We start from the raw sequence: 56,276 nt of genomic DNA on the forward strand, positions 1-56,276 counted from the left end.
CCTTTCTCACCCCTCCCCCACAACCCCCCCCCCCCCCCCCCCCCCCCCCCCCCCCCCCCCCCCCCCTCCCCCCCCCCCCCCCCCCCCTCCCTCCCCCCCCCCCCCCCCCCCCCGCGCCGATTCCCGGATGTGCGCCATGCCGATACCGCACCCGCCCGCACGGCCCACGGAAGACCAGTTGTCGATCATCGACAGCTTGCTGACCAGGCCGTGCCCCGATCAGTCGAGCGCGTACGCCAAAAGCGGACCCCGGGCAGAATGGGCGCCCCGCACCGTTATGGGTGTGGGGCGCCTTATCCAGTTCACTACTACCCCTGCAGCACGACAGGGGTAGCCGCCGTGACGAAGGGGCGTGTCGCTACCGGCCGCAGGGAGGATACGGAGCGCACGTCTGTGCCGTTGTTGCACTTCCGTCGGGCCTCTGCACCCGCTCTGTCAGGGCTCTGACATTGACGGCCTTGGGGCGCTGGCTGCCTACGGCGGAAGATTGCGGTTCGTCTGCAACACTGCGGTCGACCGCCGGGCGGACCGCCCTCTCGGCCTATGCAGCGAGCGTGCAGGACATGATGCTGTCGGACCCGGGCCACGACCCGCCCGGGTCCGATCGTTCCCCTATGCGGGGAGGCGCGGCGATCGTTCGGCCGGCGGATCCATCAGGCGGCGCAGCAGGCGGGTGAGGGGGCGCTCCAGCAGGCGCTGGAGCAGCCAGGCGATCAGTACGACGCCCGCGATGACGCCGAGCAGGGTGGGCCAGGGGCCCCACTGCTCGTTCCAGCGCCAGATCACCCGTACGCCCAGCGACTGGTGGACGAGGTAGAGCGGGTACGAGATCGCGCCCGCGACCGGCAGCCAGCGCCACTGGATCCGGTCCAGCTTCCCGAGCGCGATCAGGCCCATCAGCACGTACATGACGGTGATCGCGGCCAGACAGACCTTCCAGTTGATGCCGTGCCCCTCGCCCTCCATGATCGCGGCAAGGCGGTGCTGCATCAGCAGCCAGGACAGTGCCAGGATGCCCAGGGTCTCGCCCTCGATCCGGCCGGCCCGGCGGACCAGGTAGAAGGCGATTCCGGCGATGAAGAAGGGCGCCCACCGGGGCACCAGGAGCTGGTCGAGCAGCGGGATGCCCGACGCCGGTGCCAGGACCGAGCCCAGCGCCCAGACCCAGCAGAAGGTCGCGACCCGGCGGTAGCTCGTACCCAGCAGGACGACCAGCGAGAAGATCAGGTAAAAGCGCAGCTCGATCCAGAGGGTCCAGTACACGTTGTCCACGCTGTTCACCCCGAGGGGTTCGTGGAGCATCGTGAGGTTGGTGAGCATCTGACCGACCGTGACCTTCGGCTCGCCGGGAATCTGGGGGCCCAGGCGCGCGGCTGCCGAGGAGAGCACGACTGCCACCCAGTACAGCGGGAACAGCCGCAGGATCCGGCCCTGCCAGAACTTCTGGAGCGACTTGCCCCAGGCGGACATGCAGATGACGAAGCCGCTGATCATGAAGAAGAAGACCACGCCCAGCCAGCCGAACTCGGCGATCTTGTGCAGCGTGGGAAACAGTTCGACCGCCGTCCGTTGCCAAGGAATCTTCCCCGACCCGGCGAGGTAGTGGAACAGGACCACCGACAGCGCGGCGAGCAGCCGCAGACCGTCGAGCACGGCTATTCGCGGCGCCCGCACAGCCCCGGTAGCCCCGGACGGCCGCACGGAGCCGGTACCCCTGGACCACACCCGGCGGCGGGCGGGTCCGGGGGCCACCTGCGGAGCCCCGACGGGCACCGGGACGCGGTCCCCGTCAAGGACGAACCTGTCGGACATGACACCTCTGAAGATTCCTGCGGTGTCGCGACACCGGTGCGTTTCAGGCGAAAGGGCCCCACGATCTTAGCGATGCCGTGGGCGCTCACCGGCGCCCGGGGCCAAGCGATCACTGAATAGCCCGTTGCAGTTGTTCAGGCCGGAATCGCATGGGACGGGGGAGTCGGCGCACGAACGGTTGCGCACCATTAGCCGGCCGGCTGGCGGGGCGGCTGAGCAGGTGGAATGGAAGAGGCCGCCCACCGCTTCGGTTGTGGCGAGGCCGTTGCAGCGGGCCACCGCGGTCGAGTAGTTCTCTTACCTCCGCCGGCCGGATGCCGGGATCGCGGCGGGTGCCGTGCTCGGACCAGTCCCAGGCCCGGCGCCCGGGGGCGTCCAGAGCATCAGGTTGCTCATCAGCTCGGCCTGCTCGATCGCGTCGTCGAGTGCGTGGTGGGTGTGCCGGCGGCGGGAGAGCAGCTGCTTCGGCATCCGCCCCTTGGCGGCGGCGCGCAGCGGGACCCGCGCCTTCGTCGCGTACAGGGTCTTCATGTCGAGGCAGCCGGAGTGCCCGAAGGGGCTGTCGCCGCCGAACCGCATCAAGTACCAGTACAGGAAGGTCCAGTCGAAGGAGGCCGGGTAGCCGCACATCACGGGCTGCGCCCCGGCCTCGGCGGAGACCTCCCGTACCCACGCGCGGAACTCGGCCATGGCCGCCGCGGGTTCGGCGCCCTCCCGGACCAGCCGGTCCCGGTCGAGGCCGCTGACGGCGAGCGCCTCGGGGACGTACTCGTCGCTGATCGGCCGGAGTTCGCGGTAGAAGGTGTGCTGCTCGGGGTCTGCGGCTGTATACGAAGCGCCGTCCTGCCGCCCCGCGACGGCGGCCCCGAAGCTGATCATCGAGTACGGGCCGGGGATCGGGCCGTCGGCCTCGATGTCGACGGAGATGTAGAGGCTGGGACGTGGGGTACGGGCTGGCATGTGAGGGATCATGCCAGCCCGCGGCGCTGCGATCATCCGGTTTCCCGGCGCCGGACAACCCCTACGCGCTCGCAGGGGCGGCACTCCGCGGCGAGGACATCCGGTCCACGATCCGTACGACCATGCGGCGGCTCGCGAGTCGTCCGCTGAATGCCATGACCCGGTTCATGGCTCCGGAGATCACGCTCGGCGGCGGGTTCCTCCGGTCCAGCGCCTTCAGCGCGGTGCGCACGACCACCTCGGAGGTCTGCATCCGGGTGCCGCCGGCGGCGTCCTCACTGCCGACCACCTCGAAGAACTCCGTCTTCGTCGCGCCGGGCGACAGCGCCATGACGCGCAGCCCGGTGCCGTGCGACTCCTGCCACAGGGCCTCGGTGAAACTGAGCACGAAGGCCTTGCTGGCTCCGTAGACGGCCATGTTGGGGACGGGCTGGTAGCCGGCCATGCTGGCGACGTTGACCAGGACGCCCTCGCCACGGCTGCGCAGCCGGCCGATGAAGGCGCGGCTGATGTCGACGACGGCCATCACGTCGAGGCCCACTTCCTGGCGGAGCCGCTGCGGGTCCTCCTCGTGGAAACGGCCGTAGGTGCCGAAACCGGCGTTGTTGATGACGCTGGAGACGGTGATCCCGCGCCGGTCCACCTCGGCGGCCAGCAGCTCACCGGACCTCTCGGCGGACAGGTCCATGGCGATCGGCTCCACCGCGACACCGTGCGCCGCGGACAGCTGCCCGGCGAGCGCCTTCAGACGGTCCTCGCGGCGGGCGACGAGCACGAGGTCGGATCCTCGTGCGGCGAGCTGGCGCGCGAACTCGGCGCCCAGGCCCGAGCTGGCGCCGGTGATCAGGGTGGTCCGGCCCCGGTAGTCGACCGCGTTCACAGTGGCTCCTGCCCTTGGAGTGACATCGTCACCATCACTGTATGCCCGCCTGGCAGTGACTGCCAAGCGGACAGTGGGGGCCAAAGGGGCGGCCCGCCTATATGCTGAGCCGATGGGGACCATCGCAACGCAGCCGAGCCTGTGGGACCGCTCCCGGCAGGCCGTGGTCGCGAGCATCTTCGACACGGCCATGCGGCTCTTCGCCGAGCAGGGTTACGAGGCCACGACGATCGCGCAGATCGCCAAGGAAGCGGGCATCTCCCAGCGGTCGCTGTTCCGGTACTTCGGTACCAAGGAGGACATCGTCTGCGGGGAGCAGGAGGAGCTCGGCGAGCTGCTGCGCGCGACGGTGGAGGCCCAGCCCGCCACCGCCACTGCGTGGGAGGCCCTGCGAGCCGGCTTCGAAGTGCTCATGGACGCGCACGGCGAGCCCGGGCAGCTGCTGGAGATCACGGTGCTGATCTTCGAGACCCCGTCGCTGCGCGCCCGTTACACGCAGAAGCGGCTGCGCTGGCAGGAGCTGGTCCTGCCCGCGGTCACGGCCCGCATGGCGGCCGGGGAGGGCCTGATCCCCGGGGTCCGCGCCGCGGCGGTCGTCGCGACCGTCTTCGCCTGTGTGGACACGGCCACCGAAGCCTGGGTCCGCAGCGGCGGCAGCGCCGACCTGGCGGCCCTCTACGACGAGGCGCTGGCCGCCGTACGGGGCTGATCCGAAAGGGCGCCCGCGGAGGTTTCCGCAGACGCCCTCGATCCGGAAGTCACGCCTCAGGAGGCGGGCGTCAGGAACATCCCCGTCTGGTCCGCTCCGGCGGTGTTCTTGCAGCTGGAGGCGGAGTTCGCGGGCTGGGCGACGGCCAGGGCCAGGCAGCGGCCGACGGCGAGCTGGCCGAAGTAGTTCGGGTGCATGGACTCCTGGACCGGCCCCTGCGTCTCGCTGCTGTCGATCCAGCGCGCCCACTCGCTCGTCTTCGCCGACGCGGGCGCCGTGGTGCTCACCAGCTTGCTGGCCTTCGCGCACACCTCACGGCCCTGCAGCATGTCCCGCAGGTCCAGGAACTGCACGCCCTTGGCGGCGGCAACCCCCTTGAGGCGATTGGCGATCTGGGGTACGAGCGAGTCGCGCGCCCAGTCCGAGTCCCGGTTCCAGAAGGGGCAGCCGCCCGTGTTGAGCCGGCTCCAGTCGCTCTGCGTGTACCGGTTCTCGGCGCCGCGCGGGATCGGTGACGGGTAGGACTGGAGCACGATCCGGTACGAGGAGTCGGTGTACCCGGCGGCTCGCATCACGGCGCGGATCTCGTCCACGGACTTGCCGACGTTCGCCATGACGCCGTCGATCTTCTCGTCGACCCCGTACTGCTGGTTGTCGTAGCAGTACGAGTTCCAGAGGACGAAGTCGAGGGCACAGTCCTTGATGATGTCGGCGAAGCCGAGGTCGTTGCCGCCGATGGACAGCGCGATGACCTTGACGTTGTCGGCGGCGGCCACGGCGGCCAGCTGATCGGCCTGCGGGGCCTCGCCCTTGAAGGGCACGCCGCCGTTGGAGGCGCGGAAGACGTTCTCGGAAATCGCCCCGGAGCAGGCCAGGTTCACGGCCACGTCGGCGATCGCTCCGGCGCTCGTGACCTCGGCGGAGTCGGAGCGGTGGCACCCGCCGGCGGTGGTGCCGTACACCTTGGCGGGGTCGTAGGTGCTCCCGGAGACCCACGCGCGGTCGGTCCCGGTGCGGTTCCCGGTGTTGGTGAGGCTGTTGCCCTTCCAGCGGCCGCCTTCGCCGGAGATGTAGCTGTCGCCCATGGACACCACGGCGGTGGGCCCGGTCCCGGGACTGGCCACGGAGGTCCCGGCGGAGCCGGCGACCAGAGCACTGACGGCGAGCGGCAGAGCCATCCCGGCCCCGGCGAGTCGTCGCACTCGACTGCGGGCCCGGTCCTTGCTGGCATTGCGGAATCCGATCACGGCGGAACTCCTGCGGTCGGCCATGGCGAAGCCGGAGAGAACTCCGGTGCATGGCTGGGGAAGTGGGGGTACCGCCGGCCGGTGGCATCGGAAAGGTGACACGGCGCGCGTTGTTACCGCTAGGTACAGGAAAGTTACGATGGAGTAACAACCGATCGATCGGTCGGTCCGCCGGCCCGGTCCGCCAACCCGCCGCGCCCTTGGCCGGATTGCGCCGTTCCCTCTCCGGCCGTTCGCGTTCACCCTGTGAACAGAAGCGCAACCAAGGCGGTCAACGGGGGAGCCACCATGGTCGAGCCGCTCTACGTACCCGTCCTGCCGGTGCGCCGCGGCCCGCTCGCGGCGTACTCCCGGCTGGCACCGGCCCTGCAGGCGGCCGTCTCACCGCTGTGGACGATTCCGCTGCGTGCACATCCGGCCGGGTCGGCCGGACCGCCGGGCGCCGTCGTCGCCGCCCAACGGGCCACGCCCGCCTGGGTGGACGCCCGGCACCTCGAGGGTGAGCCGCGTGCCGTCACGGAGGGGCTCTGGCCGTACCTGCTCCACACGCCGCTCCGGCCGGTCACCGGTCCGGGGCGGCCGGAATGGCAGCAGTCCGCCTGCGCGGACTTCGCCCGGGCGGGCGGGAACGGCCTCGGGCTGCGGGTCCGTGCCGCCGCTGCCGCCTCGGAGCACGGCGCCGAGGAGGTGCGCCGGCTCTTCGAGCGGCTCGACGGTCCGGACCTCGCCCGGGACCTGCTGCTGGACCTGGAGGCGGTCACCGAGGAGGACCACCGGGCGGACAAGTGCGCCCTGCGCGCCCTGGAGTTGCTCGGCCCGCTCACCCGGTGGCGTTCGATCGTGCTGCTGGCCGGTTCCTTTCCGCCCGCAGCGCCCGAGCCGACGGGGTGGGGGCCGGTCGAGGCGCACCGACACGACTGGGACGTCTGGCACATGGTCCGCCACGCCCGGCCGGAGCTCCCCGTCGACGTCACCTACGGGGACTACGGCGCCCACCACGCCTTCGCGGCCGGCACCGGCGCGGGCGGCGGCCCGCCCTGGGGCGTCCTGCGCTACACCACCGACCGTACGTTCATCCTGGCCAAGGCGCCCACGGTCGGAGAGGGGCATGCCGAGGAGGTGCGGGAGATCGCCCGCCGGATGATCGCTGAGCCCGACTTCCGGGGAGCCGGGTTCAGCGAGGGCGACCGCTGGTTGCACGCGTGCGCCACGGGTACCGGGACCCCCGGCGTCGGCAACGCAGAGTGGTGGATCCGGGCGGGCCACAGCCAGCACCTCGCCTACGCGGCATGGCGATTGACCGCCTGAAGCACGAACACAGCTCCGCCCCCGGGCCTGCTGGCGGCGGGGGCGGAGCCGGGGTCGGCTGCTGTGCGATTCAGCCGACGTCGGGGGTCAGCCGGCGAGCTGGTCGTACGCGGGGAGGGTGAGGAAGTCCGCGTAGTCCGCGTCCAGGGAGACCTGGAGGAGGAGGTCGTGGGCCTGCTGCCACTTGCCGGCCGCGAAGGCCTCCTCGCCGACCTCGGCGCGGATCGCGGCCAGTTCCTCGGCGGCGATCTTGCGCGCGAGGTCGGCGGTGGCCGTCACGGGCTCGCCGTCGTGCTCGAACACGACACCGGCGTTGATCCACTGCCAGATCTGCGAGCGGGAGATCTCGGCGGTGGCCGCGTCCTCCATCAGGCCGAAGATGGCGACGGCGCCCAGGCCGCGCAGCCAGGCCTCGATGTAGCGGATGCCGACCTGGACGGCGTTGCGCAGGCCCTCGTACGTCGGCTTCGCGTCCAGCGAGTCGATCGCGATGAGCTCGCCCGGGGCCACCGAGACGTCCTCGCGGAGCCGGTCCTTCTGGTTCGGCTTCTCGCCGAGGACCGCGTCGAAGGAGGCCATCGCGATCGGGACCAGGTCGGGGTGGGCGACCCACGAGCCGTCGAAGCCGTCGCCCGCCTCGCGGTCCTTGTCGGCCTTGACCTTCTCGAACGCGACCCGGTTGGCCTCGGCGTCCTTGCGGGACGGGATGAAGGCCGCCATGCCGCCGATGGCGTGCGCGCCGCGCTTGTGGCAGGTGCGGACCAGGAGTTCGGTGTACGCCCGCATGAACGGGGCGGTCATCGTGACCGCGTTGCGGTCCGGCAGGACGAACTTCCCGCCGCCGTCACGGAAGTTCTTCACGATGGAGAACAGGTAGTCCCAGCGGCCCGCGTTCAGGCCCGCCGCGTGGTCGCGCAGCTCGTAGAGGATCTCCTCCATCTCGTACGCGGCCGTGATGGTCTCGATCAGGACCGTCGCGCGGACCGTGCCCTGCGGGATCCCGACGTAGTCCTGCGAGAAGACGAAGATCTCGTTCCAGAGGCGCGCCTCCAGGTGCGACTCCGTCTTCGGAAGGTAGAAGTACGGGCCCTTGCCGAGCGAGATGAGGCGCTTGGCGTTGTGGAAGAAGTAGAGGCCGAAGTCCACCAGGGCACCGGGGACCGGACGGCCGTCGACCTGGAGGTGGCGCTCCACCAGGTGCCAGCCGCGCGGGCGCATCACGACGGTCGCCAGCTGCTCGGCGGGCTTCAGGGCGTACGACTTGCCCGTGCGCGGGTCCGTGAAGTCGATGCGGCGCTCGTAGGCGTCGATCAGGTTGAGCTGGCCGAGGACGACGTTCTCCCAGGTGGGGGCGGAGGCGTCCTCGAAGTCGGCGAGCCAGACCTTGGCGCCCGAGTTCAGGGCGTTGATGGTCATCTTGCGGTCGGTCGGACCGGTGATCTCCACACGGCGGTCGTTCAGCGCGGCCGGGGCCGGCGCGACCTTCCAGTCGCCCTCGCGGACCTGTGCGGTGTCCGGGAGGAAGTCGAGGTGGGAGGTGCGGGCGATTTCGGCGCGGCGCTCGGCGCGGCGGGCGAGGAGCTCGTCACGGCGGGGCGTGAACCGCCGGTGGAGCTCGGCCACGAACGCGAGGGCCGCCTCGGTCAGGACTTCGTCCTGCCGGGGCAGGGGCTCGGCGTCGACGATGGCCAGCGATGACGGCGCTGGTGCGGACATATCTGTCACTCCTTCAGCGGCGGTGCCTGGCGGCCGCGGGGAATGCTCGCGCAGGACGGCACGCAGTGCCGCCGGGTGTGGAGAGTTCCGGGATACGGTCGCGGGCGCCGTCTGGGGGTTCAGGGCGCTTCTGACCAGTGGATAGTAATTTCCTTATGGTGGAAGTTCAATGGTTTGTTGATGTCGAGATTCTCTGGGTCGACAGACTCCGGCGCCCGGTGGCCCTCAGTGCCACCTTCGTCACTGCCTGCTCAACTGCCGCTCGACCTCCGCTCAAGCCAGTCGTGCCAGGTCGGGCGGGGTGTCGATGTCGAAGGCCTCGGCGATGTCCCCGCACTCCACCAGCGTGAGCTCGTTCGCGTGTTCTGTCAGATGGACCCGCGCGCCCTTGTCCCCCGTCGCCGTCGCCGCGATGTCCGGCCAGCGGTCCGCGCCGAAGAGCACCGGATGGCCGCGCTCCCCGCCGTAGGCCGCCGCGACCAGGCTCGCGGGGGAGCGGTACGCCTCCCGGACCCGCGCCACGGCCGCGGGGCCGATGCCCGGCTGGTCCACGAGCGAGACGAGGGCCGCCGAGGCGCCCGTACCGGCGAGCGAGGCGAGGCCGACGCGCAGGGACGAGCCCATGCCCTGCGCCCAGTCGGGGTTGTCCACGACCACGCAGCCGGTCAGGTCCGCCCGCTCGCGGACCTCGGCCGCGGAGGCGCCGAGCACCACGTGCAGCGGACCGCAGCCCGCCTCGCGCAGCACCCGCACCGCGTTCTCGACCAGCGGGCGGCCGCGGTACGCGAGCAGGGCCTTGGGGCGCCCGCCCAGGCGGCGGCCGCCGCCGGCCGCGAGGAGCAGGCCGGCGATCACGGGGCCAGGGGGCCGGGGGATCGAAGCTGAGTGTGCGTTGGCTGGCATGTCAGCGATTCTCGCCCCTGTGCCTCCGTGCGCGGGCGCCGCCTCAGGAGGCGTCGTACGGCGGCCAGGCCGGGCCCGAGGCGCAGCGGCTCGCAGATGCGGTTCTCGACGGCAGCCGCCAGGGCGCGCTCGTCACGGTCGGTCAGCGGGGTCGACATGGCGGTCTCCTTGCCAATCGGGGGCCAATACCGCGAGTCTGGACCCTGGATTGGCCTGGCAGGCAGAGCCAATCAGGGGAGGTTGGCATGGCAAACGGGCGAGTCGTCCAGACGGCGGACAGAACCATCGGCAGCCGCCAGCTCGCGGCCCTGCTGCCCTCCCAGGTGCTGTCCCGCCCCGGCTACCGGGCCCTCGCCGACGCCGTGAGGACCCTGATCCTGGACGGCCGGATCGCCCTGCACGTACGGCTGCCCGCCGAGCGCGAGCTCGCGGAGGCGCTCGGCGCCAGCCGCGCCACCGTCACCGGGGCCTACGACCTGCTGCGCGAGAGCGGCTACGTCCGCAGCCGACGCGGATCCGGCACCTGGACCGAACTCCCCGAGGGCCACGGACCGGTCGGCGCGCACCTGCTGGTCGGCTCCGGCGGCTACATCGCCGACGGCGACCCCGGGATCGACCTGGCCATCGCCGCCCTGGGCGCCCCGGAGGAGGCCCTCACCGAGGCCCTCGCCTGGGCCGCGCCCCGGCTGCCGGGCCTCGCCCGGAGCCCCGGCTACAACCCCTTCGGGCTGCCCGACCTGCGCAGCGCCGTCGCCGAGCGGTTCACCCGGCGAGGGCTGCCGACCCGCCCCGAGCAGATCCTGGTCACGGCCGGCGCGCAGCAGGCGTTCTCGCTGGTCGTGGGCCTGCTGTGCCGGCCCGGGGACCGGGTGGTGACCGAGAACCCCACGTACGCGAACGCCCTCGACGCCCTGCGGCACGCCCGGTTGCGCACCGGGTCGATCGCCGTCTCCGACGCGGGCTGGGACATGGAGATCGCCGAGTCCACGCTGCGGCAGACCGTGCCGAGGCTGGCGTACGTGATCCCGGACTTCCACAACCCGACGGGCCTGCTCATGCCGCAGGAGCAGAGGCTGCGGCTGCTGTCTGCGACGCGGCGGACCGGGACCTGGCTGGTGGTCGACGAGACCATCGCCGACATCGCGCTGGACGTGCCGCCGCCGGCGCCGCTGGCCTCGCTGGCGCCGAGGGGCGGGGCGGACCACGTGGTGACGATCGGCTCGCTCAGCAAGACGCACTGGGGCGGGCTGCGGGTGGGGTGGGTACGGGCCACCGCGAAGATGATCACGGAGCTGACGGCGGTGAAGGTGGCCGCGGACATGACGGGGTCGGTGCTGGACCAGTTGGTGGCGCTGCCGCTGCTGGAGGGGCTGGAACGGACCCTGCCGGCGCGGCTCGCGCAGTTGCGGGGGCAGCGGGAGGCGCTGGTGCGTGCCCTGGAGCGGCACACTCCGGAGTGGTCGTGGCAGGTGCCGCCGGGCGGGCTGTCGCTGTGGGTGGACCTGGGGGAGCCGGTGAGCTCGGCGCTTGCGGAGCGGGCCGGCGCCTGCGGCGTGCACATCGGGCGGGGCGCGCGGTTCGGGGTGGACCCCGGGACGTTCGAGCATCGGCTGCGGATTCCGTACACGCTGTCCGCCGATCGCTTGGACGAGGCCGTACGGCGCCTCGCGGCGGCCTTCCACGACGGGGTCCCGCTGGCTCCGGCGGTGGAGCGGCCGCACTGGGTCGCCTAAGGGCTGTCCCGTAATCCCCGGCGGGCGCACGACGGCAGCTACGGCGCCTCGCCGCGTTGTCGGAGCGCCCGGATGGGATTACGGGACAGCCCTCAGGCGGCCCGCGCCGGGTTGCGGACGGTGCGGAAGTAGACGTTGGCCGCCGGACGGAACATCAGGAACACAGCCGTGAGGACGGCAGCCACGTGGACGGCCCGGCTGGCGCCGAAGACCAGGTCGAGGGCGTCGGCCCCTTGGAGCGCTGCCGCCGTCGACCCGCCGTCGAGGAGGTACCCGAGGGGCTGGGCGACCATGGAGGCGGTGCCGAGGACGCCGAGGCCGACGGCGAGGGTGATCCGGGCCCAGCGGCCGCCGGTGCGCATCCGGCGGCCGATGAGGACGGCGGCGGTGAACACCGTGAGGCGGACGGCGAGCCCGACGCCGATCCCGGCGGCCGAGCCGGTGCCGTCGGCCGCCATGCGGCCGACGGCGAGGGCGGTTTCGAAGGCGCCGGCCGCGACCGCGGTGAGCCACAGGGCGTAGGCCGTGCGGACGGCCGACGGCGGGGCGGTCGGGTCCGGCGTGGCGGTGGGGGCAGGCCTGGCGGTGGTGTGCACGGGGGCTCGCTCTCTGGTCGGGAGTCGGTACGCCCCATGCTTCCGGGCCTGTTTACCGGGCACCCGCCTGCTGCCCGGTGCGTCCGCGCGGGGGGTGGCCCCACCCTGCTGGGTATCCCCGGGGGAGCGCTGTCTCCCGGCGAGCGCCGGCACCCGCGGCGGCTACGGGGTGCGGATCAGGCGGCGGGTGGCGGCCGTGGCCACCGCCGAGGTGCGGGAGTCGACGCCGAGCTTCGCGTAGATGTGGACCAGGTGGGATTTGACCGTGGCCTGGCTGAGGAAGAGCTTCTTCGAGATCTGCTGGTTCGACAGGCCGTCCGCGACCAGCTGGAGCACCTCCAGCTCCCGCTTCGTCAGCGCCTCCGCGGGCGTGCGCATGCGGTCCATCAGCCGCAGCGCCACCGCCGGGGCCAGCGCCGACTGGCCCGCCGCCGCCGTGCGCACCGCCGCCGCCAGCTCCTCCGGCGGGGCGTCCTTCAGCAGGTAGCCCGACGCGCCCGCCTCCACCGCCGCCAGGATGTCCGCGTCCGTGTCGTACGTGGTCAGGACCAGGACCCGGGGGGCTCCGGGCCGGGCGGTGATCGCCGCCGTAGCCGCCGAGCCGTGCATGCCGGTGCCGAACTGGAGGTCCATCAGGACCACGTCCACCGGCTCCGAGGCGGCCAGTTCCACCGCCCGCTCGGCGGTGGCGGCCTCCGCGACGACCGCGAAGTCCGGCTCGGTGTCCAGCACCGCACGCAGCCCGGCCCGGACCACCGGGTGGTCGTCGGCCAGCAGCAGGCGGATCGTCATCAGGATGCCTCCAGCGGCAGCGGCAGGGTGACGGCCACGGCGGTGCCCTGGCCCGGCGCGGACTCCACGGTGAACAGCCCGCCCAGCGTCTCGGCCCGCGAGCGCATCGCCGGCAGCCCGAACCCGCCCTCGCCGGAGGGGGCGCAGGAGGGGTCGAAGCCGGTCCCGTCGTCCACGATGTCCAGCGTCACCGAGGCGTCCATGAAGGTCAGGGTGATCTCGGCGCGGTCCGCGCGCGCGTGGCGCACCACGTTGGCGAGCGCCGACTGCGCGATCCGCAGCAGGGCCACCTCGTACGGAGTGGGCAGGACCCGGGGCCCGCCGCTCAGGCAGAACCGGACGCGCGGCCCCGGCGCGGCCGTGCACAGCCGCTCCAGTGCGGCGGCGAGGGAGCCGTGTTCGAGGTCGGGAGGGGTGAGCGCCCGTACGAAACGACGCGCCTCGGCGAGGTTCTCCTGGGCCGCCTCCCGGGCCTGCGCGATGTGCGCCAGCGCTGCCGCTCGCGGATCGGCCGGGTCCGGCTCGGCCGACGGGGCGCGGGTGGGCTCGGACAGGGAGCGTTCCGCCGCGCGCAGCAGGAGCTGGATCGAGGACAGGCCCTGGGCCAGGGTGTCGTGGATCTCCCGGGCCAGGCGTTCCCGCTCCGCCAGGATCCCCGCGTCCCGCTCGGCCGCCGCCAGCTCGGCGCGGGTGGCGATGAGCTCCTCGATGAGCTCGCGGCGGCGTTCGCTCTCGCGGTACAGCGCCTGGTAGCCCAGTACGGTCGCCACCGCCACGGCCCCGCCGAGCAGTGGCCCGAGGAAGGCCCCGGGCGACACCGCGCTGCTCTGCGCGTGTGCCAGGAAGCCGCCGATCGCCGCGCACGCGGTCACCGCGACGGCCGCGACGCCCCAGCGCAGCCGCAGCAGGTGCAGCTCGAGGAAGTACAGCGGGAAGGCGATCCACAGCCCGTCGGGGGAGAGCACCAGCAGCCCCGCCCAGGCCGCGCCCAGCCCGGCCAGCCAGACCGCCCCGGCACGCGGCGAGCGGTGCACCGCGGGGGTCAGTACACCGGCCGCGTACACCGTGGCCAGCACCGCGCAGGCGGCGACCACCCAGCCGGCGCGCGGCGCGGAGTCGGTGACGGCCCGCCCGGCGGCCAGCGCGAGCAGCCCGGACAGCAGCGCGTGCAGGCACAGGCGCAGGATGCGCGAGACGGGAGTGAGGGGACGCGGAGCGAGTGATTCCGGAGCAGCCATGGCCCGACCAGCCTAAGTGGCGGCCCGCGCCCTCCGGTCAATCGAAAGTTTGATGTCCGGATGCGTCCTTCGATACCAGGATCACTACCGTGGCGCGATGCCCTGTGCCCGCGCCGAAGACCAGGGTGGGGACCATGTTCGTCGCATGGAGAGATCTACGGTTCGCCAAGGGCCGCTTCGCCCTCATGGGCTCGGTCGTACTGCTGATCACGCTGCTGGTCGGCCTGCTGTCCGGGCTCACCGCCGGCCTGGCCCGGGAGAACATCTCGGCCGTCACCGGCCTGCCCGCCACCCACCTGGCCTTCGCCGCGCCGACGGGGGACCAGAAGGTGTCCTTCACCAACTCCCAGGTGCCCGAGAAGGCCTGGCAGGCCTGGCGGACGCAGCCCGGTGTGAAGTCGGCGCAGCCGCTCGGCATCCGCACCACCAACGCGGCGGCGGGTGAGCGCACCGCCGCCGTCTCCGTGTTCGGCGTCGACCCGGCCGGCCCCCTCCCGCCGCGGGGCAGCGGTCTCGCCCAGGGGCAGGTGGTCCTCACCGAGAAGGCCGCGAAGGAACTCGGCGGCCTCGCCGCCGGCGGCAAGCTGAAGATCGGCCCGCTCGAGCTGACCGTGGCCGCCGTCTCCGGCACCGCCGCCTACAGCCACACCCCGGTCGTCTGGACGGACCTGGGCGACTGGCAGCGCATCGGCAACCCCGGCACCTCCATCGACACCCTCGCCACCGTGATCGCGCTCGACACCGCCGGGTCGGCGGACCTCGCCGCCGGCGACAAGGCGGCCGGCACGTCGGCCCAGACCATCGACGAGGCACTCGGCGCCATAGGCTCCTACCAGGCCGAGAACGGCTCGCTCCAGCTGATGCGCGGCTTCCTCTTCGTCATCTCGGCCCTGGTCATAGGGGCCTTCTTCACCGTCTGGACGATCCAGCGCAGCGGGGACGTCGCCGTGCTGAAGGCGCTGGGCGCCTCCACCCCGTACCTGCTGAAGGACGCCCTCGGCCAGGCCGTGGTCATGCTCGCGATCGGCACCGGGCTCGGTACGGCGCTCGCCGCCGGGTTCGGCGCGCTGATCAGCGGGGGCAACGTGCCCTTCGTCCTCGACACCGCGACCGTGCTGGTGCCCGCCGCGATCATGATCGCGCTCGGCGCGCTGGGTGCGGCCCTGTCCATCCGGCGGATCACCGCCGTCGACCCCCTGACCGCCCTAGGGAGCGCCCGATGACCCTCCTCGTGCACGACGTCACGCTCACCTATCCGGACGGCGAGAGCAGGCTCACCGCCCTCGACCGGGTCCGGCTGGAAGTGCCCGCCGGCACGCTGACCGCGGTGATCGGACCCTCCGGCTCCGGCAAGTCCAGCCTGCTGGCGGTCGCCGCCACCCTGGTCACCCCGGATTCCGGGCAGGTGGTGGTGGCCGGCCAGGACACCGCGCGGCTGAGCGCGGCCGAGAAGTCGGCCCTGCGCCGCGAGAAGATCGGCATCGTCTTCCAGCAGCCGAACCTGCTGGCCTCGCTCACCGCCGCCGAGCAGCTCCAGGTGATGGCGCACCTCTCGGGCCGCCCGTCGCGGACGCTGCGCCGCCGGGCGCTGGACCTGCTGGACGCGGTGGGCCTGGCCGACAAGGCCGACAAGCGCCCCCACCAGCTCTCCGGCGGCCAGCGCCAGCGCATCAACATCGCCCGCGCCCTGATGAACGAGCCGGCCGTGCTCCTGGTCGACGAGCCGACGAGCGCCCTGGACCACGAGCGGGGGGCGGCCGTCCTCGACCTGCTGGTCACGCTGACCCGCGAGCGTTCCACCGCGACCGTGCTCGTCACCCACGACCACGCCCACCTGGAGCGGATGGACCGGACGGCGACGATGGCGGACGGCCGCCTGACGGACTCCGAGTCCGAGCCGGTCCCGGCCGCCTGAGCGTCCGCGCCCGTACGTACGCCAAGGCCCCGGCCCCTCGCAGCGGAGGGGGCCGGGGCCTTCACGTACGGACGGAACCTACGCGGGGCTCTGGCTCTGCAGCGCCACCGACAGCTCGGCCGCGACGTTCTGCAGGATCGGCACGAAGGACTCGGCCACGGCCTCGGTCACCCGGCCGGCCGGACCCGAGATGGAGATCGCGGCGGCGGTCGGCGAGTTCGGCACCGACACGGCGAGGCAGCGGACTCCTATCTCCTGCTCGTTGTCGTCGACCGCGTAGCCCACCTTGCGGACCTGCTCCAGCGCCTCCAGGAAGCCCTCGGGCGTGGTGATGGTCTTCTCGGTCGCGGCCGGCATCCCGGTGCGCGCCAGCAGGGCCCGTACCTCGTCCGCGGGGGTGTACGCGAGCAGCGCCTTGCCCACACCGGTGGAGTGCGGCAGCACCCGCCGGCCGACCTCGGTGAACATGCGCATGGAGTGCTTGGACGGCACCTGGGCGACGTAGACGATCTCGTCCCCGTCGAGCAGGGCCATGTTCGCCGTCTCGCCGGTCTCCTCGACCAGGCGGGCCAGGTACGGCCGCGCCCAGGTCCCCAGCAGGCGCGACGCGGACTCGCCGAGGCGGATCAGGCGGGGGCCGAGGGAGTACCGTCGGTTGGGCTGCTGCCGGACGTAGCCGCATGCCACGAGGGTGCGCATGAGGCGGTGGATGGTGGGCAGCGGCAGACCGCTGGCGGTGGAGAGCTCGCTGAGGCCGACCTCGCCCCCGGCATCGGCCATGCGTTCGAGCAGATCGAAGGCGCGCTCAAGGGACTGGACGCCACCGCTGGCGGCGGTGGGCTTGGAGGAAGCGTCGGTGGTGCTGGCGCTGGACGTCGGCACGGCGCGGTCCTTTCGGTGCTGGCAGGCAAGGAAGCAGCCTACCGGTCGGTCGGCGTCGGCCCTAGAGCCGGGTCGAAGCCGTCCCCGCCGGTCAGAGGGGGTTTGTCCGGGTGGTGGACGTCCTCGGGAAGTTACCCGCCCGCCCCCGGTGGTGATAGCTACATTCTGGATAGTGAAATCTTAATTCCATCCTGTGGAAACATCCAATTGCGGCTCCGGTGTGTCAGTGCTCTGTCCGGGCGCTCTTGACTGGCTCCGGATCGGCGGCGAGACTCCGTCAACAGAACGTTGAATTTCGCTCTGTGGAAGTAGATGGGGAGGTTCCGGCGTGTCCGACGACGTGGAACTGGTACTGCGCTCGACTCGCGTCATCACCCCCGGGGGGACGCGTGCCGCTTCGGTCGCCGTCGCCGCCGGGAAGATCGTCGCCGTACTGCCGCACGACGCCGAGGTGCCGGCGGGCGCCCGGCTCGAGGACTTCGGCGACGACGTCCTGCTCCCCGGCCTGGTCGACACCCACGTGCACGTGAACGACCCGGGCCGCACCGAGTGGGAGGGCTTCTGGACGGCCACCCGCGCCGCCGCGGCCGGAGGCGTCACCACGATCCTCGACATGCCCCTCAACTCCCTGCCGCCGACCACCACGGTCGACCACCTCCGCGTCAAGCAGGAGGTCGCCCGCACCAAGGCGCACGTGGACGTCGGCTTCTGGGGCGGCGCCCTGCCGGACAACGTCAAGGACCTGCGCCCGCTGCACGACGCCGGCGTCTACGGCTTCAAGTGCTTCCTGTCGCCCTCCGGCGTCGACGAGTTCCCCGAACTCGACCAGGAGCAGCTGGCCACCTCCCTCGCCGAGATCACCGGCTTCGGCGGCCTGATGATCGTGCACGCCGAGGACCCGCACCACCTGGACTCCGCGCCGGTCGTCCCCGGACCCAGATACGCAGACTTCCTCGCCTCCCGCCCGCGCGACGCCGAGAACACCGCGATCGGGAACCTGATCGCCCAGGCGAAGCGGCTGGACGCGCGCGTCCACGTACTGCACCTGTCCTCCTCCGACGCGCTGCCGCTGATCGCCGCCGCCAAGGCCGAGGGCGTCCGCATCACCGTCGAGTCCTGCCCGCACTACCTCACCCTCACGGCCGAGGAAGTGCCCGACGGCGCCAGCGAGTTCAAGTGCTGCCCGCCCATCCGCGAGGCCGCCAACCAGGACCTCCTGTGGGACGCGCTCGCCGACGGCACCATCGACTGCATCGTCTCCGACCACTCGCCCTCCACGGCGGACCTGAAGACGGACGACTTCGCCACCGCCTGGGGCGGCATCTCCTCCCTGCAGCTGGGCCTGCCGGCGATCTGGACCGAGGCCCGCCGCCGCGGACGCAGCCTCGAGGACGTCGTGCGCTGGATGTCCGCCGCCCCGGCCGCCCTCGCGGGCCTCGCCGACAAGGGTGCGATCGAGGCCGGCCGCGACGCCGACTTCGCCGTGCTGGCCCCCGAAGAGACCTTCACCGTGGATCCCGCGGAACTGCACCACCGCAACCGGGTCACGGCGTACGCGGGCAAGACCCTGCACGGCGTCGTGAAGTCCACCTGGCTGCGCGGTACGCAGATCGCCGACCACGGCACCCCGACCGAGCCCACGGGCCGACTTCTCGAAAGGCAGAACTGACCAGTGGCGATTCCTTCCTTCACCGGTAACGCGAACCCGTACGGAGGCGGCGACCCGTACGCCGACTACCGCACCGCGGACTTCCCGTTCACCCAGCACGCGAACCTCGCCGCGCGTCAGCTCGGCGCGGGTGTCCTCGCCGCCAACGACGAGTTCTTCGCCCAGCGCGAGAACCTGCTCGTCGAGGAGGCCGCGCACTTCGACCCCGAGCACTTCGGCCACAAGGGCAAGGTCATGGACGGCTGGGAGACCCGCCGCCGCCGCGGTGTCTCGGCCGGGCAGCCCTGGCCGACCGCGGAGGACCACGACTGGGCGCTGATCCGCCTCGGCGCCCCGGGCGTCATCCGCGGCATCGTCGTCGACACCGCCCACTTCCGCGGCAACATGCCGCAGGCCGTCTCGGTGGAGGGCGCCTCCGTCGAGGGCTCCCCGACCGCGGAGGAGCTCCTCTCCGACGACGTGAAGTGGACGACCCTCGTACCGCGCACGCCCGTCGGCGGCCACGCCGCCAACGGCTTCGAGGTCGACGTCGAGCAGCGCTTCACGCACCTGCGCCTGAACCAGCACCCGGACGGCGGCATCGCCCGCCTGCGCGTCTACGGCGAGGTCCGCCCCGACCCGAAGTGGCTCGCCGCGCTCGGCACGTTCGACGTCGTGGCCCTGGAGAACGGCGGCTCCGTCCAGGACGCCTCCAACCGCTTCTACTCCCCGCCGACCAACACCATCAACCCGGGCCGCTCCCGCAAGATGGACGACGGCTGGGAGACCGCCCGCCGCCGCGACAACGGCAACGACTGGATCCGCTACCAGCTGGTGGCCGACTCCGAGATCCGCGCCGTCGAGATCGACACCGCCTACCTCAAGGGCAACTCGGCCGGATGGGCCTCGCTGTCCGTCAAGTCCGGCGAGGAGGGCGAGTGGACGGAGTTCCTGCCGCGCACCCGCCTGCAGCCCGACACCAACCACCGCTTCGTACTGGACACCCCGGCGGTCGGCACCCACGTGCGGATCGACATCTTCCCGGACGGCGGTTTCTCCCGCCTGCGCCTGTACGGCTCGCTGACGGAGTCCGGCGCGGCCGCGCTGACCGCCCGCCACCAGGAGCTGGGCGGCTGACGCCGACCGGTTCCCCGTGACTGCCCCGGGGGCCGACACCCCCGGGGCCCGCACGGCCCGACGGGGCGCACCGCAGCAGCGGTGCGCCCCGTCGGCGCATCCGGGTGCCGGACGCGCGCCCGGCACCCGCGCCCGGCACCCGGCGCCCGCGCCTGCGGCCGCTACGCCGCGTGGCCGCCGTCCACCGCGAACTCGGCGCCCGTCACATAGGCGGCGTCGGGACCAGCGAGGAAGGACACCAGGGCCGCCACCTCCTGCGCGGTGCCGAACCGGCCGAGGGCCGTCAGCGCGCTCTGCGCGGCGGCGTGGGGGCCGTCCGCCGGGTTCATGTCGGTGTCGACCGGGCCCGGGTGCACGAGGTTCGCGGTGATGCCGCGCCCGCCGAGCTCCCGCGCCAGCGCCTTGTTCAGGCCGGTCAGCGCGGCCTTGCTCATCGCGTACAGGGTGCCGCCCGGGCCGGGGACCCGCGCGGCCATGCAGCTGCCGATGGTGACGATCCGGCCGCCGGAGCCCATCCGGGCGGCCGCGGCCCGGGTGGTCAGGAACACGCCGCGCACGTTGACGGCCAGTACCCGGTCCACATCGGCCGGGCTCAGGGCCTCCAGCGGGCCGAGCACGCCGATGCCGGCGTTGTTGACCAGGGTGTCGATCCGCCCCAGGCCCCGTACGGTCTCCTCCACCGCGGCGACCGCCCGCGCCGGATCGCCCACGTCGGCCCGGACCGCCAGGGCGCGCCGGCCGAGCGCCTCGATCCGGCCCACGACCTCGGCCGCGGCCTGCGCGCCGCGGACGTACGTGAGCGCGACGTCGACGCCGTCCTCCGCCAGCCGCAGGGCGGTGGCCGCCCCGATCCCGCGGCCGCCGCCGGTCACCAGCGCCACCGTGCCACTGCTGCTCATGGTCTTCTCCCCGCTCTCGTCCGACAAGTCGTTGCGGGTTCAATGAAACGAGCGGCGAGGGGCGCGCGCTGGCGGGAATCGGACGTCGCGTTCGTGCGCGTCGCCCCGATGAGTTCCGGGGCGCCCGGGAGTCTGAACACGTGCAGCAGACAGCGGACACAAGGAGCGCAGAACCATGGGCAAGCTGACCCTCACCACCTTCGTGACCCTTGACGGCGTCATGCAGGCTCCCGGCGGACCGGAGGAGGACCCCAGCGGCGGGTTCGCGTACGGCGGCTGGCTGGTCCCGTTCAGCGACGAGGGCATGGGGGCGTTCATGAACGAGGTGTTCGACCGGGCCGGCGCCTTCCTGCTCGGGCGCCGCACGTACGAGATCTTCGCCGACTACTGGCCGAAGGTGACCGACCCCACGCACCCGATCGCGAGTCGGCTCAACGGGCTGCCGAAGTACGTCGCCTCGACCACGCTCACGGAACCGGCCTGGGCCGGGACCACGGTCATCGACGGCGAACACCTCCAGGCCGAGATCATGCGGGTCAAGGACGCGCTGGAGGGGAGCCGGGAACTCCAGGTGCACGGCAGCGGGGCGCTGGCCCAGTGGCTGCTGGCGCGGGACCTCGTGGACGAGCTGAACCTGCTGGTGTTCCCCGTCTTCCTGGGCGCCGGGCAGCGGCTGTTCCCCACGGGCGGGCTGCCGACGGCCTGCGAGCTGGCCGCGTCGCGCACGACGCCGAACGGCACGGCCATCCTCACCTACCGCCCGACGGGCCGGGCCACCTTCGGCACCTTCGTCTGACCCGGCCACCGCCCACCGGGGCCGGGGCGGGCGGGCCCCCCCGGAGGACGGCGACCGGAGGCGGCCACCGGGCCGGCCCGCCCCGGCCCCGGCCGGCGGTGAAACCGCTCGACCGCCATGATCGGCTCCGGTACGGTGAGCCGCGCCCGAGGGAGCCGCCGAAGTCTCCACCCGCTTCACGCCGATGGAGAGTCCCTGGTGAGCTCGTCCGCCCTCCTTGCACGCACTGCCGCCCCCCGCCGGGCCTGGCTCGCCGATCTGCCCGTCCTGGCCGTCGCCGTCGTCTGGGGCGGCAGCTATCTCGCCGCCAAGGGCATCACCACGGGCCACACCGTGATCGCCGTCCTCGTCCTGCGCTTCGCGCTCGTGCTGCCCGTGCTCGCCGTCGCCGGGTGGCAGCGGCTGCGGGCGCTCACCGCCGGGCAGCTGCGCGGCGCGGGCCTGCTGGGGCTGGTACTCGGCGGGATCTTCCTGCTGGAGACCTACGGGGTGGTGCACACCTCCGCCACCAACGCCGGACTGATCATCAGCCTCACCATGATCTTCACCCCGCTCGCCGAGGCCGCCGTACGGCGCAAGGCCCCGTCGGGCGCCTTCCTCGCGGGCGCCGCGGCCTCCGTCGCCGGCGTCGTCCTGCTCACCCAGGGCGCCGGGTTCACCGTCCCCGGTACCGGCGACCTGCTCATCCTCGGCGCGGCGCTCGCCCGGACCCTGCACGTCCTGCTGATGGCGCGGATCAAGGCCGTCCAGGACGCCGACTCGTTGTCGCTGACCACCGTTCAGTTCGGCGGCGCCGTCCTCGTCTTCGCCGTGCTGGCAGCCGTGCCCGGCACCGGCGACAGCCCCTGGGCGGCCGCCGCCGGCTTCGGGGCGGCCGAGTGGGCGGGGCTCGCCTTCCTCTCCGTCTTCTGCACCCTCTTCGCCTTCTTCGTGCAGATGTGGGCCGTACGCCGCTCCTCGCCCTCCCGGGTCAGCCTGCTGCTCGGCACCGAACCCCTGTGGGCGGCCGCGGCCGGCATCGCCATCGGCGGCGAACACCTCGGCCCGGCCGGCCTCGTGGGCGCCGCTCTCGTCCTCGGCGGCACGGCCTGGGGCCGCCGCGCCGTGGCCGGATGACCTCGGATGCCGTCCGATCCCGGGCGCATGACCGGAAATCGATGGTCCCAGCACCGAGCGGTCACATTAATGTGACCGCATGCCACAACCGGACATCAGCGTGAACGACGCAGACTTCCACGCAGACCCCTACTCCTTCTACGCCCGGCTGCGCGCGGCGGGACCGGTGCACCAGGTCGAGGTCACGGCCGCCGAGTACGCGCCGACCTTCCTGGTCGTCGGCTACGAAGAGGCCCGCCACGCCCTCAACCACCCGGGTCTGTCGAAGAACTGGGTCAGCAGCGCCGTCCTGCCGGGCATCGCGACCACCCCCGCCAACAGCAACATGCTGGAGGCCGACCCGCCGCACCACACCCGGCTGCGCCGCCTGGTCGCCCGCGAGTTCACCGCCCGCCGGGTGCAGGCGATGCGCCCCCGCGTCCAGCAGATCACCGACGACCTGCTCGACGCGATGGCCGCCCGCCCGCAGCGCACCGCCGACCTGATCAAGGCCCTCGCCTTCCCGCTGCCCATGACCGTCATCGGCGAACTCCTCGGCGTCCCCGACCTGGACCGCGAGCGCTTCAGCTACTGGTCCAAGGAGGTCCTCGCGCCCACCTCCGTCACCCCGAGCACCACCGCGCACCAGAAGCTCGGCGACTACCTCGCGGAGCTCGTCGAGGCCAAGGCCAAGGACCCCGGCGAGGACCTGCTCAGCGCCCTCATCCGGACCCGCGACGAGGACGGCGACGCGCTGTCGCCCGACGAGCTGATCGGCATGGCCTTCCTGCTGCTGATCGCCGGCCACGAGACCACCGTCAACCTCATCTCCAACGGCACGCGCGCCCTGCTGGCCCACCCGGACCAGCTGGCCGCCCTGCGCGCCGACTACGACGGCCTGCTCGACGGCGCGATCGAGGAGATGCTCCGCTACGACGGCCCGGTGCAGAACACCACCTACCGCTACGCCCGCGAGGACATGGAGATAGGCGGCACCGCCGTCCCGGCCGGAGCCACCGTCCTCGTCTCGCTGGCCGGCGCGGACCGCGACCCCGGGCGGTACGAGGCCCCCGACGCGTTCGACATCCGGCGCGCCCCGCAGGGCCACCTCGCCTTCGGGCACGGACTGCACTTCTGCATCGGCGCCCCGCTGGCCCGGATGGAGGGCCGCATCGCGATCCGCGGGCTGCTGGAGCGCTTCCCGGACCTCGCCGAGGACCCGGCCGGGGAGGCGCCGACGTACATCGGGGGCAGTCTGATCCGGGGCGTGACCCGACTGCCGGTGCGCTGGTAGCCGCCGCCCGTGGCCGATTCCGTAGCGCACCCGCCGCCGGGGCCCCTACAGGTCCGGGAGCTCCGCCATCCGGACCGGGCGGCGCTCCCGGCGCGACAGCTCGCAGGCCTCCGCGATCCGCAGCGCGGCCAGCGCCTCCCGGCCGTCGCACGGGTTGGGGCCATCGCCGCGCACCAGCCGGACGAAGGCGGCCAGCTCCGCCTCGTACGCGGGGGCGAACCGTTCCAGGAACCCCGTCCACGGTTTGCTGGCCGGGGGCGGGCCCTGCGGTTCGGTCGAGGCGATCGGCGTACGGTCGTCCAGCCCGGAGGAGACCTGGTCGAGCTCCCCGGCCAGCTCCATCCGCACGTCGTACCCGGCGCCGTTGCACCGGGTGCCCGTACAGGTGGCCAGGGTCCCGTCGTCCAGGGTGAGGAGGGCGACGGCGGTGTCCACGTCGCCGACCTCGCGGAACATCGCCGGACCCGCGTCGGAGCCGGTCGCGTAGACCTCCGTCACCTCGTGCCCGGTCACCCAGCGGACCATGTCGAAGTCGTGCACCAGGCAGTCCCGGTACAGGCCCCCGGACGTCGCCAGGTAGGCGGCGGGCGGCGGCGCCGGATCGGCGGTCATCGTCCGTACGGTGTGCAGCCGGCCGAGGGCTCCGGAGCGCACCAGCTCGCGCGCGGTGCGGCAGCCCGCGTCGAAGCGGCGCATGAAGCCCAGCTGGAGCACCCCGTCCGCGGCGGTCACCTCGCGCAGTACGGCCAGCGTCCGGGCGAGGTCGGTGGCCAGGGGCTTCTCGCAGAACACGGGGAGTCCGCCCCGGATCGCCCGCAGGACCAGCTCAGCGTGCCCGTCGGTCGCGCAGGCGACCACCACGGCGTCCACACCCCACTTGAAGACCTGTTCCACGGAGGGCGCGGCGGTCGCCCCCAGCCGGTCGGCGATGCGCGCCGCACGCGCGGGATCGGCGTCGGCGAGCAGCAGCGAGCCGGCGTCCGGGTGGCGGGCCAGTGCCGCCGCGTGGAAAGAGCCGATCCGGCCCGTTCCGATCACCCCGATGCGCATGCACTCAACCTGACCCCGTCAGGGGGAGCTGTCAATCTGCCCGACAGTACCCGGATGGCCCAGATGGCCTCGAAGGCCCCGATGACCGCACATGGTCCACTGTGGCGGATACTGAGCGGCTGGAACCGGAATGACCGCTTTGACATCAGCAGCATGCAGGACGAGGGAAGGGCACGCAGACGTGGCTAGGGTTCGGACAGGGGTACGCGTCGTGGGCGCCGTGCTCGCGACGGTACTGGGAGCCTCCCTCGTGGGCTGCAGCAGTACGGGCGGCAAGCGTGCCGAAGACCGGGCGAAGGCCGCCCAGGCGGGCCGGCCCGCCGTGTCCACCCCGCGCTGGACCTTCGCGATGGTCACCCACGCGGGCGACGGCGACACCTTCTGGGACATCGTCCAGAAGGGCGCCAAGGAGGCCGCGGCGAAGGACAACATCAACTTCGTCTACGCCCACGACGACCAGGCACAGCAGCAGGCCCAGTTCGTGCAGAACGCCATCGACCAGAAGGTCGACGGGATCGTGGTGAGCCTGGCCAAGCCCGAGGCGCTCAAGGACGTCATCGGCAAGGCCGTCAAGGCCGGCATCCCGGTGATCACGGTCAACTCCGGATCCGCGCAGTCCGCCGCGTACGGCGCGCTCACCCACATCGGCCAGGACGAGGAGATCGCCGGCGAGGCGGTCGGCACCGAGCTGACCAAGCGCGGCAGGAAGAAGGCCGTCTGCGTCCTGCACGAGCAGGGCAACGTCGGCCACGAGCAGCGCTGCGCCGGGGCGAAGAAGACGTTCGGCGGGGACATGGAGAACCTGTACGTCGAGGGCACCAACATGCCCTCCGTCCAGGCGGCCGTCCAGGCGAAGCTGCAGGCCGACCCGTCCGTCGACGCGATCGTGACCCTCGGCGCCCCCTTCGCCCCGACCGCGATCAAGGCCAAGGACGCGGCGGGCAGCAAGGCCGAGGTCGACACCTTCGACCTCAACGCCTCCGTCGCCCGCGACCTCAAGTCCGGCGCCCTCGGCTTCGCCGTCGACCAGCAGCCCTACCTCCAGGGCTACGAGGCGATCGATCTGCTCTGGCTGTACCGCTACAACGCGAACGTGCTCGGCGGCGGCCGCCCCGTACTCACCGGACCGCAGATCGTGACGGCCGACGCGGCCGGCAAGCTGGAGGAGTTCATCAAGCGGGGCAGCCGATGAGCACGGCAACAGCCGTCGACGAGCGGCTCGCCCCCACCTCCCTGGCCCGCAAGCTGCTCGGGCGCCCCGAGCTGGGCTCGGTGGTCGGCGCGGCCGCCGTCTTCGTCTTCTTCTCCTTCGCCGCGCCCAGCTTCCTGCAGGCCTCCAGCCTGAGCACGATCCTCTACTCGGCCTCCACCATCGGGATCATGGCCGTCCCGGTGGCCCTGCTGATGATCGGCGGCGAGTTCGACCTCTCGGCCGGCGTCATGGTCACCACCTCGGCGCTGGTCGCCTCGATGTTCAGCTACCAGATGACCGCCAACGTGTGGGTGGGCGTCGGGGTGTCCCTGCTGGTCACCCTCGCCATCGGCTTCTTCAACGGGGTCATGCTGACCCGCACCAAGCTGCCCAGCTTCATCATCACGCTCGGCACCTTCCTGATGCTGACGGGCCTGAACCTCGGTTTCACCAAGCTGATCAGCGGCTCCGTCTCGACCAAGTCCATCGCCGACATGGAGGGCTTCTCCTCCGCCCGCGCCCTCTTCGCCTCGCAGTGGAACATCGGCTCGGTCACGCTCAAGGTCACCATCCTGTGGTGGCTGGCCCTGGTCGCCGTCGCCACCTGGATCCTGCTGCGCACCCGCGCCGGGAACTGGATCTTCGCGGTCGGCGGCGGAGCGGACGCGGCCCGCGCGACCGGCGTCCCGGTCGTCAAGACCCGTATCGGCCTCTACATGGGCGTCGCCCTGTGCGCCTGGATCTCCGGGCAGCACATCCTCTTCTCGTTCGACGTGGTCCAGTCGGGCGAGGGCGTGGGCAACGAGTTCCTGTACATCATCGCGGCCGTCATCGGCGGCTGCCTGATGACCGGCGGCTACGGCTCCGCGGTGGGCTCGGCCGTCGGTGCCTTCATCTTCGGCATGACCATCAACGGCATCGTGTACGCCCAGTGGAACCCGGACTGGTTCAAGTTCTTCCTCGGCGCGATGCTCCTGCTGGCCACGCTGCTCAACGCATGGGTCCGCAAGCGGGCGGAGGCGAAGTGATGACCGAGACCGTGTCCAGGACCGCGGACGGGAAGACCCCCGCCACGGCGCTCGTGAAGATGACCGACGTCAGCAAGCACTACGGCAACATCCGCGCGCTCCAGGGGGTCTCCCTGGAGGTCCACGCCGGCGAGATCACCTGTGTCCTCGGCGACAACGGCGCCGGAAAGTCCACCCTGATCAAGATCATCGCGGGGCTGCACCGGCACGACGCCGGCAGCTTCGAGATCGAGGGCGAGGAGACGGAGCTCGTCAACCCGCGCGCCGCCCTCGACCACGGCATCGCCACCGTCTACCAGGACCTGGCCGTCGTCCCGCTCATGCCCGTCTGGCGGAACTTCTTCCTCGGCTCCGAGCCCACCAAGGGCCGCGGCCCCCTCCGCCGCCTCGACGTGGGGTTCATGCGCGAGACCACCCGCGCCGAGCTGCTGCGCATGGGCATCGACCTGCGCGACGTCGACCAGCCGATCGGCACCCTTTCCGGCGGTGAGCGGCAGTGCGTGGCCATCGCCCGCGCCGTCTACTTCGGTGCGAAGGTCCTCGTGCTCGACGAGCCCACCGCCGCCCTCGGCGTGAAGCAGTCCGGCGTGGTCCTCAAGTACGTCGCCGCAGCCCGCGACGCGGGCCTCGGCGTGGTCCTCATCACCCACAACCCGCACCACGCCTACCTGGTCGGGGACCGGTTCGTGCTGCTCAAGCGCGGCACCATGGCCGGCAGTCACACCCGCGACTCGATCGCCCTGGACGAGCTCACCCGCCAGATGGCGGGCGGCTCCGAGCTGGACGAGCTGAGCCACGAACTGGAGCGGGTGGCAGAATCAGGACCGGACCACCCGTCCGGGGCAGCCGATCCGGCGTCCGGCACCACCGCACCCTGAGGGACGACACGACTCGATGAGCACGTACCGGGACTTCACGCTCACCCACCGGGGGTCCGCGCGAGGCACCGTCCTGCGGACCATCGGGACCCGTGAGCGCCGGTCGCACCTGACCGCCCCGCGCGTCCCGACCGTCGGCATCGACATCGGCGGCACCAAGGTGATGGCCGGTGTCGTCGACGCCGACGGGATCATCCTGGAGAAGATCCGCACCGAGACCCCCGACAAGTCCAAGAGCCCCAAGGTCGTCGAGGACACCATCGTCGAGCTGGTGCTCGACCTGTCCGACCGGCACGACGTCCACGCGGTGGGCATCGGCGCGGCCGGCTGGGTCGACGCCGACCGCTCCCGGGTGCTGTTCGCACCCCACCTGGCCTGGCGCGACGAGCCGCTGCGCGACGCGCTGCAGTCCCGGCTCGCCGTCCCGGTCATGGTGGACAACGATGCCAACACCGCCGCCTGGGCCGAGTGGCGCTTCGGCGCCGGGCGGGGCGAGGACCACCTCGTCATGATCACCCTTGGCACCGGCATCGGCGGCGCCATCCTCGAGGGCGGCCAGGTCAAGCGCGGCCGCTTCGGGGTCGCCGGCGAGTTCGGCCACATGCAGGTCGTCCCCGGCGGCCACCGCTGCCCGTGCGGCAACCGCGGCTGCTGGGAGCAGTACAGCTCCGGAAACGCCCTGGTCCGCGAGGCCCGCGAGCTGGCCGCCGCCGACTCCCCGGTCGCGCACGACATCATCGCCAGGGTCGGCGGCAACGTCTCGGAGATCACCGGGCCGCTCATCACCGAGCTGGCCCGCGAGGGCGACGCCATGTGCGTCGAGCTCCTCGAGGACATCGGCCAGTGGCTCGGCGTCGGCATCGCCAACCTCGCCGCCGCCCTCGACCCCTCCTGCTTCGTCATCGGCGGCGGCGTCAGCGCCGCCGACGACCTGCTGATCGGCCCCGCCCGGGACGCCTTCCGGCGCCACCTCACCGGCCGCGGCTACCGGCCCGAGGCCCGGATCGCCAAGGCCCAGCTCGGCCCCGAGGCCGGCATGGTCGGCGCCGCCGACCTGGCCCGGCTCGTCGCCCGCCGCTTCCGCCGCGCCACGCGCCGGCGCGTCGAACGCTACGAGCGCTACGCGCAGTGGGGCCTGATCGACTCCCCGGCCACCGCGGACCGCAAGGCCGCGGACACCAAGGCCGCCGAGGCCAAGGCCGCCGACCCGGCGAACGCGGAGCTCACGGACGGGGACACGCAGTGACACCGCCCTCCCTGCCCCGCCAGGCGCCCGCCCCCGACGAGGGCGGCACTCCGCTCCCGGCGGAGGACCGCAAGCACGTCGTCCGGCGCCGCTGGATCACGGCGATCATCATCCTGCTGCTGGTCGGCGTGCCCGCCGGCTACCTCGCCGTGTCCGCCCAGCAGAGCCGCGAGAGCGGCCGCGACAAGGCCGCCAAGGTCGGCGCGACCAAGGTGCGCCCCGGCTGGCCGTCCAAGGTGCAGCGCAGCATCTACGAGGTGCCGATCCCGCCGAAGGCCTGGCGGGTCGGGTTCCTCGAGACCAACAACTGGCGCACCAGCCGGCTGTACGTGCAGTTCGCGGTCACCCCCGCCGACCTGGACTCCTTCCTCGCCGAGGTCGGCACCAGCCGCGCCGAGCTGACCCGTGAGGTCTCCGTCGGGGCGCACGACTCCGCGGTCGCGGGCTGGAGCTGGGGCCCGCAGAACTCCTGGTACGGCACCACCCTGGAGCAGCCGAACCCGCGCCCGACCCGGGACGTCACGGTCGACCTCACGGACCCGGAGAAGCCCCGGGTCTACGTGGTGTCCACGGCGACCCCGTAGCGGCAACCCCGTGGTACCGCCCCTGTAGCCGCATCGTCACGCCGCTAGCCTGGGATCATGAAGCTCACCAAGCGGCTGCACTCCTGTGTCCAACTGGAGAAGGACGGGCGTGTGCTCGTCATCGACCCGGGCGCCTTCAGCGAGCCCGACGCGGGGCTCGGCGCCGACGCCCTGCTCGTCACGCACGAGCACCCCGACCACTTCGACGAGGGCCGGCTGCGGGCCGCGCTCGACGCGAACCCGGCCGCCGCGCTGTGGACGCTGCGCAGCGTCGCGGAACGGCTGGCCCCGGCTTATCCGGGCCGCGTGCACACCGTCGGCCACGGGGACGCCTTCACCGCGGCCGGGTTCGAGGTCCAGGTGCACGGCGAGCTGCACGCCGTGATCCACCCGGACATCCCGCAGGTCACCAATGTCGGCTACCTGGTGGAGGGTTCGCTGTTCCATCCCGGCGACGCGCTGACGGTGCCCGAGGTGCCCGTGGACACCCTGATGCTGCCGGTGCACGCGCCCTGGAACAAGGTCTCCGAAGTGATCGACTACCTGCGCGAGGTCAAGCCGCGCCGGGCCATCGACATCCACGACGCCTACCTCTCGGACATCGCCCGGCCGATCTACGACCACGCCCTGGCCGCCCTCGGCGGCACCCACCACGGGCGGCTCGCCGCCGGGGACGCCGCGCAGCTGTGACTGTCGGAGCCGGGCGGTAGGTTGGACGGCATGCGTATCGCCACGTTCAACGTCAACTCGATCACCGCCCGGCTGCCGCGCCTGCTGGCCTGGCTGGAGAGCTCCGGCACGGATGTCGTGTGCATCCAGGAGACCAAGTGCTCCGCGGAGCAGTTCCCGCACGAGCAGCTGCGCGAGCTGGGCTACGAGGCGGCCGTCAACGCCACCGGCCGGTGGAACGGCGTGGCCCTGATCTCCAAGGCCGGCCTGGAGGACGTGGTCACGGGCCTGCCCGGCGGCCCCGACTACGAGGGCGTCCAGGAGCCCCGGGCGATCTCCGCCACCTGTGGCGGGGTGCGCCTGTGGTCGGTGTACGTGCCGAACGGCCGCGAGGTCGAGCACGACCACTACGGCTACAAGCTGGACTGGTTCCGCGCGCTGACCGCCGCCGTCGCCGAAGACGCGGCCGGCCCGCGCCCGTTCGCCGTGCTCGGCGACTACAACGTGGCCCCCACCGACGAGGACGTGTACGACCCGGCGGTCTTCGCGGGGCTGACCCACGTGACCCCCGCCGAGCGCGCCGCCCTGGAGGCACTGCGTGCCGCGGGGCTCTCCGACGTGCTGCCGCGCCCGCTGAAGTACGACCGGCCGTACACGTACTGGGACTACCGCCAGCTCGCCTTCCCCAAGAACCGCGGCATGCGCATCGACCTGGTCTACGGGAACGAGCCCTTCACCAAGGCCGTCACCGACGCCTTCGTCGACCGCGAGGAGCGCAAGGGCAAGGGCGCCTCGGACCACGCCCCGGTGGTCGTGGACCTGGCGCTGGACGACGGGGCATAGGGGCGCCGTGGACGGATCCCGCGCGCCCTGTGGCCAGCGCGGGATCCTGGTGCCAGGCTGGGCGGTATGAACATCCCCTTCCTGGACAACTGGCTGAACCGGCACGAAACGGGACGGGGTGCGGGACTCGCCGCCGCCCTCGCGGACGACCCCGAGGGCATCAACGAGTTGTTCTCGGAATGCGAGATGCTGCGCGTCCACGCGCGGGCTGCCGGGCTGGAACTCGACGAGACCCCGGCCTCGTTGGAGGCGCTCGACCAGCTGATGCCCCGCTGGCGCCGGGACCCGGTGGTCGTGCCCTGGCTGGGCAACGACGCGGGCCTCTACCTCGGGACCGTGATCATCCGGACCAAGCTGGGCTCCGCCTGGCAGGTGTGGCCCAACGGCCAGCCGGTGATCCGCCTGGCCTCGGGCCGTGAGCTGAACGTGGTGGAGTCGGGGGTGTCCTGGGCGATGACCGGATCCCCCGAGCTCTCCCAGGCCTACGCCGAAGCCTCCGAGGGCTGACCCCTTCCACGGGAACGGTCAGGCTGTTTCATCACCCCGTGGTCTTTATGCCCTCTTTAGGCGTGTCGAGGCGAAGTGCTCTTCCGCGGCTGGATAGTTTGCGCTGACCTCGAGATTCCGACAGGTGGGCAGGGCAGCGCATGGCCGTCGATCCGTTGATCGAGCTGCGGGACGTCAACAAGCACTACGGGGCATTGCACGTCCTCCAGGACATCAACCTCACCGTCGGCCGCGGGGAGGTGGTGGTGATCATCGGCCCGTCAGGTTCCGGGAAGTCGACCCTGTGCCGGACCATCAACCGCCTGGAGACCATCGAGTCGGGCACGATCCGGCTCGAGGGCAAGCCGCTGCCCGACGAGGGCAAGGAGCTGGCCGCGCTCCGCGCCGACGTCGGGATGGTCTTCCAGTCGTTCAACCTCTTCGCGCACAAGACCGTCCTCGCGAACGTCTCGCTCGCGCAGATCAAGGTCAGGAAGCGCAAGAAGGACGAGGCCGACAAGCGCTCCCGGGAGCTGCTCGCCCGCGTCGGCCTCGCCGACCAGGCGCCGAAATACCCCGCCCAGCTCTCCGGCGGCCAGCAGCAGCGCGTCGCCATCGCCCGCGCCCTGGCCATGAACCCCAAGGCGCTGCTCTTCGACGAGCCCACCTCCGCCCTCGACCCGGAGATGATCAACGAGGTGCTGGAGGTCATGCGGCAGCTCGCCGCCGACGGCATGACCATGGTCGTGGTCACCCACGAGATGGGCTTCGCCCGCTCCGCCGCCAACCGCGTCGTGTTCATGGACGACGGCAGGATCGTCGAGGACCGGACACCTGAGGCCTTCTTCACCGCCCCGGAGAGCGAACGGGCCAAGGACTTCCTCTCCAAGATCCTCAAGCACTGAGGGGCGGGCCGATGAAGCGAACCCGCGGCGCGCGGCCGCGCGCCCGCCTCCGCCTCCTCCTCGCCGCCGCCCTGCTGGCGGCCCTCGCCGGCTGCGGCAAGGAGGGCAGCCCCCCGGTCAAGGGCCCGCAGCCCGAGGACCTGCCGGTGTACGAGGCCGCTGCGGACTTCCGGCTGCCGGAGTCCCCCACCTGGGAGAAGGCCAGGAAGCGCGGCCACCTGGTGGTCGGCGCGAAGGAGGACCAGCCGTACATGGGGGAGAAGGACCCGGCGAGCGGCCGCTACTCCGGCTTCGACATCGAGATCGCCAAGATGATGTCGGCCTCGCTCGGCTTCGACCCCAAGACGATCGAGTTCAAGACGATCGCCTCCGCCAACCGCGAGACCGCCCTCCAGAACGGCCAGATCGACTACTACGTCGGCACCTACACGATCAACGACAACCGCAAGAAGCAGGTCGGCTTCGCCGGCCCGTACTTCATGGCCGGCCAGTCCCTTCTCGTCCGCAAGAACGAGAAGGACATCAAGGGCCCCGAGGACCTCGCCGGCAAGAAGGTCTGCTCCGCCGCCGGGTCCACCCCGTACCAGCGGCTCCAGAAGGAGTACCCGCAGGCGGTCCTGGTCGCCTACGACACCTACTCGGTCTGCGTGGACAACCTGCTGACGTACCAGGTCGACGCCGTCTCCACCGACGACTCGATCCTCCTCGGCTACGCGGCCAAGGTTCCCGAGGAGCTCAAGGTGGCCGGCACTCCCTTCTCCCGGGAGCCCTACGGCATCGGCGTCCCCCGCAGCGACAACGCCCTGCGCTTCGCCCTCGACGACGCCCTGGAGAAGCACGAGGAGAACGGCGACTGGAAGAAGGCGTACGAGGCCACGCTCGGCCTCTCCGGCGTACCCGCCCCGAAGCCACCCGCCATCGACCGGTACCCGGCGAGCTGAGGGGAGAGCCCACCACCATGGACGTACTCACGCAGAACTTCCCGCTCTACTGGAAGGGTTTCCTCGGGACCGTCCAACTCACGGTCTACGCCTCGCTCCTCGCCCTGGTCCTCGGCTTCGTGATGGCCTCCTTCCGCGTCGCGCCCGTCGGCTCCTTCCGGGTCTTCGGCACGGTCTGGGTCACCGTGCTCCGCAACACCCCGCTCACCCTGCTCTTCTTCGCCGTGCTGCTGGGCCTGCCGCGCTTCGGACTGGTCCTGCCCTTCCAGGTGTTCGCGGTCCTCGCGCTGGGCTGCTACACCTCGGCCTTCATCTGCGAGGTCCTGCGCTCGGGCATCAACACCGTGCCCAAGGGCCAGGGCGAGGCCTCCCGCAGCCTCGGCATGGACTTCACCCAGACCCTGGGCTCGGTGGTGCTGCCGCAGGCCTTCCGCAGCGTCATCCCGCCCATCGGCTCCACGCTGATCGCCCTCGCCAAGAACTCGGCGATCGCCGGTGCCTTCAGCGTCACCGAGCTGCTGGGCACGTACAAGACCCTCAGCGAGCTGGGCTACAACATCATCTGGACCTTCGTCTGGATCGCCATCGGCTACCTGATCATCACCTTGTCCATCAGCGCGCTCTTCAACGTGCTGGAGAAGCGCTGGGGGATCGCCCGATGACCGCGCACGCGCTCCACGGGGACCTGGAGTCCACCGCCCTCTACGACCTGCCCGGCCCGCGGGCCCGGCGCCGGCACTTCCTCTACGGGATCGCCTCCACGGTGGTGATCCTCGGACTGCTCGCCTGGATCCTCCACCTCCTCTTCGACACCGACCAGTTCACCGCCGCCAAGTGGGGCCCCTTCGAGTACAAGGGCATCCAGGAACTGCTGCTCAAGGGACTGGGGAACACCCTCAAGGCCTTCCTGTACGCCTCGGTGTTCTCGCTCGTCCTCGGCGCGGTGCTCGCGGCCGGGCGGCTCTCCGTGCACCGGCCGGTGCACTGGGCGGCCACCTTGTGCGTGGAGTTCTTCCGGGCCATGCCGGTGCTGGTGATGATCTTCTTCATCTTCGTCGCACTGAAGGTCCAGCCGCTGCCCGCGCTGGTGGCGGGGCTGACCCTCTACAACGGCTCGGTCCTCGCCGAGGTCTTCCGTACGGGCATCAACTCGGTCGAGAAGGGCCAGGGGGAGGCGGCGTACGCGCTGGGCATGCGCAAGACCCAGGTCATGACGTACGTGCTGGGCCCGCAAGCGGTCCGCGCGATGCTGCCCACCATCATCAGCCAGCTGGTGGTGGCCCTGAAGGACACCTCGCTCGGGTACCTGATCACGTACGAGGAGTTCCTGCACGCGGGCAAGCTGATCGCCTCGAACCTCGACTACGACCTTCCGTTCATCCCGGTCGTGATGATCATCTCCCCGGTCTACATCGGGATGTGCATGCTGCTCTCCTGGTTCGCCGGCTGGGTGGCGCGGTTCGAGCGGCGCAGCCTGAAGACCGAGGCGGTCGACGTCGTCGAGGCCGATCCCGGAACGGTGCTGCCGGGCACTCCACGGTAGCTCCGAAGAGCCGCCCCGTCCGGCAGCAGCCGCAGATCACTGCTCGCGCAGAGGTACCGAGACGTACGAGGGATCGGTGCGCGGCGAGGAGAAGGTCAGCTGTGCGCCGGTGGGGTTGTGCTCGATGTAGAGGGGGTCGACGGTGTCGATCACGAGGGCGAGCCGGTGGCCCTCGGGCACGTCGTAGGCGGTGGAGAACAGCTCCAGATCCACGCCGAAGGCCTGGCCCCGGGGCTTGCCGTGGAAGGTGTACGGGGCGTTGCTGACGAGCTTGCCGATGCCGAGCGGGCCGACGTCGTAGAGGTACGCGACGAAGGTGCCGTCCGAGGCGGTGGGGGTGACGGTGGTGTGGAGCTTCACCGTGCCGCGGATGCGGCGGTCCGCGTCGTAGCGCGGCGACTGCCAGACGGCGGCGAAGGCGCGGGGCAGGAGCGGGATGGAGGCGGTCGGCGGCGCCTTGACGAACTGGTCCAGGATGCTGGAGAGGAAGATGACGCCGCCGTCGGCGCCCGAGTCGATGCCCGCGAAGAGGTGCTCGCTGTCGGAGAGCGCGAGCTTCTCGGTGCCTGCGGAGCCGACCGACTTCCAGTCGGCGTAGCCCTCGTAGCCATCGTCGCTGCGGGACTTGATCTGCACCGGGGCCTCGGCGTCCACGCCGTTTCGCTCGCCCTTGAGGTAGCGGTCGAACCAGCGGTGCGCGTTGGTCCAGGTGTCGTTGGGCAGGCCGAGCAGGCCGGTGCCCTCGGCGGTGGCGTGGTCGCCGGGCCGGAACTCCAGGCGCTTGGGGCCCGTCAGCTTCTCGTAGAAGGCCGCGTACTGGTTGGGCGGGAAGATGGTGTCGCCCCACGCGTTGCCCAGCATGATCGCGGCGCCGTTGGCGTTGATCCGGTCGATCTGCTCCACGGCCGAGCGCTTCCTGCCCCACTCGATCATCTGCGCCTCCCGGTCCAGCCGGGAGCCGAGGAAGTCGCCCAGGATCTGCCTCAGTTCGGGGCCCGGGCGGCCGGTGAGGTAGCCGGCGCCGCCGAGCATCGCGGCGGCCTGGAGGTGCTGGGTGCGGCCCGAGTAGATCGACTCGATGAGGTCGGCCCAGCCGCTGAGCGCGACCACGGCCTTGATCCGGGGGTCGTGCGCGGAGGCCAGCAGGCTGATTCCCGCGCCGTACGAGACCCCGCCGAGGCCGATGTGGGCGGCGTCGGCGGGGGTGTTGGCCAGCGCCCAGTCGATGACGGCGGAGGCGTCGGCGGTGTCCGGCGGGCCGGCCACCTCGATCTCGCCGCCGGAGAGCCAGAAGCCGCGGGAGGTGTAACTGACCACGACGTAGCCGTCGTCGGCGAGTTTCCTGGCCTGTGCGATGTATTCGATCTGCGGCATGCCCCAGCTGGTGGGGAGCACGATCAGCGGGTATTCCATGCCGGGCCGGGCGCCCGCCGGGGTGAAGACGTTGCCCTTGAGGGTGATCCCGCCGGAGCCGGGGATGTCGTGGAAACGCAGCTCCGCCGAGGCGTCGGCCGTCGCTGCGGCAGCGGCTGCGGGAGCCGCCTGGGCCTGGTGGGGGGCCAGGCCCAGGGCGGTCGCCGCCAGTACGGCCACCACGGCAGCCGCGGTGCCTGTGGTGCGGACGGTACGGACCATCGGTCGCTCCTCGCGTGCGCCGGTGTCAAAGTGACCCGACGGTAACGGGAGGGACTTACCGGAGGTAACCCATCGGTAAGTTACGCGCTGGTAACGATTGAACGAATGTCAAGTGCGGGGATTCAGCCGTTCTGGGGAGTGCCGCCCGCGCCGCCGGCCAGGGCGCTCTTGGCCTTCCACTCGTCCCAGGACAGGTTCCACTCGCCGTAGCCGTTGCCGATGTCGGCCTTGCCCTTGGATCCGTCTCCGGTGACCTCGACCAGGTCGCCGACCTGGGCCTCGGCGAAGAGCGCCTTCGCGTCGGAGTCGCTCATGCCCACGCAGCCGGAACTGCTGTTGGCCCGGCCGAAGTTGCCGCTGTTCCACGGTGCGGCGTGGATGTACATGCCCGACCAGGTCACCCGCATCGAGTAGTCGACCATCTTGTCGTAGGAGTCGCCCAGGCCCACCGTCTGGGAGTCCATCCGGATGGTGCCCTCCTTGGTCATCAGCACCATCTTCCCGGACCAGGAGGCCTTCTGGCCGCCGGGCGTGCCCGCCGAGACCGGGATGGTCTTCACCGCCTGGCCGTCCTCGGTCACCGTCAGCTTGTGGGTGTCCAGGTTCACCTGGAGCCGACGGTCCTTGCCGATCTTGAACTCGGTGTTGTAGTCCTTGACGAACATCCCGCCGCCCTGACCCGAGTCCACCCCGTTGAGGGTCATGTCGACCTTGACGTCGGTGCCGGACTTCCAGTACTCCTTCGGCCGCCAGTCCACCCGGTCGTTGCCGGTGTAGTCCTTGAACCAGCCCCAGGAGCCCTCGGTGTTGTTCGAGGTGGTGACCTTCAGGTGCTTCTCGACCTCGGCCTTGTTCTTCACCGGGTTGTCGAACACGATCGAGATCGGCTGGGCGATGCCCACCACCGGATTGGCCTTGCCCGGGTTGATCGTGACCTTGTTCACCTTGTCCGCGGCGACCGTCTTGAACTGGGCGCTCGCGCTCTGGCTGTCGGTGTTCTGCGCCTCGACCCTGTAGTCCGTGCCCGGCGAGGCGTTGCGCTCGGACGTCCAGGACTTGCCGTCGTCGGCTATCTTCCCGGGCAGTTCACCGCCCTTGCCGTCCGACACCTTCACCAGGGCCAGCTTCCCCTCGGCGAGGGTCACCTTCACCGGCTCGCCGGGCTTGGCCTGATCGCCCGTGAGGTTCACGGACATCGCCATGTCCGGCTTCTTCTTCGCGTCCGCCGTGCCGGAAGCGCCCGCGCTCCCGCTTCCGCCCGAGCCGCCGCAGGCGGTCAGCGCGGCGGCCATGAGTGCGGTCCCGGCCAGCATGGCGTGGCGACTGCGTGCGATACGGCGTGTGCGGCTCAACGAAAACCCCTCCAAGTAATGATCGTCCGCAAAAGGAGATGCGAACGGCACGACTGTAGGTTGCGTAATCCGCCGAAAAGATCCGACTTTCGGTTGTGACGTGGACCGCATCGAAACGGTCATCGTCCGGTCACAATCGCCGCGCACTTCGGTCATGGACACCTGTGAGAGTCCCGTGCATCCCGCATCCGCATCCCCGGTTCCCGGACGTACAGGAAGGCCGATCCGTCGTGTGCGCACTGCTCGTGACCCCCGCCCAGCGACACCAGTCCCCGGACCAGGAGCTGAGTGTGCGTCCGCTGTCCGTTCCGGAATACCAGGCCTTCCTTTCCAAGAACCGGAACGCGAGCTTTCTCCAGTACCCGTCCTGGGCCGGGGTGAAGGACCTTTGGCGCTCGGAAAGGGTCGGATGGCACTACCCCGACGGGGAAATGGCCGGTGCCGGACTGGTCCTGTACCGCCAATTCCCCGGAACCCGTAAATACTTCGCCTACCTCCCCGAGGGCCCCGTCGCGGACTGGTCCGACCCGAACATCGACCGGTGGCTGGACCCCTTCAAGCGCCATCTGCGCGCGGCCGGCGCCTTCGCCGTCCGGATCGGGCCCACGCCCGCCTACCGCCGCTGGGACGCCGCCGCCGTCAAGTCCGGTACCGGACCCGGCCGGCAGATCTCCGACGTGCTCGCCACCGAGGTCGACCCCGTCGGCGCCGCACTCGCCGACCGGCTGCGCACCCGCGGCTGGAAGCGCTGCGGCGGCGAGGACGACGGCGACGCCCAGCCGCGCCACGTCTTCCGCGTCCCCCTCGCCGGCCGCTCCCTCGACGAGCTGTGGTCCGGCCTCAACCAGGAGTGGCGGCGCAATGTACGCAAGGCCACGAAGTCCGGCGTGGAGACCGTCCTCGGCACCGCCGCCGACCTGCCCGAGTTCTACCGGCTGCTGCGCATCACGGAGGAGCGCGACGGCTTCCGCCTCGGCCGCTCGCTCGCCTACTACCAGCAGCAGTACGAGGTCCTCAACGCCGAGGCGCCCGGCCGGATGCGCCTCTACCTGGGCATCCACCAGGGCGAGATCCTCGCCGCGCACACCATGATCGTGGCCGGGCGCCGGGTCTGGTACCAGACCGGCGCCTCCGCCGACCACCGCCGCGAGGTCCGCCCCAGCAACGCCCTGCAGTGGCGCATGATGCGCGACGCACACACCCTCGGAGCGGACGAATACGACATGCGCGGGGTACCCTCCACCCTTGACCCCGACGAACGTTCTTTCGGGCTGCTGCGCTGGAAGCTCGGCACCGGCGGGCAGGTCGTCGAAACGCTCGGCGAGTGGGAGACCCCGATGGACGGATACGCCAACACGGCGCTCCACAAGGCGTTCCAGGCCTACCTGGCCCGCCGGTGACGGCCACCGACACCAGACCGGCCACCGGTCCGTCCGCCGAAGGCACCGCGGAGCCGGCACCGGAGAAGACCTCCGTGCTGCGCAGCGGCGCACTCATGGCGGCCGGCTCTATCGTCTCCCGTGCCACCGGCTTCGTCCGCTCCGCCGTCGTCGTCGCCGCCCTCGGCACCGGGCTGCTCGGTGACGGCTACGCCGTCTCCAACACCGTCCCGAACATCCTGTACATGCTGCTGATCGGCGGCGCGCTCAACGCCGTCTTCGTGCCCGAGCTGGTCCGGGCCGCCAAGGAGCACCAGGACGGCGGGGCCGCCTACACCGACCGGCTGCTGACCGCCTGCACCACCGCCCTGGTCGTGCTCACCGCCGCCGCGGTCGTCGCGGCGCCGCTCATCGTCTCGGCGTACACCGACTACACCGGGAGCCAGGCGAGCACCACCGTGGCCCTGGCCCGGTACTGCCTCCCGCAGATCCTCTTCTACGGGCTGTTCACCCTGCTCGGCCAGGTGCTCAACGCGCGGGGCCGGTTCGGCGCGATGATGTGGACTCCGGTCCTCAACAACATCGTGATCATCGGCGTCTTCGGGCTGTTCCTCTACGTCTCCCACGATGCGGCGGACGGCCTGACGGCCGGCGAGACCCGCCTCCTCGGCCTCGGCACCACCGCCGGCATAGTCCTCCAGGCCCTCGCCCTGGTCCCCTCGCTGCGCGCCGCCCGCTTCCGCTGGCGCCCCCGCTTCGACTGGCGCGGCAGCGGCCTCGCCCGCCCGCTGCGCAACGCGGGCTGGCTGGTGATGCTCGTCCTCACCAACCAGATCGGATACTGGGTCGTGACCCGGCTCTCCACCGCCACCGGGCAGCGCGCCGTGGAGGCCGACCTCGCGGGCGGCGCCGGTTACACGGCCTACAGCAACGCCTACCAGCTGTGGATCGTCCCGCAGGGCATCATCACCGTCTCCCTGGTCACCGCCCTGATGCCGCGGATGAGCGGTGCCGCCTCCGACGGCGACCTCGCCGCGGTCCGCCGGGACGTGTCGTACGCGCTGCGCTCCAGCGCAGCCCTGGTCGTCCCCGCCACCTTCGTGTTCCTCGCCCTCGCCCCGTGGGTGATGGGCAGCGTCTTCGGGTACGGGCGCACCGGTGCCGCCGACACCGAGGTCATGGCGGGCATGCTGATGGCCTTCGCTCCCGGCCTGATCGCCTTCTCCGGCCAGTACGTCCTCTCGCGCGGGTTCTACGCCCTCTCCGACACCCGGACCCCGTTCTTCCTGAACCTGGTCATCGCCGCCCTGAACGCCGGGCTGTCGCTCGCCGCGTACCTGCTGCTGCCACCGCGCTGGGCGGTCACCGGCATGGCCGGCGCCTACTCCGTCGCGCTGTTCGCGGGCCTCGCGGTCACCGCGTACACCCTCGCCCGGCGGCTCGGCCCGCGCGCGGGAACCCGTACCGAGCGGCGCACCAGCGCGGTCCGCACCCACCTGCGGCTGCTGGTCGCCTGCCTGCCTGCGGCCGCTGCCGGGTACGCGGCCGCCCGGGCCGCCGACGGCCTCGGCGACTTCGCCGCCGTCGGCGCGGGAACCGCGGCGCTCGGGCTCGTCGTCGTCCTCCTCGCCAGGCCACTGCGCCTCACGGAAATCACCGACCTGCTGGACTCCCTGCGGCGGAAAATCGGCCGTTAGCAGGAGAGCAAGCCCCCAATCACCTTGGAAAATGACCGGATGCCACGCGTACTGCTGATCGAGGACGACCCTTCCATCAGGGAAGGAGTGGGCCTCGGCCTGCGCCGCCGCGGCCACGAGGTGAGCGCCGCCGAGACCGGCGAGGCGGGCCTCGCGCTGATGGGGAGCTTCCTCCCGGAGCTGGTGCTGCTCGACCTCATGCTGCCCGGGATGAACGGCGTGCAGGTCTGCCGCCGCATCCGCGAGACCAGCCAGCTCCCGATCATCATGCTGACCGCCCGCGGCGACGACTTCGACATAGTCGTCGGCCTCGAGGCCGGCGCCGACGACTACATCGTCAAACCCGCCCGCACCGAGGTCATCGAGGCCCGCATCAAGGCCGTGCTGCGCCGGCTCGGCGCCCCTTCGGGCAGCCGTCCCGAGGTCGAGCACCACGGCGCGCTCGCCATCGACCGCGCCGGGCTGACCGTGGCCAAGAACGGCGAGCGCGTCCCCCTCGCCCCCAGCGAGATCAAACTCCTGCTGCACCTGTCCGCCTCGCCCGAGCAGGTCTTCTCCCGCCAGCAGCTCCTCGAGTACGTGTGGGACCACAGCTACCACGCCGACGCCCGGCTCGTGGACGCCTGCGTGCGCCGCCTGCGCACCAAGGTCGAGGACCCCGACGGCAGCCCCCGCTACATCCAGACGGTGCGCGGCTTCGGCTACCGCTTCGGACCGCTGTGAGGCGCATCGCGCCGCTCGGGCTGCGCACCCGGCTGATCGCGGCCTTCCTGCTGGTCGCCGCGATCAGCGCGGTGACCACGGCCACGCTGACCTACCAACAGGCCCGCACGGCGGTCCTCAAGCAGAGCCAGGACACCGCGGTCAGCACCCTGCGCGACCAGGTGGAGACGCAACCCCTCGACCTGCCGCTGGACCAGGCGCAGCTCCAGCGCATCGTCAACGAGCTGGGGAAGAGGGGCAAGCCGAACCCCTGGAACGTCTTCGGCGAGTACGGCACCCTGCGGGCCTCCACCACCAGCGCGCCCACCTCCACCGTGGTCACCGAGCAGCTCCGCCGCCAGGTGGCGTCCCATCCGCACGGCGCCTTCCAGCGGGTGACCGACGCCTCCGGCAACCCGTACCTCGCCGTCGGCATGCCGGCCGTCTGGCTCCACAACGACGTCCGGGAACCCACCGGCCTGGTCCTCTTCGCGACGATGCCGCTGGCCACCGAGGGGAAGACGGTCGAGGCCATGGTCGAAGCCGCCAAGCGCGGCGCCGTTCCCGGCCTGGCCATCGCCGTCGTCCCCGCCCTGCTCGCCGCGCGCAGCGTGCTGCGCCCCGTACGGGACATGCGCCGCGCCGCCCAGCGCCTCGGCCGCGGCCGCCTCGACACCCGCATCGAAGTCCGCGGCGCCGACGAGCTCGCCGGACTCGCCCGTACCTTCAACGAGACCGCCCGCGCCCTCGAACAGTCCGTGAGCGAACTGCGTGAGGCCGAGATCCGGGCCCGCCGCTTCGCCTCCGACGTCTCGCACGAGCTGCGCACCCCGCTGTCGGGGATGCTCGCCGTCACCGAGGTCCTGGACGAGGACGCCGAGCGCCTCGATCCCGACACGGCCGCCGCCGTACGGCTGGTCAGCGCCGAGACGGGCAAGCTGGCCGTCCTCGTCGAGGACCTCATGGAGATCTCCCGCTTCGACGCCCGCGCCGCCGAGCTCAACCTCGACGACGTGGACATCACCGAGGCCGTGCAGAAGACCCTCGAGCTGCGCCGCTGGGACGACGAGCGGGTGGTCACCGACCTGCCGCGGCAGGTCCGCGCCCGGCTCGACCCGCGCCGCTTCGACGTGGTCCTCGCCAACCTCGTCGGCAACGCCCTCAAGCACGGCGGCGCCCCGGTCCACGTCGGCGTGCGCACCGAATCGCGGCCCGGCGGCCCCCGGCTGCTGATCGAAGTCGCCGACAGCGGGCCCGGCATCGCCCCCGAGGTGCTGCCGCACATCTTCGACCGGTTCTTCAAGGCCGACGCCGCCCGCACCCGCTCCGCGGGCAGCGGCCTCGGCCTCGCCATCAGCCTGGAGAACGTCCGGCTGCACGGCGGTACCCTGCGCGCCGCGAACGGGCCCGCCGGGGGCGCGGTGTTCATCCTCGACATGCCGCTGGAGGCCGGCGCATGACCCGGCTACGGACGGCCGCGGCCGCCACCGCCGCCCTGCTGCTGGGCGGGCTGCTGCTCACCGGCTGCGGGATCAAGACCACCGGGGTCATCGAGAGCGGAGCCGCTGCGAAGGTGGTCGTGCCCGGGCCCGGCACCAAGGGGACGGTGTACTTCGTGGCGCCCGACGGGCGGCTCGCCCCCGTACCCGAGAGGGATCAGCCCGCCTCGCCGACGACGGTCCTCATGCGGCTGCTCATCGGCCCCCTCGACCAGGAGAAGGCCGCGGGTCTGGAGACCCGGGTGCCCGCGCCGACCGACAGGAAGCCCCCCTTCGGCCTCTCGGCGAGCATCCTGTCCGGGGAGACCCTGGAGGTCCGGGTGCCGTTCGCGGTCGCCGGCCTGTCCGAGACGGCCCGCCGTCAACTCGTGTGCACGGCGGCCTCCGTCAACCCGCGCTACGGCGTGGTCCTGCGCGGCCCGGACACCTCGGTCGGACCCGCCCGCTGCGACCTCGGCAGCTGATCGTCCCCTTGCGGCGGGGCGGGTCCGCCCGCCACCGTGGCCCCATGGACCCCGCCGCGTACGTGCCCGACGTCTTCGACCCCCGGATCTACGGCGCCGGGATCCCGTACGAGAGCTACCGGCTGCTGCGGGACCGGCACCCGGTCGCCCGGCAGGCGGAGCCGGAGATCCAGGGCTGGCCCGCCGGACCCGGATTCTGGGCGGTCACCCGGCACGCCGACGTGGTCCGGGTGCTGCGCGACCACGCCACGTACTCCTCCTGGCTCGGCGCGACCCAGATCCGCGATCCCGACCCGGCCGACCTGCCGTTCCTGCGGCGCACCATGCTCAACCAGGACCCGCGCCGCAGCGCCGGCGACCACGGGCGGCTGCGCCGGCTGGTCTCCCGCGCCTTCACCCCCGCCCGCGTCGACGCCTTCGCCGGCCGGGTCCGCGAACGGGCCCGCGCCCTGCTCGCCACCGCCCGCGCGAAGGCCGAGGACGGCGCAGCCGACCTGGTCGCCACCGTCACCGACGAGTACGCGCTGCTCAACCTGACTGACCTGCTCGGCGTCCCGGCCGCCGACCGGAGCCTGCTGCTGGAGTGGACCGTACGGATCATCGGCTACCAGGATCCCGAGGACGCGCCCGCGCCCCTGCTCGGGCCCGACGGAAAGCCCCTCAACCCGCGCTCCCCGGCACTGCTCGGCGAGATGTTCTCGTACGCCCGGGAACTGGCCGCCCACAAGCGCGCGCACCCCGGCGACGACGTCATGACCGCGCTCGCCGAGGCCGGACTGGAACCGGCCGAGCTGGAGATGTTCTTCTTCCTGCTCACCGTCGCCGGCAACGACACCGTGCGCAGCGCCGCCCCCGGCGGACTGCTGGCCCTGGCCCGCGACCCGGGCGCGTACCGGCTGCTCGCCGAGGGCCGGGCCCCGGTGCACACCGCCGTCGACGAACTGCTGCGCGTCCACCCGCCGGTGCTCAGCTTCCGCCGCACGGCCGCCGTCGACACCGAGCTCGGCGGGCAGCCGATCCGCGCCGGGGACAAGGTCGTGGTCTTCCACGCCTCCGCCAACCACGACGAGCGCGTCTTCACCGATCCCGGGCGCCTCGACCTCGGCCGGACGCCCAACGCGCACGTCTCCTTCGGGGACGGCCCGCACGTCTGCCTCGGCGCCCACTTCGCCCGGCTCCAGCTGCGCGTGCTCTACGAGGAGTGGCGCGCGGCCATGCCGGTCCCGGAACTCGCGGGCCCGCCGCGCCGGCTGGTGTCGAACTTCATCAACGGGATCACGCGGCTGCCGCTGCGGGTGTCCGGGCCGGCCGGGTGACGTCCGCGACGAGCTCGGTCACGTCCGGCCCGTAAGCATCCGAGTTGATCACCTTGAGCAGGAGGCAGAAGGCGTCCCCGCGGTGCTTCCGCGCCAGTTCCCGGTGGTGCTTCGCCAGGTAACGGGCCGCCGCCTGATTGCTGTTGGCGGTCTGCCCGCACAGCAGGAACACCGGCCGGGTGCCCCGCTCCGTGACCAGCCGGGCCAGCAGCACGTACTCGGCCACGCCCTTGTCCCAGAGGTATGTCTCCCCGCCCACCGTGATCGCCCCGCGCTCCGGGGCCGGCTCCGACTGCACGTTCATCCGCACCCCCGGCAGGAGCGAGGCCAGGTGCGCCGTCGTACGGAAGTTGGAGGAGGGCCCGCCCACACAGAACTCGGCGCGCTCGCCGAAGCCCTGCCGGGCCGCGTCGTGCGGGACGATCTGCACCGTCGCCCCGCAGTCGCGGATCAGCGCGGATATCTCGAGCAGGGCGAAGGCGTCGTTGCGGTGCAGGGAGGAATCCTTGCCACCCATTTGGCGGTTGGCAACGAAGAGGCAGTCGGAGCCGGCCGGCAGTCCGAAGAAGGACTGCTTGCGGCGCAGGTCGCGACGCCACAGGTAGGTCCGGGAGAACCAGCCGAAGCCGCCGCTGACGGCGGTGGCCACCACCCCGAGCACGATGTTGCGCACGTCTTCGTTCATGCGCGGATGCTAGCCCGCACCGGGTCTTCCTGACGCGGGGGGTGAGGTGAAGTTACAGTGCCGAGTTCAGGCCTGTCCGGTGGGGTCCGACAGGCCGTCGACTGGAGGTACGGATGCGTCGTTCCGCCACACGTCAGCTAGCGCTCGTCGCCCTCGCCGGAGCCCTGGTGTCCACCGGCGCGGCGGCCCCGCCGTCAGAGGCGGTGGCGTCCGCGGGGGGCGCTCCCGCCAAGGTCCCGGTCGCCGTCGGCTACGGCGGGGCCGTCGCCAGTGTCGATGCCGACGCCTCCGCCGCCGGCATCGCGGTCCTGCGTTCCGGCGGCAACGCCGTGGACGCCGCCGTGGCGACCGCGGCCGCGCTCGGGGTGACCGAGCCGTACTCGGCCGGCATCGGCGGAGGCGGCTACTTCGTCTACTACGACGCCAGGTCCCGCCGGGTGCAGACCATCGACGGCCGCGAGACCGCGCCCGCCACGGCCACCGCCGGCCTCTTCCAGGAGAACGGCGTCCCCATCCCGTTCGCCGAGGGGCAGACCAGCGGCCGCTCCGTCGGCGTCCCCGGAACCCCGGCCACCTGGAAGAGCGCCCTCGACGCCTGGGGCACCCGGCCGCTCGGTCAACTCCTGGGACCCGCCGAGAAGCTGGCGCGCGACGGGTTCACCGTCGACCCCACCTTCCGGGCCCAGACGGAGCTCAACCAGGACCGCTTCAAGGACTTCCCCGACACCAGGAAGCTCTTCCTGCCGGGCGGCGCCCTGCCCGTGGTCGGCTCCACCTTCAAGAACCCCGACCTGGCGGTCACGTACGCGGAACTGGCCCGCAAGGGCACGGGCGCGCTGTACCGGGGCCCGATCGCCGAGGACATCGTCCGGGCGGTGCGCAAGCCCCCCGTGGACCCGGCCGCCACCCGGATCGTCCGCTCGGGCGATCTGACCACCGGCGACCTGCGCGCGTACGAGACCAAGCGGCAGGCCCCGACGCAGGTGAGCTACCGGGGCCTCGACGTGTACAGCATGGCGCCCTCCTCCTCGGGCGGCACCACCGTCGGCGAGGCGCTCAACATCCTCGAGCGCACCGACCTGTCGAAGCTGTCCGAGACCCAGTACCTGCACCGGTTCATCGAGGCCTCGCGGATCTCGTTCGCCGACCGCGGCCGCTGGGTCGGCGACCCGGCCGCCGAGAACGTGCCGACGCGGGAGCTGCTCTCGCAGCGGTTCGCCGACTCGCGCGGCTGCCTGATCTCCCCGGACCGGACGCTGACCAGCCCGCTGGCCCCCGGCGACCCGCGTCACCCGGCGGCCTGCGGCGGCTCCGGCCGCGCCGCCCCGACCACGTACGAGGGGGAGAACACCACGCACCTGACGGTCGCCGACCGCTGGGGCAACGTCGTCTCGTACACGCTGACGATCGAGTCCACCGGCGGCAGCGCGATCACCGTCCCGGGCCGTGGCTTCCTGCTGAACAACGAGCTGACCGACTTCTCCTTCGCCCCGGCGGCCCCCGGGGTCCCGGACCCGAACCTGCCCGGCCCCGGCAAGCGGCCGCGCTCGTCCATGTCCCCGACCATCGTGCTGGAACACGGGCGTCCGGTGCTCGCGGTGGGCTCCCCGGGCGGCGCCACCATCATCACCACCGTCCTGCAGACCCTGATCGGGCACCTGGACCGGGGGCTGCCGCTGGTCGACGCCATCGCGGCGCCGCGGGCCAGCCAGCGCAACCAGACCACCACCGAGCTGGAGCCGGGCCTGTGGAACAGCCCGTTGCGCGCCCAACTGGAGGCGCTGGGCCAGGGCTTCCGGCAGAACCCGGAGATCGGCGCGGCGACCGGCGTCCAGCGGCTCCCGGACGGGCGCTGGCTGGCCGCCGCCGAGACGAGCCGGCGGGGCGGGGGTTCGGCGATGGTGGTCCGGCCGTACGGGAGGCCGTAGGGCGGGTGCACCCGTGAGGCCGCTCAGAGGGCGGTGAGGATCCTCGGGCCGTCGGTGGTGATCGCGACCGTGTGCTCCGCATGCGCGGCGCGGCTGCCGTCGACGGTCCGCAGGGTCCAGCCGTCCCCGTCGCACCGGTAGTCGTCCGTACCGCCCGCGACCAGCATCGGCTCGATCGCGAGGACCATGCCGGGGCGCAGCTTCATGCCGCGCCCCGGCCGGCCCTCGTTGGGCACGCCCGGGTCCTCGTGCATGCTGCGGCCCACCCCGTGGCCGCCGAAGCCGTCCGGGACGCCGTAGCCGGCGGAGCGGCAGGTCGAGCCGATGGCGTACGCGATGTCCCCGATCCGGTTGCCGGGCAGCGCGGCGGCGATGCCGGCCGCGAGGGCCGCCTCGGCGGTCTCGATCAGCCGCAGGTCGGCCGGGCGCGGCCGGCCGACGGTGAAGCTGACCGCCGCGTCCCCGACCCAGCCGCCGAGTTTCGCCCCGCAGTCGATGCTGACCAGGTCGCCGTCGCGCAGCCGGTAGCCGTCGGGGATGCCGTGCACGATCGCGTCGTTGACCGAGGTGCAGATCACCCCGGGGAAGGGCACCGGCGCGAACTCCGGCCGGTAGCCGAGGAACGGCGAGGTCGCGCCCGCCCCGGCCAGCACCTCGCGGGCCACCCGGTCCAGGTCCAGCAGGGACACCCCGACCCGGGCGGCCTCCCGTACGGAGGCCAGGGCCTGGGCGACGACCCGGCCCGGGGCGCGCATTGCTTCGATCGATTCTTCCGTCTTCAGTTCCACCATGCCAATAACTATACCGGTATATCTATCCCGGTATAACTTTGACGGGATAGTTATTGGGGGAGCGGGTAGGATGCGGACATGGTCCGCACCCCCCTCACCCCCGAAGAGCGCGAGCGCGGCGAGCGCCTGGGCGCACTGCTGCGCGAGGCCCGCGGCGCCCGCAGCATGGTCGAGGTCGCGGCGAGCGCCGGGCTGTCCGCCGAGACGCTCCGCAAGATCGAGACCGGGCGGGCACCGACCCCGGCGTTCTTCACCGTGGCCGCCGTGGCCGAGGCGCTCGGGCTGTCCCTGGACGACGTGCTGCGCCGCTGCGCGTTCGTGCCTGCCTGACGTCGTTCCGGGGCCTTGCCGGGTTCTTGCCGGGTCCTTGTCGGCCTTCCCGGGCCCGTCCGGCAGCTTCCCGGCCCTTCCCGGCCCGCGGACCTGCGGGTTCTTTCGGGCGGGCCCGGCGGGCCGAACGGCCCAATCGGTGGTGGGAGCGGCCGGGCGCGGGGCAAGCGTGAAGGCGTGTCAGCCTCGAACGCATTCAAACGACTCGTTTTCGGACTCCTGGGCGCCCTCCTGGCGGCGGGCCTGCTGCTTGCCGTCTGCACGGCGCCGGAGGGCCGGGCCGATGCCAGGCATCAGGCGCCGGGTTGACGCGGCCCTCCACGCTGTGGGCGCCGCGCCGCGCCGCGCCCACAGCCCTTAGGCTCCGCGGATGACTCTCGACGAGCTGAACCAGAGCAGATACGTCAGCCTCACCACGTTCCGCAAGGACGGTACGCCCGTCGCGACGCCCGTGTGGGCGGTGGCGGACGGCGGTGAGCTGTACGTCTGGACACGCAGCGATTCCTGGAAGGTGAAGCGGATCCGCAACAACGGGCGGGTCACGGTCAGCGCCTGCGACGTGCGGGGGCGGGTCGCGGAAGGGGCACCCGTGCTGGAGGGCGAGGCGCGGCTGCTGGACGAGGCCGGGCTGAAGCGGGTGCGCAAGCTGATGCTGCGGAAGTACACCTGGCAGTTCTGGGGGCTGGACGTGCCGGCGGCGGTGGTCCGGCTCGGGAAGCGCCCGCACACCGCGATCGCCGTCAAGCTTTGAGACTCCCGTAGCCCGCCCGTAACACCGGTGGGATCCAATGCGGGCATGGAGACCGCGACTTCGCTGGTGATCGGTCAACTCTCGGGCTACTTGCGCGGGTTGACGCAGAGACTCGATCCGGGGGCAGGCTGGTACGGGGAGTTCCTGCGTCGGGATCCGGAGGGTCTGCGGGCCTGCCTGGACGGGGCCGCAATGCCGCCGTGGGACGTGCTGGAGTCGCTGCTCAGCGACCTCGCGGGGGCCAGGGGCGCCGAGTCCGCGCAGCGGGAGTGGCGGTACGCGGCCCGGCTGCGGGCCGCGGCCGTCACGGTGTGGGACCGGCTGCCGGGCGGCGCGGAGGAACTGCGGACCCTGCTGGCGGCGGCCGCCGACCAGCGAGCCGTGTCGGAGGCGGCGACGCGCACCCTGACGGCCCGCCTGGCCGCGACGACGGACCGCACCGAGGCGGAAACGCTGACCCGGGAACTCGCCTGGACCCGCGACGACGCGGCCAGGGCCGCCGCCCGCCAACAGGACCTGACCTCCCGCCTGACGAACTTGTCGACGCTCACTCCGGAGCCGGCTCCGGAGCCCACCCCGGAGCCCGCCCCGGAGCCGGCCCCGGCCTGGCAGCCCGTCGACCCGATCCCCGTCGGCGCTTGGCGCGGCGGCCCGCCGGCCGACGGGGCCGGTGCCCTGTACCGGGACCCGTACGGGTCGGCGGACCCGGGCCGGGGCGGCGGATCCTGGTCCGCCGAGGTCGAGGCCGAGGCCGAGGCCTATGTAGAAGCCGCTGATGCGGCGCAGGCGCCCGGGGCGTGGGCCGGAGTGGGGGACGGCGGACCCCTGCCCGGGGTGCCGCGGCAGCGGGAGGCGGGGGAGGGACGGGCGGAGCCGCCCGTCGGGCGGGCCGAGGGGCGGTGGCTGCGCGGGGCGCGGCGGTCCGGCGGCGCCCGCTACGCCGGCGCCGCGGCCCCTGCGGCCTCCGCCTCCTTCGCCCCGCCGCCCGGGCTCCCGGACGCGGCCGCCGCTCCGCCCCGTGGCGCCCGCTTCGGCCGCCCCGACCCCGAGCCCCCCGCTCCCCGCGGGACGATCGGCCGGGCCCGTTTCGCGCCGCCGAGGCCGGAGCCGCAGTCCGCCGACGGGCCCCGTCCAGCCTCGCCCGAGGCGCAGACGCAGTCCACCGCCTGGGACCACTTCGCCCCGCCGGAGGCGGAGGTGCATGCCGCCGCCGGGGGCGGGTTAGCGGCAGTGGAGCCGGGCCGCGACGTTGGCGGCGGAGTTGCGGAGGTGGTCGGACAGTTGGTGGCTCTGCGGGCTCAAGGGCGGAGCGGAGAAGCGCATGCGGTGCTCTGCGAGGCCGCCGCCGGGCCCGCCGAGTGGCTGCCCGGGTTCGCCGCCGAGCTGGTGCGTGCCGGGCTCGGTGCGGACTGGGCCACGCTGCTGTGGGAGGCGGCCTCGCTCCCGCCCGAGCGGCTCGCCGCGGCCGCCGCCGCCCTCGGCGAGGCCGGCCGGCACGCCGACTGCGAGGCGCTGCTGCGCCAGGGCGCGGCCCGCCCCGCCGCCGAGATCGCCGACGCCGCCCTGGCCCTGGCCGCCGCCGGGCGGACCCACGAGGCCGACGCCCTGCTCGGGGCCTTCGTCAAGGTCCGCACCGCGGAGGAGGCAGTCCGGCTCGCGCGCCGCGATCCGCAGTGGTTCACCCCCCGGCTGCTCCGGGCCGCCGAGGCCCTGTCCGGAAGGCATCACCGTGACCTCGTACACGCCCTGCGGGTTGCGAAACCGCCCGTCCATTGAGCGGATTCGACCACCCGCTGTCATAACTTGATCGACTCACCCAACCGTGCACGGCGGTCTTGCCCCACGGTGTGACGAGGCCTACGTTCTACTCCCTACGCATCTCGTCTACGTGCGTAGAACTCGGCGTTCCCGTCGCGAGGAGCAGCTCATGGCCCAAGTCGTCCGCGCCGCACTCGTCCAGGCCACCTGGACCGGAGACACCGAGTCGATGATCGCCAAACACGAGGAGCACGCCCGGCGGGCCGCCGCCGACGGCGCGCAGATCATCGGCTTCCAGGAGGTCTTCAACGCCCCCTACTTCTGCCAGGTCCAGGAACCCGAGCACTACCGCTGGGCCGAGCCCGTCCCCGACGGCCCCACCGTCCAGCGCATGCAGGCGCTCGCCCGCGAGACCGGCATGGTCATCGTCGTACCGGTCTTCGAGCTCGAGTCCGAGGGCTTCTACTACAACACCGCCGCCGTCATCGACGCCGACGGCAGCTACCTCGGCAAGTACCGCAAACACCACATCCCCCAGGTCAAGGGCTTCTGGGAGAAGTACTACTTCCGCCCGGGCAACCTCGGCTGGCCCGTCTTCGACACCGCCGTCGGCCGCGTGGGCGTCTACATCTGCTACGACCGCCACTTCCCCGAGGGCTGGCGCGCGCTGGGCCTGGCCGGAGCCCAGCTCGTCTTCAACCCGTCCGCCACCTCCCGCAGCCTGTCCTCCTACCTCTGGCAGCTGGAACAGCCCGCCGCGGCCGTCGCCAACGAGTACTTCATCGCCGCGATCAACCGCGTCGGCCAGGAGGAGTACGGCGACAACGACTTCTACGGCACCAGCTACTTCGTCGACCCCCGCGGCCAGTTCGTAGGCGAGACCGCCAGCGGCAAGGAGGAGGAACTCCTCGTCCGCGACCTCGACTTCGACCTGATCAAGCAGGTCCGCGACCAGTGGGCCTTCTACCGCGACCGCCGCCCCGACGCCTACGGAGGGCTCGTTCAGCCGTGACCGACCCGATCCCCCTGCACAGCCGCCACCAGGCCGTCCTGCCCGACTGGCTCGCGCTCTACTACCGCCGCCCCATCGAGCTCACGCACGGCGAGGGCCGCCACGTCTGGGACGCCGACGGCAACCGCTACCTCGACTTCTTCGGCGGCATCCTCACCACGATGACCGCCCACGCCCTGCCCGAGGTCACCAAGGCCGTCTCCGAGCAGGCCGGCCGGCTCATCCACTCCTCCACCCTGTACCTCAACCGCCCGATGATCGAGCTGGCCGAGCGGGTCGCCGCCCTGTCCGGCATCCCCGAGGCTCGGGTCTTCTTCACCACCTCCGGCACCGAGGCCAACGACACCGCCCTGCTGCTGGCGACCGCGTACCGCCGCTCCAACCAGATCCTGGCGATGCGCAACAGCTACCACGGCCGGTCCTTCTCCACCGTCGGCATCACCGGCAACCGCGGCTGGTCCCCGACCAGCCTCTCGCCGCTCCAGACGTACTACGTCCACGGCGCCGTGCGCTCCCGCGGACCCTTCGCGCACCTGAACGACGCCGAGTTCACCGCCGCCGCCGTCGCCGACCTCGAGGACGTGCTCGGCCAGGCCCGCGGCGGCGTCGCCGCCCTCATCGCGGAACCCGTCCAGGGCGTCGGTGGGTTCACCGCCCCGCCCGACGGGCTGTACGCGGCCTTCCGCCGGGTCCTCGACCGGCACGGCATCCTCTGGATCAGCGACGAGGTGCAGACCGGCTGGGGCCGTACGGGAGAGCACTTCTGGGGCTGGCAGGCCCACGCCCAGAACGGGCCGCCGGACATCCTCACCTTCGCCAAGGGCATCGGCAACGGCATGTCCATCGGCGGGGTCGTGGCCCGCGCCGAGGTGATGAACTGCATCGACACCAACTCCATCTCCACCTTCGGCGGCTCCCCGGTCACCATGGCGGCCGGCGTCGCCAACCTCGCGTACCTGCTGGAGCACGACCTCCAGGGCAACGCCCGCCGCGTCGGCGGCCTGCTCCTGGAGCGGCTGCGCGCCATCGCCGCCACCGTGCCCGCCGTACGCGAGGTCCGCGGCCGGGGCCTGATGGCCGGGCTGGAGCTGACGAAACCCGGCACCGACGAGGCCGACCCGGACGCGGCCGCCGCCGTCCTGGAGGCCGCCCGAGAAGGCGGTCTGCTGATCGGCAAGGGCGGCGGGCACGACACCAGCGTGCTGCGCATCGCGCCGCCGCTGTCCCTCACCGTCGCCGAGGCGGAAGAGGGCGCCGACATCCTCGAACGGGCCCTGCGCAGCATCGTGTAACCAGGAGGCGCCGCACATGTCCATCCGCACCCTCATCCGCGGCGGCCTCGTCATCACGGCCGCCGACGAGCTCCATGCCGACGTCCTGGTCGAGGACGGCCGCGTCGCCGCCCTCGCGGCCCACGGCTCGGCGGCCGCCGAGGCCTGGACCGCCGACCGTACGATCGACGCGAGCGGGAAGTACGTCATCCCCGGCGGGGTCGACGCCCACACCCACATGGAGCTGCCCTTCGGCGGGACCGCCGCCTCCGACACCTTCGAGACCGGCACCCGGGCCGCCGCCTGGGGCGGCACCACCACCATCGTCGACTTCGCCGTGCAGAGCATGGGCCAGGCCCTGCGTCAGGGGCTCGACACCTGGTACGACAAGGCCGACGGCAAGTGCTCCATCGACTACGCCTTCCACATGATCCTCTCGGACGTCAACGAGGGGACCCTGAAGGAGATGGACCACCTGATCGGGGAGGGCGTCACCTCCTTCAAGCTGTTCATGGCCTACCCCGGCGTCTTCTACAGCGACGACGGGCAGATCCTGCGCGCCATGCAGCGGGCCTCCGGCAACGGCGGGCTGATCATGATGCACGCCGAGAACGGCATCGCGATCGACGTGCTCGTCGAACAGGCCCTGGCCCGGGGCGAGACCGACCCGCGCCACCACGGCGAGGTCCGCAAGGTCCTGCTCGAGGCCGAGGCCACGCACCGGGCGATCCAGCTCGCGCGCGTCGCCGGCTCCCCGCTGTACGTGGTCCACGTCTCGGCGGACGAGGCGGTGGCCGAGCTCGCCGCCGCCCGCGACAAGGGCCTGCCGGTCTTCGGCGAGACCTGCCCGCAGTACCTGTTCCTGTCCACCGACAACCTCGAAGAGCCCGACTTCCAGGGCGCCAAGTACGTCTGCTCCACCCCGCTGCGGCCGAAGGAGCACCAGGCCTCCCTCTGGCGGGGGCTGCGGACCAACGACCTCCAGGTGGTCTCCACCGACCACTGCCCGTTCTGCTTCCGCGGCCAGAAGGAGCTCGGCCGCGGGGACTTCTCCAAGATCCCGAACGGGCTGCCGGGCGTGGAGAACCGGATGGACCTCCTCCACCAGGCCGTCCTGGACGGGCACATCAGCCGCCGGCGCTGGATCGAGATCGCCTGCGCGAGCCCGGCCCGGATGTTCGGCCTCTACCCGCAGAAGGGCACCATCGCGCCGGGCTCCGACGCAGACATCGTCCTCTACGATCCGCACGCCGAGCAGGTCATCTCCGCCGAGACGCACCACATGAACGTGGACTACTCGGCGTACGAGGGCAAACGGATCACCGGACGCGTCGACACCGTGCTCTCGCGCGGCGAACTCGTCATCGACCGGCGCGAGTACACCGGCCGGGCCGGCCACGGGGTGTTCATCCCCCGCTCCACCTGCCAGTACCTCTAAGGAACCGTGATGGACTTCGGCCTCGTCCTCCAGACCGACCCGCCCGCCTCACAGGTCATCAGCCTCATGAAGCGTGCCGAACGCAACGGCTTCCGCTACGGCTGGACCTTCGACTCCGCCGTGCTGTGGCAGGAACCGTTCGTCATCTACAGCCAGATCCTGGCGAACACGCAGAAGCTGCACATCGGCCCGATGGTCACCAACCCCGGCACCCGCACCTGGGAGGTCACCGCCTCCACCTTCGCCACCCTCAACGACATGTACGGCAACCGCACGGTGTGCGGGATCGGCCGCGGCGACTCGGCGATGCGGGTCGCCGGACGCAAACCGAACACCCTGGCCCGGCTCGGGGAGGCCATCGACGTCATCCGCGACCTCGCCGAGGGCCGGGAGGCCGAGGTCGACGGCAACGCGCTGCGGCTCCCGTGGGTCCGCGACGGGAAGCTCCCCGTCTGGATGGCCGCGTACGGGCCGAAGGCGCTGGCCCTGGCCGGCGAGAAGGCCGACGGGTTCATCCTCCAGCTCGCCGACCCCTACCTCACCGAGTGGATGGTCGGCTCGGTCCGGGAGGCCGCCGAACGGGCCGGCCGCGACCCGGGCTCGGTCAAGATCTGCGTGGCGGCGCCGGCGTACGTGGGCGAGGACCTGGCTCACGCCCGCGACCAGTGCCGCTGGTTCGGCGGGATGGTCGGCAACCACGTCGCCGACCTCGTCGGCCGCTACGGCGAGCACTCCGGCATGGTGCCGGACGCCCTCACCGAGTACATCAAGGCCCGCGAGGGCTACGACTACAGCCACCACGGCCGCGCCGGAAACCCGTCCGCCGACTTCGTGCCGGACGAGATCGTGGACCGCTTCTGCCTGCTCGGCCCGCCCGAGGCCCACATCGAGAAGCTGCGGACCCTGCGCGAACTGGGCGTCGACCAGTTCGCCCTGTACGACATGCACGACGCGAAGGAGGGCACCATCGACGCGTACGGGCAGCACGTCATCCCGGCCATCAACGGCTGACGGCCCGTTCCGCGCCCCCGGAGCCACTCCGGACGCCCCCTGCACCGCCTGTCCCCAGGTGACGGTGCAGGGGGCGGCGCCGTTTGCCGAAGGAGCCCTGCCGTACAACCTCGGCCAGGTCGGCGGCCGGTCCGTACGTTTCCGGCCATATTCGATCTTAACGAGCCCCACGGGTAAGTGCGTTGACCATACAATGCACCGACCGAAAGGCGTTGAGGGGACGAGTAGCGTCGTACGCAGCCAGGAGCGACCCGGGGATGGTGCGAGCCCGGGGGCGAGCGCGATGTGAAGATCACCCGGAGCCGCCGGAGGAAAGCCGGGGACTGGCATGG

General features: G+C 72.1%; 52 protein-coding genes. 36 read left to right on the forward strand and 16 right to left on the reverse strand.

Features of this window, described 5'->3' with window-relative positions:
* Positions 1–612 precede the first annotated feature (612 nt).
* From ACZ5WG_RS35910 to ACZ5WG_RS35920, 3 genes are all read right to left on the reverse strand, one after another.
* Positions 613–1,812, reverse strand: a complete 1,200-nt coding sequence (locus tag ACZ5WG_RS35910; RefSeq protein WP_468728724.1) for an acyltransferase family protein — start codon at positions 1,810–1,812, stop codon at positions 613–615.
* A 297-nt stretch (positions 1,813–2,109) separates the two neighbouring features.
* Positions 2,110–2,772 (reverse strand): 3'-5' exonuclease, encoded by a 663-nt coding sequence (locus ACZ5WG_RS35915; protein WP_468728725.1) that lies wholly within the window; start codon positions 2,770–2,772, stop codon positions 2,110–2,112.
* Positions 2,773–2,833: 61 nt separating this feature from the next.
* On the reverse strand, positions 2,834–3,652 hold the full coding sequence (locus tag ACZ5WG_RS35920) for an SDR family NAD(P)-dependent oxidoreductase (protein ID WP_468728727.1): 819 nt from the start codon (positions 3,650–3,652) through the stop codon (positions 2,834–2,836).
* Positions 3,653–3,764: 112 nt separating this feature from the next.
* Here ACZ5WG_RS35920 and ACZ5WG_RS35925 point away from each other — a divergent pair, with 112 nt between their 5' ends.
* The gene (locus ACZ5WG_RS35925; RefSeq protein ID WP_468728728.1) at positions 3,765–4,361 is read left to right on the forward strand and encodes a TetR/AcrR family transcriptional regulator; all 597 of its coding nucleotides are present in this window, start codon (positions 3,765–3,767) and stop codon (positions 4,359–4,361) included.
* Positions 4,362–4,417: 56 nt separating this feature from the next.
* Here the strand turns inward: ACZ5WG_RS35925 and ACZ5WG_RS35930 are convergent, their stop codons facing one another.
* Entirely contained in the window at positions 4,418–5,608 is a 1,191-nt protein-coding gene (locus tag ACZ5WG_RS35930) for a GDSL-type esterase/lipase family protein (RefSeq protein ID WP_468728729.1), read from the reverse strand.
* A 246-nt stretch (positions 5,609–5,854) separates the two neighbouring features.
* Between ACZ5WG_RS35930 and ACZ5WG_RS35935 the strand changes: the two genes are divergently transcribed.
* Positions 5,855–6,916: a beta family protein gene (locus tag ACZ5WG_RS35935; RefSeq protein ID WP_468728730.1), complete on the forward strand. Its 1,062-nt coding sequence runs from the start codon at positions 5,855–5,857 to the stop codon at positions 6,914–6,916.
* Between the two features lie 87 nt (positions 6,917–7,003).
* Here ACZ5WG_RS35935 and aceB read toward each other — a convergent pair whose 3' ends face one another.
* Together aceB and ACZ5WG_RS35945 are read right to left on the reverse strand one after the other, a co-directional pair.
* Positions 7,004–8,632, reverse strand: a complete 1,629-nt coding sequence (aceB, locus tag ACZ5WG_RS35940; protein WP_468728731.1) for a malate synthase A — start codon at positions 8,630–8,632, stop codon at positions 7,004–7,006.
* Positions 8,633–8,905: 273 nt separating this feature from the next.
* Complete coding sequence (locus tag ACZ5WG_RS35945; RefSeq protein ID WP_468728732.1) at positions 8,906–9,535, reverse strand: nucleotidyltransferase family protein; 630 nt, start codon at positions 9,533–9,535, stop codon at positions 8,906–8,908.
* 245 nt (positions 9,536–9,780) lie between these two features.
* Here ACZ5WG_RS35945 and yczR point away from each other — a divergent pair, with 245 nt between their 5' ends.
* Complete coding sequence (gene yczR / locus ACZ5WG_RS35950; protein ID WP_468728734.1) at positions 9,781–11,268, forward strand: MocR-like transcription factor YczR; 1,488 nt, start codon at positions 9,781–9,783, stop codon at positions 11,266–11,268.
* A gap of 92 nt (positions 11,269–11,360) precedes the next feature.
* Here the strand turns inward: yczR and ACZ5WG_RS35955 are convergent, their stop codons facing one another.
* The 3 genes from ACZ5WG_RS35955 to ACZ5WG_RS35965 all read right to left on the reverse strand — a co-directional run bounded on the left by ACZ5WG_RS35955 (position 11,361) and on the right by ACZ5WG_RS35965 (position 13,894).
* A complete protein-coding gene (locus tag ACZ5WG_RS35955) occupies positions 11,361–11,864 on the reverse strand; it encodes a hypothetical protein (protein WP_468728736.1) in 504 nt (167 codons plus the stop codon).
* 162 nt (positions 11,865–12,026) lie between these two features.
* The gene (locus ACZ5WG_RS35960) at positions 12,027–12,656 is read right to left on the reverse strand and encodes a response regulator (RefSeq protein WP_053786679.1); all 630 of its coding nucleotides are present in this window, start codon (positions 12,654–12,656) and stop codon (positions 12,027–12,029) included.
* Entirely contained in the window at positions 12,656–13,894 is a 1,239-nt protein-coding gene (locus ACZ5WG_RS35965; protein ID WP_468728737.1) for a sensor histidine kinase, read from the reverse strand. The genes ACZ5WG_RS35960 and ACZ5WG_RS35965 overlap by 1 nt, the downstream gene beginning before the upstream one ends.
* A 134-nt stretch (positions 13,895–14,028) precedes the next feature.
* On the opposite strand from ACZ5WG_RS35965, the gene ACZ5WG_RS35970 reads away from it, so the two are divergent.
* Together ACZ5WG_RS35970 and ACZ5WG_RS35975 are read left to right on the forward strand one after the other, a co-directional pair.
* On the forward strand, positions 14,029–15,117 hold the full coding sequence (locus ACZ5WG_RS35970) for an ABC transporter permease (protein ID WP_468728738.1): 1,089 nt from the start codon (positions 14,029–14,031) through the stop codon (positions 15,115–15,117).
* Positions 15,114–15,809: an ABC transporter ATP-binding protein gene (locus ACZ5WG_RS35975; protein WP_468728739.1), complete on the forward strand. Its 696-nt coding sequence runs from the start codon at positions 15,114–15,116 to the stop codon at positions 15,807–15,809. The genes ACZ5WG_RS35970 and ACZ5WG_RS35975 overlap by 4 nt, the downstream gene beginning before the upstream one ends.
* Positions 15,810–15,887: 78 nt before the next feature.
* On the opposite strand, the gene ACZ5WG_RS35980 is transcribed toward ACZ5WG_RS35975, so the two are convergent.
* Positions 15,888–16,691: an IclR family transcriptional regulator gene (locus ACZ5WG_RS35980; protein ID WP_468728740.1), complete on the reverse strand. Its 804-nt coding sequence runs from the start codon at positions 16,689–16,691 to the stop codon at positions 15,888–15,890.
* A gap of 328 nt (positions 16,692–17,019) precedes the next feature.
* Between ACZ5WG_RS35980 and allB the strand changes: the two genes are divergently transcribed.
* Positions 17,020–18,360 carry an allantoinase AllB gene (gene allB, locus ACZ5WG_RS35985; RefSeq protein ID WP_468728741.1) on the forward strand — a complete coding sequence of 447 codons (1,341 nt, stop codon included), beginning with the start codon at positions 17,020–17,022 and terminating at the stop codon, positions 18,358–18,360.
* Between the two features lie 3 nt (positions 18,361–18,363).
* The gene (alc, locus tag ACZ5WG_RS35990) at positions 18,364–19,476 is read left to right on the forward strand and encodes an allantoicase (RefSeq protein ID WP_468728742.1); all 1,113 of its coding nucleotides are present in this window, start codon (positions 18,364–18,366) and stop codon (positions 19,474–19,476) included.
* A 161-nt stretch (positions 19,477–19,637) separates the two neighbouring features.
* Here the strand turns inward: alc and ACZ5WG_RS35995 are convergent, their stop codons facing one another.
* Positions 19,638–20,375 (reverse strand): 3-oxoacyl-ACP reductase family protein, encoded by a 738-nt coding sequence (locus ACZ5WG_RS35995; RefSeq protein ID WP_468728743.1) that lies wholly within the window; start codon positions 20,373–20,375, stop codon positions 19,638–19,640.
* A 175-nt stretch (positions 20,376–20,550) separates the two neighbouring features.
* Between ACZ5WG_RS35995 and ACZ5WG_RS36000 the strand changes: the two genes are divergently transcribed.
* The 3 genes from ACZ5WG_RS36000 (at position 20,551) to ACZ5WG_RS36010 (ending at position 23,560) form a co-directional block, all read left to right on the forward strand.
* Complete coding sequence (locus ACZ5WG_RS36000; protein WP_053693486.1) at positions 20,551–21,171, forward strand: dihydrofolate reductase family protein; 621 nt, start codon at positions 20,551–20,553, stop codon at positions 21,169–21,171.
* 198 nt (positions 21,172–21,369) lie between these two features.
* Positions 21,370–22,287, forward strand: coding sequence for a DMT family transporter (locus ACZ5WG_RS36005; protein ID WP_468728744.1), 918 nt, complete (start codon positions 21,370–21,372; stop codon positions 22,285–22,287).
* Between the two features lie 79 nt (positions 22,288–22,366).
* Positions 22,367–23,560, forward strand: coding sequence for a cytochrome P450 family protein (locus tag ACZ5WG_RS36010; RefSeq protein ID WP_468728745.1), 1,194 nt, complete (start codon positions 22,367–22,369; stop codon positions 23,558–23,560).
* Positions 23,561–23,605: 45 nt separating this feature from the next.
* Here the strand turns inward: ACZ5WG_RS36010 and ACZ5WG_RS36015 are convergent, their stop codons facing one another.
* A complete protein-coding gene (locus ACZ5WG_RS36015) occupies positions 23,606–24,610 on the reverse strand; it encodes a Gfo/Idh/MocA family protein (protein ID WP_468728746.1) in 1,005 nt (334 codons plus the stop codon).
* 181 nt (positions 24,611–24,791) lie between these two features.
* Between ACZ5WG_RS36015 and ACZ5WG_RS36020 the strand changes: the two genes are divergently transcribed.
* From ACZ5WG_RS36020 to ACZ5WG_RS36075, 12 genes are all read left to right on the forward strand, one after another.
* The gene (locus tag ACZ5WG_RS36020; protein ID WP_468728747.1) at positions 24,792–25,802 is read left to right on the forward strand and encodes a sugar ABC transporter substrate-binding protein; all 1,011 of its coding nucleotides are present in this window, start codon (positions 24,792–24,794) and stop codon (positions 25,800–25,802) included.
* Entirely contained in the window at positions 25,799–26,830 is a 1,032-nt protein-coding gene (locus ACZ5WG_RS36025; protein WP_468728748.1) for an ABC transporter permease, read from the forward strand. The genes ACZ5WG_RS36020 and ACZ5WG_RS36025 overlap by 4 nt, the downstream gene beginning before the upstream one ends.
* A complete protein-coding gene (locus tag ACZ5WG_RS36030) occupies positions 26,830–27,708 on the forward strand; it encodes an ATP-binding cassette domain-containing protein (protein WP_468728749.1) in 879 nt (292 codons plus the stop codon). The genes ACZ5WG_RS36025 and ACZ5WG_RS36030 overlap by 1 nt, the downstream gene beginning before the upstream one ends.
* Before the next feature lie 16 nt (positions 27,709–27,724).
* Positions 27,725–28,954: an ROK family glucokinase gene (locus ACZ5WG_RS36035; RefSeq protein WP_468728750.1), complete on the forward strand. Its 1,230-nt coding sequence runs from the start codon at positions 27,725–27,727 to the stop codon at positions 28,952–28,954.
* Positions 28,951–29,538, forward strand: a complete 588-nt coding sequence (locus ACZ5WG_RS36040; RefSeq protein ID WP_468728752.1) for a hypothetical protein — start codon at positions 28,951–28,953, stop codon at positions 29,536–29,538. Before ACZ5WG_RS36035 ends, ACZ5WG_RS36040 begins: the two co-directional genes overlap by 4 nt.
* A 57-nt stretch (positions 29,539–29,595) precedes the next feature.
* Complete coding sequence (locus ACZ5WG_RS36045) at positions 29,596–30,228, forward strand: MBL fold metallo-hydrolase (protein WP_468728753.1); 633 nt, start codon at positions 29,596–29,598, stop codon at positions 30,226–30,228.
* 30 nt (positions 30,229–30,258) lie between these two features.
* Positions 30,259–31,050 (forward strand): exodeoxyribonuclease III, encoded by a 792-nt coding sequence (locus ACZ5WG_RS36050; RefSeq protein WP_468728754.1) that lies wholly within the window; start codon positions 30,259–30,261, stop codon positions 31,048–31,050.
* A 66-nt stretch (positions 31,051–31,116) separates the two neighbouring features.
* Positions 31,117–31,557, forward strand: coding sequence for a DUF6278 family protein (locus tag ACZ5WG_RS36055; protein WP_468728756.1), 441 nt, complete (start codon positions 31,117–31,119; stop codon positions 31,555–31,557).
* A gap of 140 nt (positions 31,558–31,697) precedes the next feature.
* The gene (locus ACZ5WG_RS36060) at positions 31,698–32,441 is read left to right on the forward strand and encodes an amino acid ABC transporter ATP-binding protein (RefSeq protein WP_468728757.1); all 744 of its coding nucleotides are present in this window, start codon (positions 31,698–31,700) and stop codon (positions 32,439–32,441) included.
* 11 nt (positions 32,442–32,452) lie between these two features.
* Positions 32,453–33,382, forward strand: coding sequence for a glutamate ABC transporter substrate-binding protein (locus ACZ5WG_RS36065; RefSeq protein WP_468728758.1), 930 nt, complete (start codon positions 32,453–32,455; stop codon positions 33,380–33,382).
* 17 nt (positions 33,383–33,399) lie between these two features.
* Positions 33,400–34,044 carry an amino acid ABC transporter permease gene (locus ACZ5WG_RS36070; protein WP_468728760.1) on the forward strand — a complete coding sequence of 215 codons (645 nt, stop codon included), beginning with the start codon at positions 33,400–33,402 and terminating at the stop codon, positions 34,042–34,044.
* Positions 34,041–34,925: an amino acid ABC transporter permease gene (locus ACZ5WG_RS36075; protein ID WP_468728762.1), complete on the forward strand. Its 885-nt coding sequence runs from the start codon at positions 34,041–34,043 to the stop codon at positions 34,923–34,925. Before ACZ5WG_RS36070 ends, ACZ5WG_RS36075 begins: the two co-directional genes overlap by 4 nt.
* A 36-nt stretch (positions 34,926–34,961) precedes the next feature.
* Here ACZ5WG_RS36075 and ACZ5WG_RS36080 read toward each other — a convergent pair whose 3' ends face one another.
* Together ACZ5WG_RS36080 and ACZ5WG_RS36085 are read right to left on the reverse strand one after the other, a co-directional pair.
* The gene (locus ACZ5WG_RS36080) at positions 34,962–36,560 is read right to left on the reverse strand and encodes a CocE/NonD family hydrolase (RefSeq protein WP_468728764.1); all 1,599 of its coding nucleotides are present in this window, start codon (positions 36,558–36,560) and stop codon (positions 34,962–34,964) included.
* 122 nt (positions 36,561–36,682) lie between these two features.
* Positions 36,683–37,912, reverse strand: coding sequence for a L,D-transpeptidase (locus ACZ5WG_RS36085; RefSeq protein ID WP_468728766.1), 1,230 nt, complete (start codon positions 37,910–37,912; stop codon positions 36,683–36,685).
* A gap of 290 nt (positions 37,913–38,202) precedes the next feature.
* Between ACZ5WG_RS36085 and ACZ5WG_RS36090 the strand changes: the two genes are divergently transcribed.
* Genes ACZ5WG_RS36090 through ACZ5WG_RS36115 form a run of 6 tightly spaced genes read left to right on the forward strand, consistent with a single transcriptional unit; the run spans position 38,203 to position 44,969 of the window.
* A complete protein-coding gene (locus ACZ5WG_RS36090; protein ID WP_468728767.1) occupies positions 38,203–39,312 on the forward strand; it encodes a lipid II:glycine glycyltransferase FemX in 1,110 nt (369 codons plus the stop codon).
* Positions 39,309–40,988: a murein biosynthesis integral membrane protein MurJ gene (gene murJ / locus ACZ5WG_RS36095; RefSeq protein WP_468728768.1), complete on the forward strand. Its 1,680-nt coding sequence runs from the start codon at positions 39,309–39,311 to the stop codon at positions 40,986–40,988. Before ACZ5WG_RS36090 ends, murJ begins: the two co-directional genes overlap by 4 nt.
* 39 nt (positions 40,989–41,027) lie before the next feature.
* The gene (locus ACZ5WG_RS36100) at positions 41,028–41,711 is read left to right on the forward strand and encodes a response regulator (RefSeq protein WP_468728770.1); all 684 of its coding nucleotides are present in this window, start codon (positions 41,028–41,030) and stop codon (positions 41,709–41,711) included.
* On the forward strand, positions 41,708–43,150 hold the full coding sequence (locus ACZ5WG_RS36105) for an ATP-binding protein (RefSeq protein ID WP_468728771.1): 1,443 nt from the start codon (positions 41,708–41,710) through the stop codon (positions 43,148–43,150). The genes ACZ5WG_RS36100 and ACZ5WG_RS36105 overlap by 4 nt, the downstream gene beginning before the upstream one ends.
* Positions 43,147–43,653 (forward strand): hypothetical protein, encoded by a 507-nt coding sequence (locus ACZ5WG_RS36110; protein WP_468728773.1) that lies wholly within the window; start codon positions 43,147–43,149, stop codon positions 43,651–43,653. The genes ACZ5WG_RS36105 and ACZ5WG_RS36110 overlap by 4 nt, the downstream gene beginning before the upstream one ends.
* A 44-nt stretch (positions 43,654–43,697) precedes the next feature.
* Positions 43,698–44,969: a cytochrome P450 gene (locus tag ACZ5WG_RS36115; protein WP_468728775.1), complete on the forward strand. Its 1,272-nt coding sequence runs from the start codon at positions 43,698–43,700 to the stop codon at positions 44,967–44,969.
* Here the strand turns inward: ACZ5WG_RS36115 and ACZ5WG_RS36120 are convergent.
* A complete protein-coding gene (locus ACZ5WG_RS36120; protein ID WP_468728776.1) occupies positions 44,929–45,654 on the reverse strand; it encodes a hypothetical protein in 726 nt (241 codons plus the stop codon). The two genes, ACZ5WG_RS36115 and ACZ5WG_RS36120, sit on opposite strands and share 41 nt — an antisense overlap.
* Before the next feature lie 113 nt (positions 45,655–45,767).
* On the opposite strand from ACZ5WG_RS36120, the gene ggt reads away from it, so the two are divergent.
* Entirely contained in the window at positions 45,768–47,582 is a 1,815-nt protein-coding gene (gene ggt, locus ACZ5WG_RS36125) for a gamma-glutamyltransferase (protein WP_468728778.1), read from the forward strand.
* Positions 47,583–47,605: 23 nt separating this feature from the next.
* Here ggt and map read toward each other — a convergent pair whose 3' ends face one another.
* Positions 47,606–48,373, reverse strand: coding sequence for a type I methionyl aminopeptidase (gene map, locus ACZ5WG_RS36130; RefSeq protein ID WP_468728780.1), 768 nt, complete (start codon positions 48,371–48,373; stop codon positions 47,606–47,608).
* A 78-nt stretch (positions 48,374–48,451) separates the two neighbouring features.
* Between map and ACZ5WG_RS36135 the strand changes: the two genes are divergently transcribed.
* The 7 genes from ACZ5WG_RS36135 (at position 48,452) to ACZ5WG_RS36165 (ending at position 55,944) form a co-directional block, all read left to right on the forward strand.
* Positions 48,452–48,703, forward strand: coding sequence for a helix-turn-helix domain-containing protein (locus tag ACZ5WG_RS36135; RefSeq protein ID WP_468728782.1), 252 nt, complete (start codon positions 48,452–48,454; stop codon positions 48,701–48,703).
* 370 nt (positions 48,704–49,073) lie between these two features.
* On the forward strand, positions 49,074–49,454 hold the full coding sequence (locus tag ACZ5WG_RS36140) for a PPOX class F420-dependent oxidoreductase (RefSeq protein ID WP_468728783.1): 381 nt from the start codon (positions 49,074–49,076) through the stop codon (positions 49,452–49,454).
* A 45-nt stretch (positions 49,455–49,499) separates the two neighbouring features.
* On the forward strand, positions 49,500–51,230 hold the full coding sequence (locus ACZ5WG_RS36145) for a hypothetical protein (RefSeq protein ID WP_468728785.1): 1,731 nt from the start codon (positions 49,500–49,502) through the stop codon (positions 51,228–51,230).
* A gap of 151 nt (positions 51,231–51,381) precedes the next feature.
* Positions 51,382–52,224, forward strand: coding sequence for a nitrilase-related carbon-nitrogen hydrolase (locus tag ACZ5WG_RS36150; RefSeq protein ID WP_365951525.1), 843 nt, complete (start codon positions 51,382–51,384; stop codon positions 52,222–52,224).
* Complete coding sequence (locus tag ACZ5WG_RS36155) at positions 52,221–53,516, forward strand: aspartate aminotransferase family protein (RefSeq protein ID WP_468728787.1); 1,296 nt, start codon at positions 52,221–52,223, stop codon at positions 53,514–53,516. Before ACZ5WG_RS36150 ends, ACZ5WG_RS36155 begins: the two co-directional genes overlap by 4 nt.
* Positions 53,517–53,532: 16 nt before the next feature.
* Positions 53,533–54,933, forward strand: a complete 1,401-nt coding sequence (hydA, locus tag ACZ5WG_RS36160) for a dihydropyrimidinase (RefSeq protein WP_468728788.1) — start codon at positions 53,533–53,535, stop codon at positions 54,931–54,933.
* 9 nt (positions 54,934–54,942) lie between these two features.
* The gene (locus ACZ5WG_RS36165; RefSeq protein WP_468728790.1) at positions 54,943–55,944 is read left to right on the forward strand and encodes a TIGR03842 family LLM class F420-dependent oxidoreductase; all 1,002 of its coding nucleotides are present in this window, start codon (positions 54,943–54,945) and stop codon (positions 55,942–55,944) included.
* The last annotated feature ends 332 nt before the right edge of the window (positions 55,945–56,276 follow it).

This window comes from Streptomyces sp. NPDC032745 (assembly GCF_055579465.1).

Excerpts from the sequence above, each read along its gene's own strand:
- ACZ5WG_RS36015 (WP_468728746.1), bottom strand. The coding sequence starts at position 24,610 with ATGCGCATCGGGGTGATCGGAACGGGCCGGATCGGCTCTTTCCACGCG.
- ACZ5WG_RS35965 (WP_468728737.1), bottom strand. The coding sequence starts at position 13,894 with ATGGCTGCTCCGGAATCACTCGCTCCGCGTCCCCTCACTCCCGTCTCG.
- ACZ5WG_RS36050 (WP_468728754.1), top strand. The coding sequence starts at position 30,259 with ATGCGTATCGCCACGTTCAACGTCAACTCGATCACCGCCCGGCTGCCG.
- ggt (WP_468728778.1), top strand. The coding sequence starts at position 45,768 with ATGCGTCGTTCCGCCACACGTCAGCTAGCGCTCGTCGCCCTCGCCGGA.
- ACZ5WG_RS36025 (WP_468728748.1), top strand. The coding sequence starts at position 25,799 with ATGAGCACGGCAACAGCCGTCGACGAGCGGCTCGCCCCCACCTCCCTG.
- ACZ5WG_RS36145 (WP_468728785.1), top strand. The coding sequence starts at position 49,500 with ATGGAGACCGCGACTTCGCTGGTGATCGGTCAACTCTCGGGCTACTTG.
- ACZ5WG_RS36100 (WP_468728770.1), top strand. The coding sequence starts at position 41,028 with ATGCCACGCGTACTGCTGATCGAGGACGACCCTTCCATCAGGGAAGGA.
- ACZ5WG_RS36010 (WP_468728745.1), top strand. The coding sequence starts at position 22,367 with ATGCCACAACCGGACATCAGCGTGAACGACGCAGACTTCCACGCAGAC.
- ACZ5WG_RS36045 (WP_468728753.1), top strand. The coding sequence starts at position 29,596 with ATGAAGCTCACCAAGCGGCTGCACTCCTGTGTCCAACTGGAGAAGGAC.
- ACZ5WG_RS36150 (WP_365951525.1), top strand. The coding sequence starts at position 51,382 with ATGGCCCAAGTCGTCCGCGCCGCACTCGTCCAGGCCACCTGGACCGGA.
- ACZ5WG_RS35945 (WP_468728732.1), bottom strand. The coding sequence starts at position 9,535 with ATGCCAGCCAACGCACACTCAGCTTCGATCCCCCGGCCCCCTGGCCCC.
- ACZ5WG_RS36075 (WP_468728762.1), top strand. The coding sequence starts at position 34,041 with ATGACCGCGCACGCGCTCCACGGGGACCTGGAGTCCACCGCCCTCTAC.
- ACZ5WG_RS36120 (WP_468728776.1), bottom strand. The coding sequence starts at position 45,654 with ATGAACGAAGACGTGCGCAACATCGTGCTCGGGGTGGTGGCCACCGCC.
- ACZ5WG_RS36055 (WP_468728756.1), top strand. The coding sequence starts at position 31,117 with ATGAACATCCCCTTCCTGGACAACTGGCTGAACCGGCACGAAACGGGA.
- ACZ5WG_RS35910 (WP_468728724.1), bottom strand. The coding sequence starts at position 1,812 with ATGTCCGACAGGTTCGTCCTTGACGGGGACCGCGTCCCGGTGCCCGTC.
- ACZ5WG_RS36065 (WP_468728758.1), top strand. The coding sequence starts at position 32,453 with ATGAAGCGAACCCGCGGCGCGCGGCCGCGCGCCCGCCTCCGCCTCCTC.
- ACZ5WG_RS36140 (WP_468728783.1), top strand. The coding sequence starts at position 49,074 with ATGACTCTCGACGAGCTGAACCAGAGCAGATACGTCAGCCTCACCACG.
- ACZ5WG_RS36110 (WP_468728773.1), top strand. The coding sequence starts at position 43,147 with ATGACCCGGCTACGGACGGCCGCGGCCGCCACCGCCGCCCTGCTGCTG.
- ACZ5WG_RS36165 (WP_468728790.1), top strand. The coding sequence starts at position 54,943 with ATGGACTTCGGCCTCGTCCTCCAGACCGACCCGCCCGCCTCACAGGTC.
- hydA (WP_468728788.1), top strand. The coding sequence starts at position 53,533 with ATGTCCATCCGCACCCTCATCCGCGGCGGCCTCGTCATCACGGCCGCC.
- ACZ5WG_RS36030 (WP_468728749.1), top strand. The coding sequence starts at position 26,830 with ATGACCGAGACCGTGTCCAGGACCGCGGACGGGAAGACCCCCGCCACG.
- ACZ5WG_RS35995 (WP_468728743.1), bottom strand. The coding sequence starts at position 20,375 with ATGAGCAGCAGTGGCACGGTGGCGCTGGTGACCGGCGGCGGCCGCGGG.
- ACZ5WG_RS35975 (WP_468728739.1), top strand. The coding sequence starts at position 15,114 with ATGACCCTCCTCGTGCACGACGTCACGCTCACCTATCCGGACGGCGAG.
- yczR (WP_468728734.1), top strand. The coding sequence starts at position 9,781 with ATGGCAAACGGGCGAGTCGTCCAGACGGCGGACAGAACCATCGGCAGC.
- ACZ5WG_RS35970 (WP_468728738.1), top strand. The coding sequence starts at position 14,029 with ATGTTCGTCGCATGGAGAGATCTACGGTTCGCCAAGGGCCGCTTCGCC.
- ACZ5WG_RS36000 (WP_053693486.1), top strand. The coding sequence starts at position 20,551 with ATGGGCAAGCTGACCCTCACCACCTTCGTGACCCTTGACGGCGTCATG.
- ACZ5WG_RS36035 (WP_468728750.1), top strand. The coding sequence starts at position 27,725 with ATGAGCACGTACCGGGACTTCACGCTCACCCACCGGGGGTCCGCGCGA.
- ACZ5WG_RS35915 (WP_468728725.1), bottom strand. The coding sequence starts at position 2,772 with ATGCCAGCCCGTACCCCACGTCCCAGCCTCTACATCTCCGTCGACATC.
- ACZ5WG_RS36070 (WP_468728760.1), top strand. The coding sequence starts at position 33,400 with ATGGACGTACTCACGCAGAACTTCCCGCTCTACTGGAAGGGTTTCCTC.
- ACZ5WG_RS36135 (WP_468728782.1), top strand. The coding sequence starts at position 48,452 with ATGGTCCGCACCCCCCTCACCCCCGAAGAGCGCGAGCGCGGCGAGCGC.
- map (WP_468728780.1), bottom strand. The coding sequence starts at position 48,373 with ATGGTGGAACTGAAGACGGAAGAATCGATCGAAGCAATGCGCGCCCCG.
- ACZ5WG_RS36080 (WP_468728764.1), bottom strand. The coding sequence starts at position 36,560 with ATGGTCCGTACCGTCCGCACCACAGGCACCGCGGCTGCCGTGGTGGCC.
- ACZ5WG_RS36060 (WP_468728757.1), top strand. The coding sequence starts at position 31,698 with ATGGCCGTCGATCCGTTGATCGAGCTGCGGGACGTCAACAAGCACTAC.
- ACZ5WG_RS36115 (WP_468728775.1), top strand. The coding sequence starts at position 43,698 with ATGGACCCCGCCGCGTACGTGCCCGACGTCTTCGACCCCCGGATCTAC.
- ACZ5WG_RS35925 (WP_468728728.1), top strand. The coding sequence starts at position 3,765 with ATGGGGACCATCGCAACGCAGCCGAGCCTGTGGGACCGCTCCCGGCAG.
- ACZ5WG_RS35960 (WP_053786679.1), bottom strand. The coding sequence starts at position 12,656 with ATGACGATCCGCCTGCTGCTGGCCGACGACCACCCGGTGGTCCGGGCC.
- aceB (WP_468728731.1), bottom strand. The coding sequence starts at position 8,632 with ATGTCCGCACCAGCGCCGTCATCGCTGGCCATCGTCGACGCCGAGCCC.